This window comes from Chryseobacterium sp. 2VB (assembly GCF_005503635.1).
In the GTDB taxonomy this organism is placed as follows: domain Bacteria; phylum Bacteroidota; class Bacteroidia; order Flavobacteriales; family Weeksellaceae; genus Chryseobacterium; species Chryseobacterium cupriresistens.
In genome coordinates this window covers 1-57,671 of the sequence record NZ_SCNC01000011.1, presented here as the reverse complement: position 1 = coordinate 57,671, position 57,671 = coordinate 1, and the positions used below count along the sequence as shown (strand labels likewise).

The following is a 57,671-nucleotide window of genomic DNA, read 5'->3' as shown; positions in this document are numbered from 1 at the left end:
ATATTTACACTATTGATGGTTCTTATTATGATTGCCAGTGTCTTATTGGTAATTATTGTTATGGCACAAAATCCAAAAGGAGGAGGCCTTTCCAGTACATTCGGAGGTGCATCATCTGCACAGTTCGGGGTACAGAGAACCAATGATTTCATGGAAAAAGCAACATGGACTCTGGGCGGAACTATCATCGTTCTTATCCTTTTAAGCGTTGTTATTACAGGTAAGCCTTCTCAGGCACTTCCTACACAACAGCCTGCTAAGAAAGAAGCTCCGGCAAAACAGTCAGCTCCTGCTTCTTCTACAACCACTCCGGCACAGACTCCTGCACCGGCAAAATAAGAAGAATATCATCTTACATACAACAAAAGCAACTCAAATTGAGTTGCTTTTTATTTTAACCTGATCTTTTCAATCTGATGCCGAAGCTTTAATCCTGCCTTTAAAAATGAATACTGTACAGGATTCGATTCTTTATAATATTTATCAATAAAGATCTGCATGGCTCCGTAAAATCTGTTGAGGTATACTTCATCTTTAATGGTACTTTCCCCTTTGTGATGAAGAATTGAAACTTTTCCATAATAGAAGTTTTGATATCCGTTTCTTAAAAAGGTATAACAAAGATCAATATCTTCTCCATACATAAAATAAGCTTCATCCAATCCTCCTATTGCCTCGTAAACATCTTTTTTAGCCAATAAAAATGCTCCGGTGATTACTTCCACTTCAGCAATAGCATTTTCTTCTACATCGTTTCTGTAATAGGATTTCGAGTTGTTCTTTTTAAAATTGGTAAACAGCTTTTCAAATGAATTGAACATATCCGGAACCGATCGCTTGCTTTCAGGAAGAAAATTTCCTCCGGCATCATGCATTCTCACCCCCAGACATCCGAATGAAGGCTGTGCATCTGCAAAATCCAGCAGTTCTTTCATGTAAAACCCTTCAAATTCCGTATCAGGATTCAAAAGCAAAATATATTCTCCTTTTGCCTTCCGGACAGCCTGGTTATTTGCTTTTGCAAAACCACCATTTGTTGCAGAAGATATAAAATGTACGTTGGGAAATTCAGAAATAAGATCTCGCCATGAGCTATCCGCAGAAGCATTATCAATGACAATCACCTCATAATCTATATCCTGTACATACTTCCGGAGCGACAGTAGGCAGCTTCTGAGCAATTGGGTAACATTATAATTAACAATAATAACGGACAACTTCATATTAATCCTTTTCGTTGTAAGGCAGTCTGTTGATAATAGATCTCCCCAAAGAAATTTCATCTGCATATTCCAGTTCATCCCCTACAGAAATTCCTCTTGCAATGCTGGAAAAATTCACATTGAAACTTTTAAATTTCTTGTAAATATAATAAGCCGTTGTATCTCCTTCCATCGTAGCACTCAGAGCAAAAATAAATTCCTTTACCTGTCCGTCATTCAGTTTTTTTTCTATGCTTGGAATATTCAGCTGGCCTGGCCCTACTCCTTCCATGGGAGAAATTTTCCCGCCAAGAATCAGATATTTCCCGGTGTATTTTCCTGTATTTTCTATGGCAATCACATCCCGTACATCTTCAACGATACAAATCAGTTCGCCATTTCTCTTTTCATTGCTGCATATTTCACAGATGTCAAAATCCGAAAAATTATGACATTCTTTGCAGTACTTTATTTCATTAACAAGATTAATCAGGGAGTTGCCAAGGCTTACAGCTCGGGAATTGGGCTGCTTTAGCAAATGTAATGCTAATCTCAGAGCCGTTTTCCTGCCAATTCCAGGCAGCCCGGAAATTTCATCTACTGCCTTTGCCAATACTTTACTAGGGTAATCCATAAGTACAAAAATAAGGATTAAAGTTGATAATTGATAGTGAATCGTGAATGGTCAATTCACTTCGTTTGTGAATTTGTATAAAGTGATTATTGACTATTGACTATGCGCAGCAAAAATTGACAATTGACCATGAAATTAATGTCCCATTATGATATTTTATATTTCCCGTGTACCTGAGAACACTAAAAAAACCTTTATATTTGCGCCTTAAATTAAATATGAAAAAAATAAACTGACATGGTACTTAACAATCTTAATTATCCTCTGGATTTCAAATTCAAAATCACTACTTTAGCAAGTGACTTCAACATTACTGACAAAAACGGAAATTATGTGGCATATGTTCGTCAGAAAATGTTCAAGTTAAAAGAAGATGTTATCGTCTTTAATGATGAAAGCAAGTCTAAGGAACTTTTCAGAATTAAAGCTAACCAATGGATTGATTTCAACGCTTCTTATTCTTTGAACGACCTCATCGACAACAAAAACTTCGGCAGGCTGGCAAGAAAAGGAATGCGTTCTATCTGGAAAGCAAGTTATGATATCCTGGACGCACATGATCAGCCTAAGTTTAAAATTCAGGAAGACAGTGCATGGGTAAGATTCTGGGACAGCTTTGTAGGAGAACTTCCTATCATCGGGATGTTTACAGGGTATTTCCTTAATCCATCTTACACCGTAACAGGAATTGATGGAAAGGCTTATTTTAAGCTTAAAAAAATGCCTTCATTCTTCGGAAGAAGATTTCAGCTGGACAGACTGATTGATATTGATGATGAGGAAGAAAGCCTGGTAATCCTTTCTTTGTTGATGATGACACTTCTTGAAAGAGCAAGAGGATAAACAAATAATAAAACCACAAAGACATGAAATATGTAATCATTGTATTTTCCGCATTTCTATTAGTAGCTTGTAAAAAGGAAAAAGAAACTGTGTCAGGTTCTGCTCCTGATGATTCTTTACATATCACTAGAGATACTGCTTCTATCGGACCTTCTTCAGGAAATATTCTGGTGGGAACCATTCCGTTTCCAAAAGAAATCAAAGAATGTTCATGCTATTTTGCAGCCAGCAAATCTGATTTTGAAAATGAAAGATATATCTATGCGGATGATGCCGGAAAAACAGCATACATGATGCTTGACGGTAAAAGACTGGCGATGAATCTCATTTCATCAAGTGACATGGAAGTAGATGAATTGCTGACCAAGGAAATAGAAAATGATGATTACAAAATTTCTGTAAAAGGTAAAAAAATAAAGGGCGAAGAGGCTTTACTGTTTGAAGGAACTCTGACTATAGAGAAACCGGACGGAACTACATTTACCACTCCGATCTATGGAGAATGCGGATGTTAATAAAGCGAAATCCCACAAAAATGCTTCTGTATCTCACGGAAGCATTTTTTATTTCGTAAATTTGAGAAAAATAAATTTCAATGGAATTATCTAATATAGAACCGCAGATTATATGGAAAAATTTCTCCAGATTAAATGCTGTTCCAAGACCTTCAAAAAAGGAGGAAAAAGTAATAGCTTTTATCAAAGGATTTGGTGAAAATTTAGGACTGGAAACTACGGTAGATGAAGTAGGAAACGTTATTATTAAAAAACCTGCCACGGCAGGAATGGAAAACCGTAAATCTATTGTGCTTCAATCGCACCTTGATATGGTTTGCCAGAAAAACAATGATGTTAATTTTGATTTTGAAACGGAAGGAATCAAAATGGAAATTGATGGTGACTGGGTAAAGGCTAAAGGAACAACTTTAGGAGCTGATAACGGTTTGGGAGTAGCTACCATCATGTCTATCCTTGAAAGTTCAGATATTCCACACCCTGCATTGGAGGCTCTTTTCACGATTGATGAAGAAACCGGAATGACAGGTGCTTTAGGATTAAAACCAGGACAATTGACAGGACAAATTCTATTGAATCTTGATACGGAAGAGGATGATGAAATTGATATCGGCTGTGCAGGAGGTGTAGATGTGACAATCACTCAAACCTATGCTGCAGAAGCTTCAAAAGGACAAATTGTAAGACTTGAAGTAAAAGGGCTACAGGGAGGGCACTCCGGAATGGATATCCATAAAGGTTTCGGAAATGCCAATATCATTTTGGGAAGACTTCTGTATACAGGATTGGAAAACCAGAATATTGAACTGATCTCTATCGACAGCGGAGGGTTGAGAAATGCTATCCCAAGAGAAGGAGTTGCTGTAATTTCAGTGAGAAATGCTCAGGAATTTATTGAAAATGTAACGGTTCTTAAAAAAGAGATCTTAGAAGAATTTGCTGCTGTAGAACCGGGAATCCAGATCAATATTGAAAACTCTACGTCTTCCGACAAAGCTATTTCAGAAGCAGATTCTAAAAAAGTGATCCTTACTTTAAAGGCTCTTCACAACGGAGTATACAGAATGAGCCCTGATGTGGCTGATCTTGTAGAAGCGTCTAACAACGTAGCAAGAGTAGAACTGAAAGGCGGAGAACTTAAGATTTTAAACCTTACAAGGTCTTCTGTAGATTCTTCGAAATATTCAGTGGCAGAGCAATTGAAATCGGTAGCAGAGCTTGCTGGAATGAATGTTGAATTCAGCGGTTCATATCCGGGATGGAAGCCAAAACCTGGTTCAGAGATTGTACAGCTGATGGAGAAACTTTATATTGAAAAGTTCACTGAAAAACCTCATGTAGTAGCTTGTCATGCTGGACTTGAATGTGGAATCATCGGTGCCAACTATCCTGAAATGGAAATGGTAAGCTTTGGACCAACCATCAGAGGCGCTCACTCTCCTGATGAAAGAGCGAATATTCCTTCCACTCAGAAATTCTGGAGTTTCCTGAAAGATATTTTAGCGAATATCCCTCAGAAATAGAACATTAAAATAACGATATTAATATCCAAAGTCTTATGATTTTGGATATTTTTAGTTTTAATGAATATATTTAATTAATTATAAAAATGCTTCGACAGGCTCAGCATGACGCGGCTAAAAATTTATCTCTAAAAAAAGCAGTTAGTATTAGAGATGTCATGCTGAGCTTGTCGAAGCACCCCAGCAATAGAATAAAAAAACAAATCATATACAATGAAAAGTATCACCGTATTCTGCGGCTCAAGTTTTGGCTCGCACGACATTTACAAAGAACAGGCATTTTTATTGGGACAAACTTTAGCTCAACAAGGGATACAGCTTATTTATGGCGGTGCTGATGTAGGTTTGATGGGAACGATAGCAGACGGAGCATTAGCCAGAGGAGGCAAGGTCATTGGAGTCCTTCCCCACTTTTTACAATCCAAAGAAATTGCTCACAAAAACCTGACAGAGCTTATCATCGTGGAAACCATGCACGAAAGAAAAACCAAAATGAATGAACTTTGTGATGGAGTTATCGTTCTTCCCGGTGGTTATGGAACGCTGGAAGAGTTTTTCGAGATGATCACCTGGGCACAGCTGGGTCTGCATAAAAAACCGATCGGAATTTTGAATATTGACGGATTTTATGATGATCTGATCAATCTGGTTCAGACGATGGTAGATAAAGGATTTTTAAAGCAGATAAACAGAGATATGCTGCTGATTAGCAATACCATTGAAGATCTGTTGGAAAAAATGAGAAATTACCAGGCTCCTACGGTTGGAAAATGGATTTCTAAGGAAGAGATTTAAATGATAAAGTTTTATAAAAAACAAAACCCGTCCGGAAAATCCGGACGGGTTTCTTATTAAGATTAAAAAATATTTTCTAAGGATAAGGAGCAATTTCCACTTCGAGCCCTTCCATGGCATCGGCAATATGTAACTGACATCCTAATCTGCTGTTGTCTTTCACGTGGAAAGCTTCAGCCAGCATGGCATCTTCTTCATCTCCCATTGGTTCCAGACCCGGATCATTGATTACATATACCTGGCATGAAGCACACATCGCCATTCCTCCGCATACCCCAATAGTACCTTCTTCTGCCAATTCATAGGAACGGATAATTTCCATTAAATTCATGGACATATCCGTAGGCGCTACGACATCGTGGGTTACCCCTTCTCTGTCGGTGATTTTAATATTAACGTCTGACATAATTCTGCAAAATTAGTCAATTTTTTTCACAACTGCCTTCTCTGCTTCTTTACGGCTTCCGTCGAATCCGTCTACACCACTTACCGTTGTATATTTTAATACGAATTTTTTACCAGGATTTAATCTGTTGTAAACACTCTGACACATTAAAGTAGCCTCGTGGAAACCACAAAGGATCAACTTTAATTTACCTGGATAGGTGTTGATATCCCCGATAGCGTAGATACCATCAATGTTAGTTTGATAATCAAGAGCATTGTTTACAACGATTGCATTTTTTTCGATATTTAATCCCCAGTTTCCGATCTCACCCAATTTTGGTGTCAATCCGAATAAAGGAATGAAATAATCAGTTTCAATATCGTAAGCTTCCTGTCCTTCCACTTCTACCGTGATGGCTTCTACTTTTCCGTCACCTTTAATACCGGTAACTTCAGCAGGCGTGATTAATTTGATTTTCCCCTGGTTTTTCAGATCCTGAACTTTCTCTACAGAATCCAAAGCTCCTCGGAACTCGTTTCTTCTGTGGATCAAAGTTACTTCACTGGCAACATTGGAAAGGAAGATGCTCCAGTCTAACGCAGAGTCACCTCCACCAGCAATCACCACTTTTTTATTTCTGAAGTGTTCAGGTTCTTTAACGAAATATTCAAGACCTTTTTCTTCATAATCAGCAATATTTTCAAAAGTAGGTTTTCTTGGCTCAAAAGTCCCTAAACCTCCTGCAATGGCAATCGCTTTACATCTGTGAACGGTTCCCTTGTTGGTAATTACCTCAAACCATTCATCGTCTATTTTTGTATAAGAAACAGCGGTCTCCCCTAAAGTAAATCCAGGCTGGAACTGCTTGATCTGCTCCATCAGATTATCCACCAATTCTCCGGCATTCACAGAAGGATAACCAGGGATATCGAAAATAGGTTTTTTAGGATAAAGTTCAGCCAATTGCCCTCCCGGCTGTGGAAGTGCATCAATAATATGACACTTCATTTTTAATAAACCAGCTTCAAAAACTGCAAAAAGTCCTGTAGGTCCCGCACCTATGATCAATATATCAGTGGTTATCATAATCTTTAAGATAATTTAATTATACATGTAACTGCAAATTTACTAATTTTAATGCGAAGCATATTTAATTGATTCTAAATAAAAACCTGAGATTTGTCAAATATCTATCTTTTAAGATTTTAAATTTGGCAATATTTTTGTAAAAGTCTTGTTATGAATAAACTTTTGAACCTTTTTGCTGTATTTATATTCTTTTTAGGCTCGGCCCAGATTGATAATATCGCAGATGGCGAATCTATTACTCTTAGAATTCACTATGGTTTCCTTAATGCGGGAACTGCCAATCTTACTACCAAGCAAACCACCTACAAAGGAGTACCACATCTCTATGTGAAAGGAACAGGACAAACTACAGGTGCCGTAAAAGCATTCTTCAAAGTAGAAGATTTATATGAAAGTTTCATCAATACACAGACGGGATTACCAAGCTTTTATGTAAGAAATGTACGTGAAGGAAGTTACCGCCAGCATTTTGAAACCGTTTTTAATCACGATAACAACACTTTAATTTTAACAGATAAAAAGACACCGGCCAATGGTTCTAAAGTTCTGAAATCAGTAAAAGGGGTTCAGGATATGCTTTCCTGCTTTTATTATTTAAGAAGTAAAAGTCCCGATGAATTGAAAGTAGGAACGGTTATCAATATGAATGTGTGGATTGATGATGAAATGTTTCCTTTCCAGCTGAAAGTAACAGGAACAGAAAATTTAAAAACCAAATTTGGAACTATTAACTGTTTAAAAATTATTCCTTCTGTAAAAAGCGGAAGAGTGTTTAAGGAAAAAGAAGGCGTAACCATGTGGGTTTCCAATGATTCCAACCACATTCCTATGCTGTTGAAGGCTGAACTTGCAGTAGGATCACTGAAAGCCAGCATTGATGATTACAAAAATGTGAAGTACCCTTTAAAGTTCACTAAATAACAATCCTTATTTTTAAAGATATAGCCTGTAAATTTTACAGGCTTTTTTTCATTTCTTATGTAATATATTCTTAACACAGATTGTCTTTATAATAGAGGCAGGCTAAAGAGCCGCAGCATGTCAATACTTCAATTCAACAGATCCGAAGTATGGGCATAAGAAACAGACACGTGTAAATTCTTCAATAAGATCAGTTTTTAATTACGTTTTGTTTCTTAGGTCAGTAATTAAAAACAAAAAACCTCCGGAGCTCCGGAGGTTTGATTTTTTATAGCGTTTTGAATTGTTCAAGTGTTCTGATATCATTTTCGAAGAACATTCTGATGTCACTCATCTGGTAAAGAAGCATCGTGATTCTTTCAATACCCATTCCGAATGCATATCCTGAATATTTCTCAGCATCGATATTCACATTTTTCAGTACGGCAGGGTCTACCATTCCGCATCCCATAATTTCCAGCCATCCTGTACCTTTTGTAATCCTGTAATCTGTTTCTGAGTTTAATCCCCAATACACATCAATTTCAGCACTTGGCTCTGTGAAAGGAAAGAAAGAAGGTCTCATTCTGATTTTAGATTTTCCGAAAAGCTCAGTAGTAAAGAACTGGATTGTTTGCTTCAGGTCTGCAAAGCTTACATTTTCGTCAATATACAGTCCTTCAATCTGATGGAAAATACAGTGAGAACGTGAAGAGATTGCTTCGTTTCTGAATACTCTTCCCGGAGATAAAATTCTGATAGGCGGCTGGTTTTCTTCCATATAACGCGTTTGTACGGAAGAAGTATGCGTTCTCAAAAGAATATCAGGATTCTGCTCAATGAAGAATGTATCCTGCATATCTCTTGCCGGGTGATATTCCGGAAGGTTAAGCGCGGTAAAGTTATGCCAGTCATCTTCAATCTCTGGTCCGTCTGCCACTGCAAAACCGATAGATTTGAAGATTTCAATAATTCTGTTTTTTACCAGATTGATCGGATGTCTTGAACCCAATTCCAATGGAAAAGCAGGTCTTGTAAGATCTTCCTTTTCAATCACAACAGAAGATGCGGAAGCATTTTTCAAATCCTCCAGTTTTACAGCCACTGCCTGCTTCAAAGTATTGATTTTCTGTCCGAATTCTTTCTTTTGGTCGTTAGGAACTTCTTTAAATTTTTCAAAAAAATCATTCAGAACCCCTTTTTTACCGTTGTACTTGATTCGGAAGTTTTCGATCTCTTCCTTAGAGGTAGCATTGAAGCCGTTTACTTCGACCAGTAGTTCTTCTATCTTTTCTATCATTATTTTACCCTTTCAAAATGTTTTGCAAAAATACGATTTTAAGTTGAATAATAAGTCCGTCAAAAAAAAATCTGCCTCTTTTTCGGGAGGCAGACTTCAATCACTTATTTCACTTAAATAAAAAAATTATTTCTTTTCTAAAGCTTTAACGCTGATCTGAAGAGTTACCTCGTCTTTGATTACACCGTTTTCAGCAGGAGCCTGGAACTTTACTCCAAACTCTTCCCTCTTGATATCTTTCGGCTCAGTAGCTACACTTACTTCTCCATCTTTCACAGAAACATTAGCTTTAAACTGAACAGGTTTTGTAATTCCTTTAATGGTTAAATTACCATCAAGAAGAGTATTATAATCCCCTTCTGTAGCCGGAGTAACCTTTGTAATCTCATAAGAAGCTGTTGGGAATTTTTCAACTTCAAAGAAATCTCCGCTTTTCAGGTGGCCATTTAATTTCCCTAAATCTTCCGGGCTGTCTTTCAGGTCCACAGAAGTTAAAGAGTTCATATCAGCAACGAATTTTCCGCTTTCCAGTTTTCCGTCTTTCACCGTCACATCTCCGCTTTCAAACCTGATGGTTCCAAAATGGCTTGTATTCTCAGATTTAAATACTTTATATCCCTTCCATTCAACCTTACTGTTTAGCGTATCCAAAGTGAACTGGCTACCTTCTTTGGTAGTTGTCACCTCATTACTTTCACTCGTAAGTGGTTTGTCTTTTTTACAAGAAACCATTACAGCAGCAATAAATAATGCAGGAATAGCTAACGAAAACAGTTTTTTTCTCATTTTTGATTTATTTTTATTAGTTCCGCTAATATAATAAAAAAAATTATGTTTTCATAAAAACCTTACATTTGTAATATGCTATTAGAAATAAACAATTTATTTTTCTCTCATAACAAAGAAAATCCCCTGTTTCAGAACCTTAATCTAAGGTTTGAAGAAAACAGGATTATAGCGCTGGCCGGTGAAAGCGGATGTGGAAAATCTACTCTTCTCAACCTTATCTATGGTCTTTTGGATTGGGAAAAAGGAGAAATAATTTTTAACGGAACAAAGCTTTTGGGACCGAAAGGAAATCTTGTTCCCGGAGAACCTGAAATGAAATTCGTAGCCCAGAATTTTGATCTTATGCCTTACGCTACGGTTGCCGAAAACGTAGGAAAATTTATTTCTAATATCAATTTAAAACAGAAAAAAGAAACCGTAACGGAGCTTCTGGAGGTGGTGGGACTTCAGGAATTTGCCAACGTACTACCTAAATTCTTAAGTGGCGGACAACAGCAGAGAGTGGCTATTGCAAGAGCATTATCTGTACTTCCCAAACTTCTTATTTTAGATGAACCCTTCAGTAATCTGGATTTTCCTAGAAAAATTGAACTGAGGGAAAGACTTTTCAGATATGTAAAACTGCATGGAGTTTCTTTAATAATTTCCACGCATGAGCTTCAGGATATTATGCCATGGCTGGACCAGATTGTCATTCTGCAGGACGGAAGATTGATTCAGAATGACAGTCCGGAGGAAACCTACAGACATCCTTACAATTCTTATGTTGCTAAGCTATTCGGGGAAGTGAATATTTTCAGTGAAGCAGAAGCAGAAGATTTCCAGCTTACCAAATTCTCTTATTATCCCAAAGAAATCAGGATCACAGAAACTGGTCTGGAAGCTGAAGTACTTGAAAGCAGATTTGCAGGAAATTATTATTGGAATAAATTAAGAGCAAAAGGAAAGGAGCTTGTTGTGTATACGGATGAGAAAATATCAGAAACGATCTGTATTTCGTTTATGTAGGTGAAAAACCAAATTACACATAACTTATACATTCACTTATACTTATCAATAAAAAAAGCACAAACGTAAGAAGCTGTTTTAAAACTTTTTCTTACATTTGTACCTCTAAAGTATAAGGAAATTTTTGGTTAATTCTCTTTCTGCCTTCCAGACGGACATTAGCAATCTTGCAATTAAGTCTGTTGAAAGATTACACTGTCCAATTTTTTCCTTTTCTTTATTTTCAGGGAATAGAAAAACGTTTTCTTATGCTTTCTTTACAAATTCTGACTTAAGAGCCATTGCTCCGAAACCATCAATTTTACAGTCAATATTGTGATCACTTCCCGGTCTTAAACGAATATTTTTCACTTTAGTTCCTGCCTTTACCGGTTTTGGCGCTCCCTTTACAGGTAAATCTTTGATTACCACTACAGAATCACCATCCTGAAGTTCATTTCCGTTGGAATCCAGGATTTTCCCTTCATTTGCGGCTTCATTTGCGGCTTCTGCCGGATCCCACTCGTAGAAACACTGGGAACATACCATCATATTATCGCTCGGGTAGGTAAACTCAGAGCTGCATTTTGGACAAATTACTGTGTCACTCATATTTTTATTTTTTGCAAAGGTAGAACTTTTTAGAGGTTGAAGTCAATAGATAAAGCTCAGTATAGTAGATCATAAGCCCCTGTTAATTTTACACAGGTAGGTGAATTAACACAAATTAAATAAACTTGCTGCAAAGAAAATAAAGTATAGTAATAAACAGTGTATATTTTGTCAGCAAATATTTTTCATTAAGCAAAAAACACAGGTTTATCCGTCTTAGAGAAAGGCTATCGTCAACAAATAAAAAATATAAATAATCAGAAAATCTTTACAAATTCAGCATTAAAATTTATTTCCACTATACAAAAAATTAATAAACACACAGACCATTCACTACTGAATCTCAGATTGTCAATAGTCAATTTTTGCTTTGAAAAGTGAATCGTGAATGCGCAACCTTCCATTAGAAAACTGATCTGTATAATATATAATTACTCATAACCTCGCAACTGGAAACCCGAACTCCAAACCTCGCAACCATAACCCGAAAATTTACAAGCGAAGCGGATTGATCATTCACAATTCACAACCCTTCATCAACTCTCCCCACCCAAATTCCAAACTCTCAATTAAAAGTCGTATTTTTGCAGATTCAAACAGCGAAGCAAATTTATGGAACTTATTCACAGAAACTTGGCAATCGGAATTCACGATGCCTTACAGGAGACATTTTTTGAGAAAAACAAATATGCCGATAAAGTTATTGAAAGACTTTTGAAAGCCAACAGAAAATGGGGAAGCCAGGACAGAGCCGTTGTTTCTGAAATTTTTTACAATATTATCCGTTGGAAAAAACGCCTTGAATACTATATGGGTGAAGGTGTAAAACCCAACAATATCTACAAACTGATTATTGCGTATTTACTTTGGAGTAAAACCAATTATAAAAAATTTGAAGAATTTGACGGAATCAAAATCGCCGACATTCTTACCAAACTTAAAAAGAACACTGTTCCTACAAAAGCGATAGAACACTCTATTCCTGAATGGCTTGCTGAAACTCTTGAAAAAGAACTGGGTGCCAGCTGGGAAAGAGAAATGATTGCTTTAAACGAGCAGGCTCCTACGGTTTTAAGAGCAAACTCTTTAAGAACAACCACTAAAGAACTTATCTCTGATCTTTCAGATGAGGGTGTTGTTTCTTATCCTGTTAAAGGTTATCCTGACGCTGTTCAGCTGGAAGAAAAGAAAAATGTTTTCCTTACCACAGCTTTCAAAGAAGGATTATTTGAAGTTCAGGATGCTTCTTCTCAGAAAATCGGGTATTTTCTTGATGTAAAAGAAGGACAAAGAGTAGTAGACGCCTGTGCAGGTGCAGGAGGAAAAACATTGCACTTAGCCGCATTAATGAAAAACAAAGGTCAGATCATAGCATTAGACATCTTTGAATGGAAGCTTGCAGAACTGAAGCGTCGTGCCAAAAGAGCCGGAGCCCACAACATTGAAACCCGTATGATTTCCGATAACAAGGTGATCAAAAGACTTCATGAAAAGGCTGACAGACTTCTTATTGATGCTCCATGTTCAGGTCTTGGGGTTTTAAAAAGAAATCCGGACAGTAAATGGAAAATTGACCAGGACTTTATTGACAGAATAAAAAAGGAGCAGCAACAGATCCTTCAGGATTATTCTAAAATGCTTAAAAAAGGAGGAAAAATGGTGTATGCAACATGTTCTATCCTTCCATCTGAAAACAATCTTCAGGTAGAAGAATTTATCAAAAACAATCCGGGATTCAAGATGATTAAAGATGAAAAAGTAATGCCTAGCGAAGGGTATGACGGATTCTACATGGCTTTGATTGAAAGAGTTTCTTAATCTAAATCCTCTAAACGATATTTAAACTACTCTATTTTCTGGAGTAGTTTTTTTTATTTAAAATCTTGCAAAAAAAATGTAACATTTTTTGTAACATTTACAGTACGTTTTCTACTAACTGTATAGATTAAACCGGTTTGACGCTGTGAGAAGTTAAGAGTAACTTTGCAGCAAACTCATTTATTTATGCATACAAGAATTGTTTTCAATTTTCTGGCTGTTTTTTTATACTGTCTGTTTTCTGCACAGACCTATGAAATTCAGTACTCCAGTTCTTATAACGGAAAAGCATTAACTGATCAGCCTTCTACAATTATCTGGGTCAATGAAAAAGAAAATTTCATTCTTAACAGTACAATCAGAGAACAAAAAAGCAGCTATCCTTATGAAATTACTAAGGTGGAAAAGCCATCCAATACTATAGTTTCTTATGCCTTTTTAAAACCCGGCTCAATCATCTCAACCTCAGATGCTGAATCTGTAGGAAAACAGGATTTTGAACTGGCCAATGAAACGAAAAAAATCCTGGGATACAACTGCAAAAAAGCCGTTACGAAAGTCAATTCGAATACCATTGAAGTCTGGTATACGAATGACTTGAAGCTGAAAGGCGGCCCATCTGTATTGGGGCAGAATTTAGGATTGGTTCTGGAAGTGGAAAGAAATAAGAACTCTTTAACGACTGCCGCTTCAATCAAAAAAATAAAGAATACCGGAATTGAAAGTATCATAAAAGGAGAAATACAGACAACTGATCAGCTGGGATATAAAGACCTTCTTTGGAAAAGCAGATTTACCACGCTGAATGTTTTTGAGAACGAAATCATCAATTTCTCTGATGCCTCAAAATCTGACGGCCAGATAAAAAGATACGCCAAGGGAACTATTATCCTAAAAAAAATAAAATTTCCTGCTATTACAGAGGGAGAGACTATTTTTGCAGAACTAAAACAGCAGTCGAACGGAGATGCGTATGACAGAACCGGAACTGTATTTTTTATTCCGCAGGATAAAGAAAAGTCTTTTTTTGACGGCCTGGAAAAGGGAGCAAAAACACTTCCTCTTTACGAAAACGGAAATGGGAAGCAATATTACGGAGTAGCCACTACCAACAATTATAGCCCTGCCATGGAAATGATGCGGTTCTTTACCGCTTTTGGCATTCAGAAATTTAATCATATTCAGCTTAAGGGAAAAGACTGGCAGACCATCAGCCCTTACCGGCAGGATATTACAGAATTGAAGCCTGCTCTATCCGGAAAAGAGCTTTGGATAGGAACTTTTATTGGAAATTATGATAAAGGTGGACACAAAGTAAGTCTTGATATTACGATTCATAAAAGCGATCAAAACGTTAATAAAAATAATGTAGCCATCCCGTTATTCAACACTTTAAACATTATGGAAATGGCAGGACAGGACTATTCTACCATGTTCAGTCAGGATAAAGGCCTTCTTGTTGATTTCACTTTGGATAAAGATCTTAAAAACGCTCAGCTAAGATATACCACAACGGGTCATGGCGGATGGGAAAACGGTGATGAATTTGTTCCAAAAACCAATTCTATATTGGTGGATGGAAAACCTGTATTTTCATTTGTACCCTGGAGAACAGACTGTGGCTCATATCGTTTATACAATCCGGCCTCCGGAAATTTCCAGGATGGTCTTTCGTCATCAGACCTCAGCAGATCAAACTGGTGCCCGGGAACGGTTACCAATCCTGATTTCATTCCTCTTGGAGATCTGAAAGCAGGAAAGCATACGATTCAGGTAAAAATTCCACAAGGTCCTACTGAAGGAACAAGCTTCAGTTCATGGAATGTTTCCGGAGTATTACTGGGGGTTCAATAAAAACAAAACCTTCTTGCATGAGAATTGCAAGAAGGTAAAAACACAAATGATGAAAAAAAATTATTTCGAGCCACAAAGTAAGGGGTAAAATTCATATAATTACTTACCATATATTAATAAATATGTCATTTTTATTTCGTATAGAGATTATGCAATTTTAGTCGCGACGAAAAAAATTAATCAAAAACATCATAATTCAAATAAATAGTTAAAATTTTTAACTTCAAAACACAAATTGATTAAAAATTTTCTCATTTAAACATTTTTAATTGTTATTTATAAACATCACTTCTACTTTTGTCTCATAAATAATAAAAAATTATGTGTGGAATTGTATGTTTATTTGACGCCAAGCAAAAAACCGAAGTATTAAGACCTCAGGTATTGGAAATGTCAAAAAAAATCCGTCACAGAGGACCGGATTGGAGTGGAGTTTTCCAGGATGAGAAAGTCATTTTTTCTCATGAAAGACTTGCCATTGTAGATCCAACTTCCGGAAAACAACCTTTATTTACGAAAGACGGAAAAGTAGTATTAGCCGTAAACGGTGAAATCTACAACCATAGAGAATTAAAAGAAGAATTTCCTGATTATGAATTTCAGACTCAGTCGGACTGTGAGGTCATCCTTGCACTGTACAGAAAATACGGAAAAGATTTCGTAGAGAAACTCAACGGAATTTTTGCCTTCGCTTTATATGATACTGAAAATGATGTTTATCTTATTGCCCGCGATCATATGGGAATCTGCCCGCTTTATCAGGGGTGGGACAAAAACGGAAACTATTATGTCGCTTCAGAATTAAAAGCTCTTGAAGGGGTATGTAAAAAAATAGAAACATTCCTGCCCGGTCATTTCGTTTACAGCAAAGATGGTGCTGAGCTTCAGCAATGGTACACAAGAGACTGGGACAGCTTTGATCATGTAAAAGACAATGAAACGGATATTTCAAAACTGAGAAAAGGTCTAGAAGATGCCGTTCACAGACAACTGATGAGTGATGTTCCTTATGGAGTACTTCTATCAGGAGGTTTAGATTCATCGGTCATTTCCGCTATTACTGCAAAATTTGCCCGCCAGAGAATTGAAAGCGGCGATACACAGGAAGCATGGTATCCGAGACTTCACAGTTTCGCCGTAGGATTGGTTGGTTCTCCGGATCTGGCAGCAGCTCAGAAAGCTGCAGAACACATCGGATCTGTACACCATGAGGTTAACTTTACCGTACAGGAAGGACTGGACGCTGTACGTGACGTTATTTACCACCTTGAAACCTATGATGTAACCACCATCAGGGCATCCACCCCAATGTATCTTTTAGCAAGAGTGATCAAATCTATGGGGATTAAAATGGTTCTTTCAGGAGAAGGTTCCGATGAATTGTTCGGAGGTTATTTATACTTCCACAAAGCTCCTAATGCAAAAGAATTCCACGATGAAACAGTGAGAAAACTGGGCAAACTTCACCTTTATGATTGTTTAAGAGCCAACAAAGCGTTGATGAGCTGGGGAATTGAAGGAAGAGTACCTTTCCTAGATAAAGAATTTATGGATATTGCGATGACGCTTAACCCTAAAGATAAAATGATCAATACTGCTGAAGGAAAAATTGAAAAATGGGTATTGAGAAAAGCTTTCGAGGATCTGCTTCCTGATTCTATTGCATGGAGACAAAAAGAACAGTTCTCGGATGGTGTAGGCTATTCATGGATCGACACATTAAAAGAAGTAGCAGAAAAAGAAGTAACGGATGAAATGATGGCGAATGCAAGATTCAGATTCCCGCTAAACACTCCTCAGAACAAAGAAGAATACCGGTACAGAACGATTTTTGAAGAACATTTCCCAAGTGAAACCGCCGCTGCTACTGTTCCATCGGTTCCATCGGTGGCATGCTCCACTCCTATTGCTTTGGAATGGGATGAAGCCTTCAAAAAAATGAACGATCCAAGCGGAAGAGCAGTGAAAGTGCATGAAACGTCATATTAGAGAATCGATTGATGAATCGTCAATGGTCAATTCGCTGCGCTTGTGAATTTGTTGCGGGATTCGGGTTTCGGGTTTCGGGTTTCGGGATATTTTAACGCAGAGTACGCTAAGATATTTCCATTAGTGTTTAAGAACGATCGCAAAGGCGTTTCACTTAGCAACAGACAAACTGATATCCTCGCTGAACGAAGTGCCCTTGCGAACGAAATATATGGGATTAAAATATAAACCTTGCGACCATAGCGTTTATTTAACCTTGCCAATAATATTAATTCACTAATTAAAATATATATTTTTTTATTCAAACATATAACTCTCTCTGTTATAATTTATCAATCCTGTAGCAATACAGGATTTTTTCTTGAATTAACAATAACAATATGGCATAATTTAACTCACAATCCAAAATAATATCTAATAAATAATTATATTTGGAAAACGAAAATATCAATTATAAAAAAATGAGAAGAAACCTTACTGTTTTATTTGCCTTATTAGCGATTAGTTTTGCTTTTGGACAAGGGAAATATGGCAAATATCTGAATTCAAAGAAGCTTGCTTTGGCTTATAAGAGTGTGAAAGACCAGGATAAGGATGACTACTATCAACAATTCTACTGGCTGGTAAAAGCAGAGCAACTGAAAACTTATCCTCACCTTAAAGATATAAAACCTGTCGTTTTATATGAATTTGTAAAATACGTAAACCCTCAGAATCCGACCAAAAAACTGGATGCAAGAGGCAAAGAACTGAGAGCAACTGCAGAATTATCATTAAATCAATATTTTAAAAATAAAAAATTTGAAAACAATTCTGTATTAATGTACAATCTGGAAACGTATGTAGATCCTTCAAAAGGGCAATATTATACTAAGGTTGATCCGGAAAAAATCAAAGAGCTTGTACCAAAGGAATTATTTGCTTTCAACTCGTTCAACAGAAATATAGGAGAAGAAAAAACCTATTATCTCTGGATTGACAAGAAAAAAGATGATCTTAATATTGTAGATATCATTCCTAGCGAAAAAGAAGACAAAGCTTTTTATACCAGATTAAGACAATATCTTCCAAGCTATAAATTCTCAAAATATGTTCCTACTGTAAAAAAAGGGAACAAGTCTGACAAAACGGATATTGAATATTATTATATCATGCCTTTTGAACAGAATACCGATAACATCGAATACAAAACCAAGGATTTCAAAACTTTCACTTTAAGCCAGTACAGAAAAGCCGGAGATGAATGGAAAGGAGTAGAAAAACCTAGAAAATAAATCAAAAAGTCCTGTGAAATTTCACAGGACTTTTTTAATTTTATATGGATTTCTTTATCTAAGAATCAAAACGCTTAGAGTAAGCGGTTCTTCAAATCAAATAAGTCTGGGAATTTTTTATAACCCAGCCGGTACAAAATGACAGAAGCAAATACACAACAAACCTCCGTAAAAAAAATACTTCCCTTAATTCTGGCCACTGCTATTTTCATGCAAATGCTGGATTCCACAATCCTGAATACTTCCCTGCCTGCAATTGCAAAAGATCTGAATGAGTCTCCCCTCAATATGCAGAACGCTATCATCAGTTATGTTCTGACCCTTGCTGTTTTTATGCCCGCCAGCGGATTTCTTGCCGACCGGTTTGGAACAAAAAAAATATTTATATTTTCTCTGGTATTGTTCAGTCTGGGCTCGCTATTTTGTTCTTTGTCTCAAAACCTTACCCATCTTGTTATTTCAAGGGTCGTTCAGGGAGTTGGAGGAAGCCTGATGACTCCTGTCGGAAAACTGGCACTCATCAAAACATTTGACAAAAACGAACTGCTCAAAGCCATGAACTTTGCCATTATCCCGGCACTTATCGGACCTGTACTCGGGCCTTTAGTGGGAGGTTATATGGTAGACTATCTTTCATGGCACTGGATATTCCTGATCAATATTCCGATTGGGGTGCTTGGAATTCTTTTAGGATTAAAATTCATGCCCAATTATAAATCCGATGATGTAGATTTTGATTTAAAAGGTTTCCTGATTTTTGCAGCAGCCTCTCTCCTGCTTTCTGTTTCACTGGAACTTTTCGGAGACATTCAGAATATCACACCTGTCTTATTGGTATTTATCATGGGATTTTTGTTCCTGTACTATTATTATAAACATGCAAAAAGAGGCGGAAATCCTATTTTCCCATTAAATCTGTTTCAGGTAAGAACTTTCCGTGTGGGTATTGTGGGCAATCTGGCGACCAGATTGGGAATCAGCTCCGTTCCGTTATTACTTCCGCTAATGATTCAGATTGCCTATAAACAGTCTGCAGTCACTTCCGGGTGGATCATTGCTCCTATGGCTTTAACAGCTATATTCGGAAAATCCTCGGTTATAAAAATTTTAGATAAATACGGCTATCGTCAGACCTTAATGGTGAATACATTCATTATCGGAACGCTGATCTGCCTGCTTGCTATTCCTGATATCCATACTTCCTTATATTGGTTTATTCCCATTATTGCGGTACTGGGCTTTTTCAACTCTATACAGTTCACTTCCATGAACACTATTTCCATTGCTGATCTCCGAAATTTCCAGACCAGCAGCGGAAACTCTTTACTCTCAGTCAATCAACAGCTGGCGATAGGCTTCGGAATTGCCTTCGGACTGATTGTTTTAAAGTTATTTGAAAATACAGATCTTATTAATGGTGAAATCCATAATGCCTTCCGACTTACATTTCTTACGGTGGGAATACTAACGATTTTATCCGGATTCGTGTTTAGGAGACTCCATATTTCGGATGGGAAGAACATGCAGTCTAAGGAGGATTAATCAGGAAAAAAGTAAAATTATAAAAATAATGCATCTATGGCGGATTACTAAGCGGTTCCGCCAATTTATATTCTGTATTCTACCCTTCTACGAACTTAACACAGATCAATGCTTTTCGCATATATGTATGGTAATTTTGTTTACATAAATCAACAATGTGATGGCAACTAAAAAAATAGAAATCGTAGTATCTCCAAAACCTGCGCACTTTGTAGGCGATGGATTCAGGGTTCACAATTTCATTCCGGGAGTTCCTGGATTGGATATGAAAAGAATGGATCCGTTCATTATGCTGGATTATAATTCAAAATTTCATTTCAACGGATCAGACAGACCGAGAGGTGTCGGGGTGCATCCGCACAGGGGTTTTGAAACCGTAACCATAGCATATAGCGGAAAAGTAGAACACCATGACAGTGCCGGCGGCGGCGGTGTTATCGGAGAAGGTGATGTTCAGTGGATGACAGCAGCCAAAGGAGTTCTTCACAAAGAATATCATGAAACAGAGTGGGCAAAAGAAGGAGGAATTTTCCAGATGGTACAGCTTTGGGTGAATCTCCCTGCAAAAGATAAAATGAGCTGCCCAAAATACCAGGCTATTGAAAACTCCAAAATGGAAAGAGTTGATCTCGGTGATAATGGTTTTATTGAAGTAATTGCCGGAGACTATGATGGTCATAAAGGACCTGCAAGCACTTTCACTCCGGTTCACATGATGAACGCAAAACTTAAAGCAGGAGGAAAAGCAGAATTTAATTTCCCTGCCCATTTCAATACTGCGGCTTTGGTTATTGAAGGAAGTATTATTATTAATGGAGAAGAGAACGTTAAACCCGATCATTTTGTATTGTTTAAAGATGAAGGTGAAACATTTACCATCGAAGCAAAGGAAGATGCTGTTGTTTTAATCATCAGCGGTGAACCTATCAATGAGCCTATTTACCCTCATGGTCCTTTCGTAATGAATTCCAGAGAAGAAATCATGCAGGCTTTCGAGGATTTTAATACCGGAAAATTCGGATACCTGGAAGATTAAAAGATTTAAATTTATCTTAATCTTTGATTATTCCTTTTTTATTAACTTTATATAATGGCAAACCTTATAGGTTTTATGAACCTATAAGGTTTAATTGTCTTAACAAGCAATTTCCTGCATTTATAGGAAATGCAGAACCCTTAGTACAAATATTATGAAACCAGAATTTGAAAATATACCTCTTGTAAAAGCTGAAAAAAGATTTGAAATAGAATTCAACGGACATTATGCGTTCATCGATTACCGTGAAACCATGCACCAGATTTCTTTGATACATACAGAGGCAGAACCGGAACTGGCAGGAACCGGCGCAGCTGCTGCAGTAGTAGAGAAAACATTGAATTTTATTGAGGAAAGCGGAAAAAAACTTCTTCCCTTCTGTCCTTATGTTTTCGCCTTTATTAAGAAACATCCTGAATGGAAACGTATCGTAGATGAGAGATTTGAAGGCTATGACAAACTGTAAATCTTTATCAGAACTCATCATTTATTTTAAATAACAATATCTTAAAAGTATCACATCATTATGTCAAATATTGGACTTATTATTGAAGAAAAAGCAGCAGATATCGGAAATTTTCTGGTAGGAAGACTTCTTCCTTTCCGTGAGAAGAGAGCCGTTGGACCTTTTGTTTTTATTGACCACATGGGACCTTCAGAATTAAAAGATTATCAGAATCTCGATGTTCCGCCACATCCGCATATCGGCTTATCTACATTGACTTATCTGTTGGAAGGGTCTATCTTTCACAGAGACAGCATTGGAAGTGCTATAGAAATAAAACCGGGTGCCGTTAACTGGATGACTGCCGGAAAAGGAGTGGTACATTCAGAAAGAACACCTGAATATTTAAGACACAGTGATAAAAGACTTCATGGATTTCAGATCTGGGTAGGTCTTCCAAAGCATCTTGAGCAGTCTGAGCCTACTTTTCATCATATTGAGGCAGATGAAATTCCGGTTTGGGAGGAAGATGGCATTCAGTATAAATTAATTGCTGGTGAAGCATTCGGAAGAACATCTGCAGTTCCGGTACACAGCAAATTATTTTTCATTGAGATCAAAACAAAAGAAGCTAAGAAAATAAGCATCGGGAAAGATCTTTATGGAGAAGCGGCCATGTATGTTCTGGATGGAACAGTGACTACAGACGGAAACTCTTATGGTTCAAAACAACTGATGATCGCTAAGGATACCAAGCTTTGCGAATTCGAGATGAGTGAAAACGGAACGGTTTATCTTTTCGGTGGCGAACCATTCGATGAAGAACGCTTTATCTTCTGGAATTTCGTTAACTCTGAAAAAGAATTAATTGATCAGGCAAAAGTCAACTGGAATGACCAGAATCACGAAGCATTTCCTTTGGTTCCCGGCGATGAAAATGAATATGTTCCGCTTCCAAAGGCTATTTTAAACAGAAAATAATTTCAGTTCAGATTAACATGAAAATATTAGCATTTGCCGGAAGTACATCTTCCACTTCTATCAACAGGGAACTGGTAAAATTTGTTCTGAAAGATTTTCAGGATGAGGAAATCAATCTGATTGACCTCAACGATTTTACGATGCCTGTATTCTCTGTAGATCTTGAAAAGAAAGGTTTTCCGGATGAAGCCCACAAGTTTTTAAAAGCGATTGAGGAATGTGATGTAATCATCTGCTCACTTGCTGAGCACAACCGTTCTTACAGCTCGGCGTTTAAGAATCTTTTTGACTGGTCTTCAAGGATCAATGTAAAAGTATTTCAGAATAAACCCATGCTTCTGATGAGCACTTCTCCCGGAGGCTATGGCGGCGGAAATGTGATGAATACGGCAAAAACATTTTTCCCACAGTTTGCGGCAGACATTAAGGGTACTTTTTCATTGCCCAAATTCTATGAAAATTTTGATCTGGAAAGCGGGGTCATCAATCCTGATATGCTGAATGATCTGAAAGGTAAAATACAAAACTTTAAAAATCAGATAAAGTAAATGAACAAAGGAAGACTGGAGGCATTCAGTGATGGTGTTCTTGCTATTATTATCACCATTATGGTACTTGAACTGAAAGTACCTGAAGGAAATAGCTGGGCCAGTGTCAAACCTCTTCTTCCTAAGTTTCTGGCTTATATTTTCAGTTTTATTTATGTAGGAATCTACTGGAACAATCATCATCATTTGTTTCAGACAGTAAAGAAAGTAAATGGCAGCATTCTTTGGGCCAACCTTCACCTTCTGTTCTGGCTTTCTCTGATGCCAATTGCTACGGAATGGATCGGGACGACAAATTTTGCAAAAAACCCCGTTGCAGTATATGGTATAGGGCTCATTATGTCGGCCATTGCCTACACTATTCTGGAACATGTTATTATCCGTTGTGAAGGAGAAGATTCAAAACTGAAAGAAGCCATCCATTCGAAATATAAAGAGTATATCTCAATTGTATTTTATGTCCTGGGAATCGCTACTTCATTTTTTTATCCTTATATTGCCATAGGTTTTTATTATATCGTGGCTCTTATATGGCTGATTCCGGACAGAAGAATCGAAAAAACATTAAAAGAAAATTGATATGGAAACACACGAATATCCTAATGGAAACATTACTGTCATCTGGCAGCCTAAGAAATGCATCCACTCTGCCATATGTGTAAAAACACTTCCAAAAGTCTATAATCCTAAAGAAAGACCCTGGATAAAAGCAGAAAACGCAAGTCCTGAAGAACTTAAAAATCAAATAGACTTATGCCCTTCGGGTGCATTAAGTTATAAATTCAATACAGAAAAATAATGGCGGTAACGGTAAAAGCAAGTTTAGGAAAAACAAAATATTATACAGAAGTAACAGCCGGCGAAAACACAATCATTACGGATGAACCGATTGATAAAGGCGGACAGAACAAGGGTTTCAATCCGCTGGAAATTCTGGCTACGTCATTGGCAAGCTGTACCGCAGCTACATTGAGAATGTATATTGAAAGAAAAGAATGGGATGTGGAAAGCATCAATGTAGAAGTAGAGCTTGAAAATTTCCCATTAACAAAAAGAGCAGTTTTCAAAAGAGAGATCAGCTTTGAAGGTATTCTGGATGATGAGCAGCGTAAAAGGCTGCACACTATTGCAGACGCATGCCCTGTTCACAAAATATTAACCAACGACATAGAAATACTAACTAAATTCTCATAATATGATCGAAGTAAAACAAAACAACGACGAAAAACACGGAAGTTTTGAAGCTTTCATAGATGGAAGACGCGCAGGAATGATGACGTATACCTGGGCAGGAGAAGAAAGATTTATTATAGACCACACCGAGGTGGAAGAAGCTTACAACGGAAAAGGTGTAGGTAAGGAAATGCTTCTGGCAGCCGTAGATTTTGCCAGAAAAAATGATAAAAAGATTATTCCCCTCTGTCCTTTTGCTAAAGCAAGTTTCCAGAAAAGTGAGGAACTTCAGGATGTTTTAGTGAATTAGTCACTGTATTACACCCTTACGATACAACCCTTCCGGACAGTCTCTGGAAGGGTTTTTATTTTTAATGAAAAACATTGGCTGAAAGTAAATTAACAATTGTAATCTGCCAGGAAATGAACAGGTTTTTAAATTCATGATTCACGACTGATCTTTTTTATATATTTGCTAAAATTTAAAAATCAAGAATGAATCCAGGAACTATCCTTTTGTTATTTGTTTTCGTCTATTTTATCGGTCTTTTGGTGATTTCTTATTTCACCAGCCGGAATTCTGATAACCAGTCTTTTTTTATCGGTAACAAAAAGAGTAAATGGTGGCTCGTAGCATTCGGGATGATAGGAACCAGTCTGAGCGGGGTTACTTTTATTTCAGTTCCGGGAACCGTCGGAAAAATGACCGGCTCCGAATATATTTACGGAGGTTTTGAGTACTATATGATGGTGATCGGTTTCTTCATCGGATATTTTATTGTAGCAGCGATACTTTTACCGCTTTATTACAAGATGAATCTAACCTCTATTTATACGTATCTGGGGAAAAGATTTAACGTGGAAGCCCATAAAATAGGTTCTATCTTTTTCATTATTTCAAGAGCGATTGGAGCTACCGCAAGATTATACCTGGTAGTGAATGTTTTACAGATATTTTTACTTGAAGGGTTGGGAGTTCCGTTTTGGGTAACTTCCCTTGTACTTCTGCTGATGGTACTTCTGTACACTTTTGAAGGCGGTGTAAAAACGATTGTTATTACAGATACCCTGCAGACTTCATTTATGATCATCAGCCTTGTAGCTTGTATTGTTTATATTTTATCCAACCTGGATTTATCATTCGGTGAAGCTTATACGATTCTGGAACAGAAAAACTATACGCATTTCATCAATTTTGATCCTAATTCCAAAACCTTTTTCCTGAAAACCATTCTGGGAGGAATTTTCATTACCATTGCCATGACAGGCCTGGATCAGGAAATGATGCAGAAAAATATTTCTGTAGACAACCTTAAGAATTCAAAGAAAAACATGCTGACCTTCGCTGGAACACTTCTTATCGTGAACCTTGCATTCCTGTTCCTGGGAGGGTTGTTATACCTTTTTGCGCTGCAGCATGGAGCGGAATATGGGACTATAAACGGTGAAACGGTAACGAATATTTTCGGATTTAAAGATCCGGCAGGAAACATTAAAAACGTAATGGGAGACGATCTTTTCCCGGCTTTATCGCTTCAGGGATATTTTCCTATGGCTATTTCTGTTATTTTCATCATCGGATTAATTTCAGCCTTATTTCCTTCCGCAGACGGTGCTTTAACAGCTGTAACAAGCTCATATTGTGTAGATTTATTAAACCTTAATGAGGATAAAACCAAAACTGAAAATGAGAAGAAACGTCTTCGTATGAAAGTGCATTTAACTTTCACTGTCGTTTTCTTTATCCTGATCATGGTTTTCAAGGCATTAAATGATAAATCCATTGTGTACCTGATCATGGAAATTGCAGGTTATACGTATGGACCGCTTTTAGGACTTTTTGCTTTTGGAATTTTCACCAGGTTCCAGATTTCAAGAAAATATTCAATTCTTGCGGTAACTATTTTTGCCCCTATCCTTACCTATTTAATCAATCTTGCTGTTACCACGTATACAGATTACAGAATCGGTGTAGAACTGATTGTGCTTAACGGATTGCTGACTTTCATTGGTCTGTGGCTGGTAAAAAACAAGCAGCACTTAAAAGTCGTTTAACACTTATAAAAACATAAAAAAGGCTGTTTTCAATGGAGACAGCCTTTTTCTTTTTATTGGAATCAATGAAATAGATTATTCTTTAATCCACTTGATTGTTTTCTCTAAGTTCTTAGATTTAACTTTGATCAGATAGTCTCCCTGAACAAGATGTGACAAGTCAAAAGACCCTGTTTTATCATGATTCAATTTGTTATTTGCCTGAGTGAACACTAATTTTCCGCTTACGTCGTATACTGTAATATCATATACTTCATTTGAATTGGTAAATTTCACATTCAGAAGTCCTTTACTTGGATTAGGATATACTACAAATACATCTTTATTGGCAGCAGTCTCGTTCACACCCAATGTCTGAGTAATGGTGAAGTTGACAGGGTTAATGTTGTAAAATACGTTCGTTTCTGCAGCCACCATAATTCTTGCCTGTGTGGTATTTACGTTAGGAATAGTAACAGCTTCAGAACCATCATTCGGAGTAGAAGCCAGGATCAGTGTAGGATAGGTAAGACCGCCGTCTGTTGAAAGATAAATATTGACAGTAGCAGCATTCACAGGAAATGCCGTTGTATTGGCGACATCCCATGTTACCGTCTGAGTGGAATTACCAGCCCAGCTTACCGCTGTAGCAGGTGCAGTTACATTGAAAGGTCCGGAATTTCCATCAACGGTAATAACAGCATCATCATTGGCTACCCCGGCGCAACCCGCATTATTATCTCTTACGGTCAGTCTGAACTCCATCGTTCTTGCATAAGATGGTCTAACTTCTCCTTTGGAAACCGTACCATTGATTACATCTGTAAGTTTTGGGAAATATCGGTAAGGAACGGTTACAGGTACGTATGATCTGAACAGAGGTGCATTTCCTGTAGGAGCATTCCAGTCGCCTGCCGGGCCTACATCATTCTGCTCCCAGCTGTACGTAAGCGGATTATTATCGATATCTGTCGCAGAACCTTCCAATCTGAATGGTGTACTCTTCGGGATGGTATAATCACCTCCGGCGTTTACTGTTGGAGCAAAATTATTAACAGGAAGCGTAACCTGACATGTTGTTGACTGAACTTTTGTTGTGATAGACTGATATGATTTGGTATGGAAAGTCGGAATACTGTTAGGAGCCAGGTTATTGGTACTTCCACAAATTCCGGCGTAAGCCATTATGGTAATTCCGCTTCCAGGTTCTACAGCATTAGATGCAATACGGTTACCATTACAACTCCCTGTAATAGCATTAAATGTATGCGGACCACCAAACTGATGCCCTACTTCATGGGCTACATAATCAATATCATAAGGATCTCCAACAGGATTAGGTGAACCGGTGATCCCTCTTCCTTTATTGGTTGCATTACAGATTACTCCCAATCCGGCTAACCCTCCGCCACCCGTACTGAAGGTGTGTCCGATATCATAATTTGCATTTCCTATCAATAAATCAATCTGAGTCTGGCTTTCATTAATTAACGTGCTGGCATTGTTATTTCCGTTAAACGGATCTGTAGCGGCATTTGTAAAGACCACATTGGCTTCATTATCCACCAGCACCAATCTTGAAGCAACTTCCTGTTCGTAAACTCCATTCACCCTGTTTACAGAGGTTACTATAGCTGAAAGTGTCTGTGCTACAGTAGGTGTGGCGGTACCCGTTGCTGCTACAGCATATTCTCCCGTACAAGCCACCGCAAGTCTGAAAACTCTAATTTGATTTCCTACGCTTGGTGCTATGGTCTTTTGAGCGTTTTTTTTTCCCAGGGGAGACTCGTCCTCATCCTTTACTCCACAAGACCTTGGATTTTTATCAATCAAATCACTTTTTTTATAAATGATATAATTGCTGATATCCTGTTTTGCATAGGGATCAATATAAGAATCTCCGGCTACTATAGATTTTATCTGTGCATGGAATCCCAGTTCTGTAAAATCCAGTTTTATGGTGGCGTACTTGTCATCAATTCCCTGTCCTGTAAAAGTAACAATCTGAGGAAACTGGCTGGCTAACCCGGGAGCCATCACTGAAGATTTCCAGATTCTGAATTTTGCTTTGGTGCCGTCAGGCATTGGCAGAACAATAATAGGGGCATTATCTTTGCGATCACTATCTTTCAATTCCGGCACGGAATTAAAATAGCTTTTCATTCCGGTTACATCCAGTGTGTATGTCAGTGCCTTTTCCGGCTGTACTGTTCTGTTTTTAGGATCTGCTTTAATGGATCTTTCACTAATTACTGTAAAAAAATCCTGTGCTTTCCCGGAGGAAACGGATATTATAAATATCCCCAGATAAAATAATTGTTTAATTTTCATATATAATGGTTTGTAATTTTTATTCATTCAAATAATAAGACCAAGCTAAAAAATAATTAAGCAAGGAATAATAATTCAAATAATCTGGAATTATAAAATTAATTAAATTAATCAGATTATTGCATACAAAAAACAGAAAATTGAATATAAATCTGTAGAGAATGTAAAAATATGCCTGTATAAAGACATTAAGCTAAAACAAATTAACTATAATTTTTCCTTTTATTTACACAGATACTTTTACGATTTTAATATCTTTGAAATGTATAAAATAAACAGAATTAAAAATTAATAAAAATAAAAAAAATACAAACCTAAAAACTATGAAAAAAATTATCTCATTTTTCGCTTTCCTATTAACATTCAGCTTTATGAGTGCTCAGGACAATTTTGAACTATCAACATTAAGAATCGGGCCGTTTAAAGTCTTTATGCCGAAGGCTGAAGCTGAAAAAATTGCAGGAACAAAGCTGGTTAACACGGGTGGAGAGAAAAAAAACATGGTAAAGTATAATGGAGAAACCATACAGATTGATCTTTTTGATAATTACATTAATGAGGCCAATCCAAGTGTTCCTTCGATTACCTATATGACAACAACTAGTAAAAAGTTCAAAACCAAAAGTGGAATCGGAGTTGGAAGCACCCGCGACGACCTGATCAATGCCTACAGAAATTACCCCAACTTTAGTGTGCGCCCGGATTGGGACTCTAATGGCAAACCGATTAAAGACACCGGTTATTTTAATCTTGAAGACAGCCAGGCAGGAACGCTGTTAAGCTTTAAATTTGTTAATAATATAGTGACCGAAATCTCCGTTTACCTTAATGAAGGTTGTTAAAAGCGGAAAAATATTAAAATCATACAAAGATCGGGGTTTTATCTCCGGGCTTTTGCATTTCCGTAAGCCGGTAAAAAATTGTAAATTCGCATACAAATAAATCAGATATAATGAGTAAAAGTATTGAGGAGTTAAAGACTCTTACTACGCAGATCAGAAGAGACATTTTAAGAATGGTTCACGCTGTTAATTCAGGACACCCGGGTGGAAGCTTAGGTTGTACAGAATTCTTTACAGCCCTTTATGGTAAAGTGATGAACTATAAACTTCCTTTCACAATGGAAGGCAAAAATGAAGATCATTTTTATCTATCAAACGGACATATTTCTCCGGTATTCTATTCTACTTTAGCAAGATTTGGTTTCTTCCCTGTTGAAGAACTGAGCACTTTCAGAAAATTAGATTCAAGATTACAGGGACACCCAACTACTCACGAAGGTCTTCCGGGAATCAGAATCGCTTCAGGTTCTCTTGGACAGGGGCTTTCTGTAGCACTTGGAGTAGCTCAGGGTAAAAAATTAGATGGTGATCAGTCTCTTGTTTACTCTCTTCACGGGGATGGTGAGCTTCAGGAAGGTCAGATCTGGGAGGCATTGATGTATGCTTCTGCTAAAAAAGTAGATAACATCATTTCTACTATTGATTACAACGGGCGCCAGATTGACGGAGATACCGATGATGTATTAAGCTTAGGAAATCTTCATGCAAAACTAGAAGCATTCGGATGGACTGTTTTGGAAGAAAAGAACGGTAATGATCTTGAAGCAGTCATTGCAATCCTTGAGAAAGCAAAAACAGAAACCGGAAAAGGAAAACCTGTAGCCATCCTTCTTCATACAGAAATGGGATACGGAGTTGATTACATGATGGGATCTCATGCTTGGCATGGTAAAGCTCCTAATGATGAGCAGTTAGACACGGCATTCAAGCAATTGTATCTGGAAGCTCCGGCTGATTATTAATTATAAATGATAAATTATTATTGATAAATGATGCTTCTGGAACTTTATAATATGATTAATCACTCATCATTTATCAATGATCAAAAACTTTAGTAAAAAATGAAATATACATATACAGAAAAAAAGGACACCCGTTCAGGATTCGGAGCAGGATTAGCAGAATTAGCGGACAAAAATCCTAATGTAGTAGCACTTTGTGCAGACCTTATCGGTTCTTTGAAGATGGAGAAATTCATTGAAAAGGCTCCTGAAAGATTCTTTCAGATCGGTATTGCAGAAGCGAACATGATGGGAATTGCTGCAGGTCTTAGTATTACAGGAAAAATTCCTTTTACAGGAACTTTCGCGAACTTCTCTACTTCAAGAGTATATGATCAGATCCGTCAGTCTATTGCTTATTCTGACAAAAATGTAAAAATCTGTGCATCTCACGCAGGTCTTACTTTAGGAGAAGATGGGGCTACTCACCAGGTTCTTGAAGATATCGGTATGATGAAAATGCTTCCCGGAATGACCGTGATCAACACTTGTGATTACAACCAGACTAAAGCTGCTACCCTAGCGATTGCAGATTTTGAAGGTCCTGTATATTTAAGATTCGGAAGACCTGTGGTTCCTGTATTCATCCCTGAAGATATGCCTTTCGAAATCGGAAAAGGAATCATGCTTCAGGAAGGTACTGATGTAACGATTGTTGCAACAGGACATCTTGTATGGGAATCTCTTGTGGCGGCTGATGAACTTGAGAAAGAAGGTATTTCTTGTGAGGTGATCAACATTCACACGATCAAGCCTCTTGATGAAGAGATCATTTTAAAATCTGTAGAAAAAACAGGTAAAATTGTAACGGCTGAAGAGCACAACTATCTTGGCGGTTTAGGAGAATCTGTTGCAGGTATGCTTGCAAGAAGAAGACCTACAAAACAGGAATTTGTAGCGGTAAATGATACTTTCGGAGAGTCTGCAACACCAGCAGAATTGATGAAAAAGTATCAAATTGATGCGGCTGCAGTAAAAGAAGCTGTAAAGAGAATTTTAGCTTAAAATAAGGTATTATATAGACAAACTCCGGCGGTTTCTTCGAAACCGCCGGAGTTTTTTGTTATTGTGTATAAAACCACCCCGTCAAAAATTCTTTGAATTTCCGCCACCCCTCCAGCGGAGGGGAATGGTTATACACCCACTCTTCATTGTATTAGTTTTTACCCTGATTATTATTGTTCCGGTTGATTCAAAGGAATTCCAACAGCGATGAGAACAGGACATAATATTTCTTTGATGTATTCATCTTCTCTTCTTTCAGAAGCTTTAGATCCGGAAAAGTAATTGCTGATTCTGTAGTTTTTTACAAACTGATTTCTTTTCTTTCCGATGGAATAGTAATACCCACCTCTTTCATCGTTAATAAAATAGGTCATTTCATCAAAGTTCATCAGCTTTTTGGAAAGTAACAGTTTTCTGTAAATACACTTTTCTGATTTATCAAAAATATATTTCACAGGAATTATGAAAAGAAGGTCAAACAGGAAATAAATCATATAAATAGCCCATAACCCCATTGCTATTTTAAACTGGTCGCCAGACATCTTATCCCTAAAATAATACACAATAACAGGAAGTGCAATCACTCCCAATCCCAGCCACCATACCAGAGTGCGCAGGAAACTGTAATTCGGCATAAAGCTTATTTCACTTCCGTTTTCTTCAAATCTATAGCGGTCTCTGATATCCATTCTCAGGATTATTTAGATTCATTATATCTTCCGTCTCATTCACCATTTTCTGGATTCCTTTCTGAGTAAGAGCCTGACCTATGGTAAGCTGCTTTTCTTTTCCATCTACTTCAAAATACATAGACAGCATTACATTTGTGGTGATAAAACCCATATATTTTGTGGCCAAAACATGAAAATTTCTGAAATTCTCTATGGGATAGGTTTTTACCGGAACAAAAATGGAGTGTTTTCCGGTAATCGTTTTCCGGTCCATATCAATAACGAATTTCTTGGTAAAGAAATTGATCATAATAAGTACTACTACAGCAATAATAACATAACTGAAAGTTCTTACGCTATTAAAGAGTAATGCTGCTACAATCAGGAAAATAATACAGAGCACGGATACAAATACCGGCTGGTTTTTAAAAATATATTGGTTTCCTTCCTGTTTATAAAATTGGTAGTTGTTCATAAGTAATGTAATTGTTCTTTGTATTTTGGATGAGATTCTTCTGTTATTATTACTGTATAAGAGGGCTTCTGAGACAATTATTTTTATCGGGCTTCATAGGTATATATTTAAAGTGTTTTTTTATGCATCATATTTTTAATTGCCCCAGGCAGCCATCCAGTTCAGATATTCAATTTTGTATTCATTATCGTTAAGTCTGACGATAAGATCTTTTAGCTTTTCCTTCTCAAACTCATAGTCTGAGACTGTGAAAATCAGGAAAATCTCTTTGCCCGTGATCTTTGTGAAAAAGTTCTCTTTTTTAAGTTTTTCCAGCACTTCGATACAGGTAGAGTACAACTTCATCTGAAAACCTTCAAACCAATGACCATCGTCATCATGTTTAGTAAGCTCTGCCCTCAATTGGGTACAGATCTCATCAAATTCTTTATTGGCTCCTTCCATTTCATAGGTCCATTCTGCCGGTTCATATTTATAATAAAGAGCATCTTCGTCATCCGTATTCTCCATAGATTTCAATGTATTGGCAGCAGGGCAAATCGTCATTGCTCCCTCATCACTGTACAAAGCAAAACTGTAAATACCTTCTGCTCCATGCTTTTCATACACTTCTAAAAAAGCTTTCCTTGCAGCGTCTTCAATTTGCTGTTTCAAAATTTCAAAATCCATACTTCCTTTCTTTTTTAAAATGGGCGTTAAAATTACCTTTATCCTGTCAAATCAGCACATTATATTCGTTATAAGACCAGCCAGTTTCATGATTATAGCTATCCTATTTTTACCATTTTTTGGCTGTCTGATTTTATTATTTTCAAAATGGTCTTTTTTACCCTGTTAATCATCAGATATTATCTAATGAAAGAAAACTTATCTTCAAACATTTTTCCGATCAAGGGTAAAGGTTTTTCAACATCGTTGGCTGCATTAATAATCCCGATAATCATTAACACCAAAGGAATCAAACCTAATATTCCCAGAATTCCGATTTTAGTAACCATCAATACAATATTGAGAATGACAGATAAAAAAATAGAAAAAAGAATTAATCCCAATGATTGTTTCAGATGGTATTTTAAAAGGCTGTTCGACTTTTCTTTTCCGATAAAGAAGGATATCAGCCATCCGAAAAGCGTAATGTAAGAAACAATTGATAAGGTTTTGTTGTCCATAGCTGTAAAATTTTTAATTAATACTCTTTGATTTTTTCTGGCCCAAAATTGCAGAAGAAAAAGATCTCAGGCTTCTTTTCAGCAACTACAAAACATCTTCAATGCTGATTACAGATGACTACAAAATGTCTACAAAAACAATTAAACAACTAATATCCAACAAATTAAAATCGAAACATAGTTCTACTTTTTCAGACAGGAAATTGACAGGTGTCTACAATTTTTGTACTTTCACCTTATGAAATTAAAGTACTTACTTTTATACTGTATACTTTTTATCTGCACTTTATATCCCGCACAGAATACATTTATTGATGGTCTTAAGAACCAGTTGAATGAAGGTCATATTTCTACCGCAGAAAAATTCAGAATTTACAATGAACTTACCGAATATTACAGAGTCAGCGATCAATATGCTACAGCTGAGAAATATGTTCAGCAGCAAATTGATCTTGCTAAAAAAGAAAATGATTATGCTGAAGAAGTAAAAGCGCTTACTCAAAAGGGAATCATCAAGCTTAATCAGTCTGAATATGATAAGATTCCACCTATTCTGGATGCTGCAAATACAATTGTTCAAAAGAGTCATAACAAAACGGCTGAATTATATGCCAGCTATCTGAATATCTATTATAGAAATGCACTTGGCGAACTTGAAAGTACAATCAGGCTTGTTCAGAAAGTTCTTCCCACCGTTGAAAAACAACCTTCTGAAATCTTATTAAATGCAAAGCTCAATTATCTCCTGTATGGAATTTATACGGAATGGAACGATGCTGACAATGCCACCAGATATGCCAAAAAATCCATAGAGCTTGCTGAAAAGGCGGGAAACAAAAATTTACTCAGCTCTACCTATTCAGCGCTGGCTGTCTGCTACTCCTTTCAATATGAGAAAAGCGAAAACTTAAAAGATCTGAAACCCGTCATAGAGATGTGTAAGAAAGCTGTTGGCCTGTACCATCAATTTCCCGGTCATGTCTCAGCCCATGTGCATGCAATGGCATTGCTGAATCTTACCAACTATTATCTGAGCTATCCGGTTATGACTCCCGAAATCCGTAAGGAAATTCAGAATAATGCCCACGAAATCCTATCCCTTACACAGCACACCACTCTTAATCAGAGTATGCAGGCAGGTGCGCTTGGTATTTTAAGCAATCTCGCTTCACGGGATCAGAATGATGCTTTATCAGAGCAATACCTTTTGAAAGCTGAACAGATTCTGCTTACCCAGCAACCGGTTTATTATCACGTGATGATCAATGTGGTAAAAAACCTTGCAGAGCTTTATGCAAAACAGAAAAATTACCGGAAAGCTTATGAGTATGAGACAAAAGTAACAGAATACAGCAATCTTCTCTTTGATGAAGGCCAGGCTGAAACTGCAAAAAGATTGGAAGCTCAGTATCAATCGCAGAAAAAAGAATCTGAACTCAGATCTCTCACCGAAAAAACGGCCAGTCTGAAAAAGGAAAAACTTCTTTATATTATACTGGGAATCATAGGATTGATTGGAGCCTTCTTTATGTTCCGATCTTATCATTTTAAACTGCGATATTCTATAGAAAGGGAAAATAAGCTTGATACAGAAAAGCATGAAGCAGAGATGCAGGTCAAACTTCAGGAGGAAGAGCAGGCCAGATTAAGGGCAGAACAGGAACTACTTACCCTTCAGCAGCAAAAACTTCAAAGTGAGGTACTGGCGAGCCAGCTTCATATTCAGCATAAGAATGAGGTTCTGCAGCAGCTTCAGACCCAGCTTTCCGATACTGATATTAATATTCATCAGGTGGTAAAAGGAGAAAATCGGGTTGACAATGATTTTGAAAAAATCAGATTCACCATTCAGGAACTGCATCCTGATTTCTTCAAAAATATCAATGAAAAAGCTAAACAAAAACTTACTGCTCTGGATTTGAAATACTGTGCTTACCTCTATCTGGGAATGGACACCAAACAAATTGCCAACCTCCTCAATGTAGAACCCAAAAGTGTAAGAATGACCAAATACCGTCTGAAAAAGAAGTTCGGTCTGGATCATGATACCGCTTTAGAATCTTTTTTCCAGGGGGTGTTTTCTGAGTAACAATAAATATTTTACTTTATACTAAACTGAAAGCTTTTCATCTTGAGATTGAAAAGCTTTTTTTATACTTAAAATTCATTTGTTAATATCCAAAGTTTTAAAACCAGAGGTTTTTTATAAAAACTGAGGGGATACTTACGTGGTTTTTGGTGCTAAAAAAGTTGATTTTAAATAAAACAAATCACAAGAAGCATACAAATAGTACCCAAAACAAGTTATTCAACATCTTATTTCCAGGCTTACATCCCTTATTTTCTGGTATTGTACAATAGAAAATATTACCGTACAAACTATTGTTAGAGTCATTAGCTTTCTTTTTATAGCCGGTATGTAATTTATACTTTTTCGAATTTCAAATATTTCACCAAAGCCCAGCTCCCATTCAGAGTAAAATTTGCATTTGTACACAAAGCAAAATACAAATCATTTACACATTTTATCCCTATAAAGTGATCTAAATATTTATAGTTTTATCCCATCAACGTTGACAAAATGTATTCTTCAGATTGACAATACAAGTGTACAGTGTATAATAAATAGGAAGAATTATTCACCCAAAGTCAAGGGTTAATTTGACACAAATGATTTATATAAAAACAATTAAAAATTACACACATGAAAAAATTAAATGGAATGAAGAGAGACTTCTCTTCTTTGGAAAACAAAAAACTGAAAGATCTTAAATCAATTCAGGGAGGCAGCTATAATGTTAAATCTAATGTTCCCGCTGGAGAAGGCTGTGAAGAATACGACACCTATACAGCACCGGGAGGAACTTATATAGGCAGAATTACTGTATGTAGCCCAACAGCAACATTAAACTAATGAAGGAGGGGCAACCCTCCTTTTTTTCCTTTCAAAGTTACCATATAAATAACGTCCTTACAGGCTTATGAAACCATATACGTATTATATTCTTTTAATTATTTTAGTTTCTTTCTTATCATGCAAAAACAGGAAATTGAACTACATTACATATTACAGCAAAGTGAATGAAGTTGACAGTATTTACAGAATGGCTAATCAACCTGAAAAAGCGATAAGAAAATTCAAAAGATTGTTTCAGAAGTATGAACCCAAAAATCAGGAGCTTACTGAAGAATATAAAAATTATATTCAACTTGCAGATCATTATCATAAAGATTTTGGTGGAAAGAAAAGTCTATACAAACTTATTACACTGGCCGCTCCCTATGGTAATGACTATAAAAAACTTTACCCGCTCTGCAGGAAATATGGGATAGACAGTCTGGAAGTCGATCAAAAAGTAGCAGATTGGAAAAAAAACCTGAATAAAAGGCTTGTGGACTCCTTTACTATAGCCATGATCCGTGACCAGGATGGAAGACCGGATAATATACCTCTTGTATACAGGAATATTGAAAAAAATGCAGACCTTTTTTTCTGGACATTTGAACATTATGGATTTCCTGATGGGCAAAAAATAGGAAGATTAGGAAACAACGATGTTTTTATAGCCATGCCTACATTGCTAAGCCATATGATTGGCTCTAAAAAATATCCTGAATTCAGGAAAAGATTGTTCGAATATGTACAATCAGGCCATTGTTCTCCTCAGGAATATGCCTTAATGTCCGATACGTATGATTACTATAGAAATACTGCGGTACGATACAGCTTACGAAATAATAGTCAGGATTCTGTACGGATTAATCGTAACCGAAAAAGTATTGGCCTTCCCAGTATAAAACATTCATCTAAAATCAGAAAAGATAAAGTTAAGAAAAAATGATTCTCATCCTTTCCGCTAATCAGGAAACAACCACAAATGAAGTTATTAAATGGCTTAAAGCTTTAGGTAAGCCATTTATCCGTATCCATGAAGATGAAATTTTTGAAATAACAGCACATCAAAACAGAATCTTTTTGCAAAGCCAAAGAAATAGTTTTTATATTGAAGATATCAGCAGTGTCTGGTATCGCAGAGGAGGGTTACAATTTAGGAGAAAAGAATATAAGAATCCTTCCATTAATGCTCATATGAATGAAACTCAATATTGGCTTGAAGATTATGTAATAAAAATGCTTGAAATGAAAAAGCATATTAATAAACAAAGCAACAGCCATTTAAACAAGCTTCTGGTACTTGAAAAGGCTAAAAAAGTAGATTTGAAAGTCCCGAGCTATTACTTGGCAGAAAACACAGAGCAGCTAATTGTGAATAAAACCATTACGAAATCTATTGCTGAGAACATAATATTGAAATCAGTTGGTGGCTTTTCTGAAGGTATTTTGTATACTTCACTTGTTACAGAAAAGGAAAGGGAAAATTTCTTTATTACCTTTTTTCAGGAAATGATTGAAAAAGATTTTGAAGTGCGGGCCTTTTATCTTCATGGCAAAATCTGGGCTACTGCTATTTTTTCTCAAAATGATAAGAAGACTCAGCTTGATCATAGAAAATATAATCACGAAGTTCCGAATCGGAATGTTAGATATAATCTTCCAAGAGAGATTGAAGAAAAAATACATATCCTTATGCAGGAACTGGATATCAACTGTGGTTCACTTGATTTGATAAAAGCCAAAAATGATTTTTATTTCTTAGAAATCAACCCGGTTGGTCAGTTTTTAGGATTATCCGCAATTTGTAATTATGCACTTGAAAAAGAAATAGCAGAATATTTATGAAAAAGAAATTCAAAGAAAAAAATAAGTTACCTCTTACTCTGAAATATATAGAAAATTTCAGAAATGATTCAGCTGAGATACAAGATACCTATCAACAGAATTATGTTGTCTGTATACAATATCAAACTGACTTTTTAATGAGCATAAAACCTGTGAAACCTCTTGTTAGATTATTATGAAATGTTTTAGTATAAAAATATATGGTCTTACTAACCTATGAACTATTTCAACCTATTTGCCAATATCCTCATCACCAATGGAGCCACCAGAATTCTCATTTCGGATTACAATACAAGTGTACAGTGTATAATAAATAGGAAGAATTATTCACCCAAAGTCAAGGGTTAATTTGACACAAATGATTTATATAAAAACAATTAAAAATTACACACATGAAAAAATTAAATGGAATGAAGAGAGACTTCTCTTCTTTGGAAAACAAGAAAATGAAAAGTCTACAGGACATCAAAGGTGGAGAAGGAAGTGCTGTCAACTACGTCCCTACCAACCAGGGAGATTGTTATGATAAAGAAACGTGGATAGATCATGAACACAAATCAACCTTATTTGTCTGCTAAGATCAATAAAAAGTGTTAATATGTAATGTAAGGGAGGAACATAATTCCTCCCTTTACAAATAAGAGCATCATCAATCCAATAAATAATGGTTACCTAATGAAACAAAATTCAATTTTGATATACCTACTCATTATTATTTTCATTGCTCTTTCCTGTAAAAGCAATGATTATATTGTTTATTATAACAAAGTGAATGAAATTGATAGTCTATACCGGATAGCTAACCAACCCGAAAAAGCTATAAAGCAATACCGAAAGTTGTTCAAAAAATACACTCCTAAAAATCAGGAACGTATTAAAGAATATGAGACATATATTAAACTGGCAGATCAACATCAACAGAATTTCGGAGGAAGGAAAAGTTTATACAAGCTTATTCCTCTGATTGCTCCTTACGAAGGGTCATATGGAAGTTATTTCGGATTGTTTAAAAAGTATGGCATAGATAGCACCGAAGTAAAACAAAGAATTGCAGACTGGAAAAAAGGTTTAAATAAGCGACTGGTAGATTCTTTTAGCATTGCTTTTGTCCGTGATCAGGCGGAAGGCAGGAGAAACCCTCAGCTTATGGAAAAAAATGACAGAATAAATGCACAACTTTTGAAATGGACCTTTGAAAACTATGGCTATCCTTCAGTACAAAAAATAGGACTCATTGGAAATGACGGTGTGTTTATGCCCATGCATCCCTTGTTCAGCCATATGGTAGATGAAAAAGAATATCCATATTTCAAAGCAAAAATGCTGGAATATATAAAATCAGGAGACTGTATCCCAAAAGACTATGCCAATATGGTAGACCGTCACAATCTGCAAATAAGTAAAGAAGGAATCATATATGGTGTTTATCTAAGCTATGATGCTATTGTGGACACAATAAAAGCCAATCAGGAAAGAAAAAAAATAGGTATACCTAGTATTAAACATTCTTCTAAAATCACAAAAGATTACTTTAAAAAATGATTCTTATTATTTCCAACAACAATGAAAGAACCACTAATAAAATTATAAAATGGCTTCTTGAAATGGAAAAGGAATTCATCCGTATCCATGAAGATGAAATTTTTGAAATTACAGTGGAGAACAAAAAAATACTGTTAAGGAGTAGCAGAAGTTCTTTTTTTCTGGATGAGATCGCAAGTGTGTGGTACAGGAGAGGCAGATTAAAAATCAAACGCTTAAGGTATGAAAACCCTTCTGTAAATGCTCATATGAATGAAGTACAGCATTGGCTGGAAGATTATGTAAGAGCGATACTGGAGTCCAAAAAATATATCAACAAAGAAAGTAATAATGATGTTAATAAACTCCTGGTATTGGAAGAAGCTAAAAAAATAGGTTTAAAAATTCCGGAATATTTTCTGGCAGATAATACTGATCAGGTTTCCCTGGATAGGACTATTATAAAAACCATTGGCGGAAATCCTATTTTGGATGACATTGATAAAGATTTAAATGGTATCATGTATACCTCAACGGTACACAAAAGAGAGAAAGCAAAGTTCTTCATTACATTCTTTCAGGATAAGATTGATAAAGAATTTGAAATCAGAACATTTTATCTCAATGGAAAATGCTATTCGATGGCTATTTTTTCTCAAAATGATAAACAAACCCAAACAGATTTCAGAAAATATAATTTAGAAAAACCCAATAGAAATGTTCCTTATAAATTAACATTTGACATTGAAGAAAAAATACACCTTCTGATGCAGGCATTAGATCTTAATTGCGGATCATTAGATTTTATCAAAGGAAAAGATGGTGAATTTTATTTTTTAGAAGTCAATACTATTGGGCAGTTTCTGGGATTGTCTCATACCTGTAACTATTCATTGGACAAAGAAATAGCAGATTATTTATGAAAATTAAAGTTAAGGAAAAAAATAAGCTTCCGCTTACCTTCAAACATATAGAGCCGTTCAATGATCAGAAACTTAAAAAGCCTAATGATGTCGTCTATGTTTTAGAGTGCAAAAAATATCAGACCAATTATTATATAAGAGAAAGACCTATCAAATCATTGAATCGGCTACTATGAAACACTTCAATTATTCTCAAACATCCTCATCATCAAGGGAACTACCAGAATTCTCATTTCGGATTACAATACAAGTGTACAGTGTATAATAAACAGGAAGAATTATTCACCCAAAGTCAAGGGTTAATTTGACACAAATGATTTATATAAAAACAATTAAAAATTACACACATGAAAAAATTAAATGGAATGAAGAGAGATTTCTCTTCTTTGGAAAACAAGAAATTGAAAAACCTGCAAAACATTCACGGGGGAGATGATACAGCAAGAACTTCAGAGCCTAGTCAATGTGGCAATAATTGTTCTGATACAGCTTATTACAAAGATGGTGTTAAGACAATGACTTTAACGATTGAAGGTCCTAGTACAACCACTCCTTATTAACAGGAAGTAAAATCAACAGGACTGTATAATCAATCTACAGTCCTGTCTTTATAAGTTACTTCCAAATTAATAAATCCTTCTGCTCCCAATAATAATGCAATATGAAACAAAATCAAAATATTCATTTAAAATATATAAGCTATTTGATTCTTTGTTTATTCTCTAGTTCCTGCAAAAATCGAAATTATATTCAATATTATAATAAAGTAAACGAGATTGATAGTACCTACAGGATAGGAAAACAACCTGAAAAAGCTGTAGGCTTATATAAGAAATTGTTTAGAAGATATCACCCTTTGAATCAGGAACGTATTGAAGAATATGAAACCTACATCAGACTTGCCGACAAATACCATAAAAAATTCGGAGGAAAAAAAAGTCTTTACAAACTAATTCCTTTAGTAGCTCCTTATTGGAGATATAAAAAACAAGATGTGCATTTCATCAAACTTTATAAGAAATATAATATTGATAGTCTTAAAATAGAAAAACAAGTCGCAAAATGGGAAAAAAGTCTTGATAGAAAATTGGTGGATTCCTTTACTGTTGCATTTAAGCGCGACCAATATGGAGAACGAACAAACAAATTGGATATTTTTAAGAATGATAAAAAGAATGCTGAGCTTCTTAAATGGACATTTGAAAACCATGACTTCCCAACGATGCAAAAAATAGGTTTATGGAATGGAAATGTTTTTATGCCTATGGGGGTATTATTACTACATATGGCAGATTATGATGAATATTATACTTATTTCAAAACTAAAATATTACAATATGTAAAATCAGGTAAATGCAGACCTCGAGACTATGCTGCTATGATAGATCGAAATAACTTACATCACAAAGTCCCTTATACCTATGGAGTTTATCAGGGATATGAAAATATAAAAGATTCATCAAAAGTAAACCATAACCGAAAAGATATTGGACTTCCAAGTTTAGCATACCGAAATAAATTAGCAAAAGATTTAGCCGATAGTTTAAAAACCAAATGATACTGATTTTCTCAAATGATAATGACAGAACAGCGATTGAAGTTATGCGTTATCTCACTTCAATGAATAAAGACTTTATTCATATTCATGAAGATGAAGTTTTTGAAATAAAAATTATAAAAAAGAGATTTTTATTACAAAGTCAGAAAAATAGTTTTTTTCTTGATGATATTTATAGTGTGTGGTATAGAAGAGGTGGATTACAATTTAAACGTCTACAATACAATAATACCTCTATAAATATTCATATGAATGAAGCCCAACATTGGCTTGAAGACTATGTACTTCGTACTTTAGAATCTAAAAACCATGTGAATAAACAAACCAGAGCTCACATTAATAAGCTTTTAGTATTGGAGTATGCCCAAAAAACAGGTTTTGATGTACCCTTTTATTTCTTAGCTGAAACTACGGACGAAATCCCATTAAACCAAACAATTACAAAAGCAATTACGGGAAATGTAATATTAGATAATATATTTGATAACCAGAATGGTATCATGTATACAACTATAGTAAAGAAAATGGAGAGACAAAGTTTTTTCGTTTCTTTTTTCCAAGAGAAAATAGAAAAGGATTTCGAAATAAGGACATTTTATATCAATGGTGAATGCTTTTCAATGGCTATTTTTTCTCAAAATGATGAACAAACAAAAACTGATTTCAGAAAATATAACACAAAAAAGCCTAATAGGAACATACCATATAAACTTCCTCAGGATATTGAATTAAAAATTCATAAGCTTATGCAAATATTGGATCTAAATTGTGGTTCACTTGACTTTATTAAAAGTGATGATAAATATTATTTCTTAGAAATTAATCCTGTGGGACAATTTGCTAATGTAGATTATCATTGTAATTACCCCCTATTTAAAAAAATAGCAGATTATTTATGAAAATTAAAGTTAAAGAAAAAAACAAACTTCCGCTTACCTTCAAACATATAGAGCCGTTCAATGATCAAAAGCTTAAAAAGCCTAATGATGTCGTCTATGTTTTAGAGTGCAAAAAATATCAGACAAATTATTATATAAGAGAAAGACCTATCAAATCATTGAACCGGCTACTATGAAACACTTCAATTTATTCTCAAACATCCTTATCACCAAAGGAGCCACCAGAATTCTCATTTCAGATCTACAGAGAAATGTATCGGAACTGTATCCGCTGGAGTTGTATGAAATTATAGAAGAGCTGAAAAACAAATCCGTTGAAGACCTGATGACAAGTTATGATGAAGAATCCAGAGAAATTATTCAGGAATACATCAATCTTCTGTTGGAAAAAGAATATGGATTTATTACAAAGAATGATTGGGACAGAAATTTTCCTCCCCTTTCTTTTGAACATCATGAGCCCAGCGCTATCACCAATCTCTTTATTGAAATGGAAGATATCGGGATCATAAAGAAGATATATCCGTCAATAGAAAATCTTGGGATTAAGCATTTGGTTATTTACAGCTTGAAACCTTTACCCTTAAAAGATTGTATAGAAATTGATGAAATTTTTAAAACCTCAGTGTTGTCAGGAATAGAAATTTTCTCACCGTTTCACCAGGAAGTCAACCTATCTTTTATACAGGCTCTTCAAAAAAATACAGTCAGAATATACAGTCTTATTTTTTATAATTGTCCGAAGCCTCCTTTCAAAGCTAAAGATGAATACAGATTCTCGCTCCGTTTTCTGAAAGAAGACCTGAAAATATCTGCCTGTGGAAAAGTAGAACTCAAATACTTCAATACCAATATTACTAAAGTTATAGAAGCAGTGAACCACAATTCCTGCCTGTATAAAAAGATAGGTATCGATAGAAAAGGTGACATCAAAAATTGTCCACTGATGAATGAAAGTTTTGGGAACGTTGATAACAAAAGTCTTGAAGAAGCTATCAATCAACCTGAATTCACAAAATACTGGAACCTCACCAAAGATCAAATTGAGATATGCAAAGACTGTGAGTTCCGTTATGTCTGCACAGACTGCAGGGCATATACTGAAAACACGTTAAAAAACAAAGAAGGCCTGAATATATCAAAACCTCTGAAATGTGGCTATAATCCTTATACAGGCATCTGGGATGACTGGTCAAAAAACCCTTTAAAACAAGAAATTTTTAATTCCCTGGTACTCAGATAATTTTTTTCATAATCCCTGTTAATTGAAAACCGCTTTTAAATTAGATTTAAAAGCGGTTTATTATCTTATCGTATTGATTAAATTTTATTTAAAAAACTTCCATTTTGGGATAATGGCAAGCATTCCGAATCCTGTAAACAGAAAAAGATTGGTGACATCCGTATACAAAAATGTAGACAGATAGTAATTGTGCATAAAGAAATGCAGCACCAGTAAAGCCGGAAACATAAAGATTCCTGCCTTTTTATAGAAGAACATCAGCACAAGCCCTATCATCATCAGGACATCAATAGAAAAAATCACATAGAAGTACCACCTCGGAATCTGAAGGTATTCATGCTGCAGATATTCATCCACATCAATACCAAGTCCCATAATAGTAAACAACATCAAGGCTGCAAATGCCAGTATAAATCCCCATCCTTTCTTTGGGTCTTCGTCAAAATAGCTGTATTCTTCCATACCTACAAAAATAAAGAACTTATGAGAGATTTCATAAGTTCTTTTATAATTATTCGTTTAAAATTTGACTTACACAGAGATTGCGTTGATCAGTCTGTTTTTGTCACTTAAGAATTCCTCCATAGAGATCATACTTTCAGTTCTCATTACATCCTGAATGTCGTCGATCTGGTAAATAATTCTTTTGGCATCATCAGTATTCTTAGCTCTTACTTTACAGAAAATATTATATTTTCCTGAAATAACGCTAGCCTCGATTACGTTAGGAATAGTTGACAATTCTTTCAATACTTCCTGAGTACGGTTTGATTTTGTCAAAAGGATACCTATGAAAGCTGTAAAGTGATAATCCAGCTTACCATAATCAATGTTAAGAGATGATCCCAAAATAATACCTGCATCTTCCATCTTTTTCACTCTTACGTGAATTGTTCCAGCAGAAACATCCATCTGCTTTGCAATTTCAGTAAAAGGCATTCTTGTGTTTTCTACTAAGAAATCAAGAATCTTCTTGTCTATTTCGTCCAGTTGATAGTTCATATTAGTTAAATTACAATTTCTTTAAAAAATCTATGTATTTTTTGCAAATTTACGAAAAATAATTTAACTAAAAAATATATATCAAATATTAACAATAATTAACACAGATGATAAAAATCATTAAAATATTCTAATTATTTACCATTCGATTTTATAGAATCTGTTTTTATTTCACCTTTTGAGTCTGAAGTTTTTTTGTCTTTTTTCTTCTTTTTAAACAAAGAATTGAAGCTTTTACTCCACACTACCCCTCCTCCATAAGCTTGATTAGCAGAACCGTTTGTACTCACCATTCCGATGTTTGTAGGCTTGGAATACGCACGTATCACCAATGAGCCATCATTCTTTTTAGACAGATCATATTCTACAGATCCTTCCGTGGAAAGATAATTGTTTTGTGCACCATCCGTTTTTGATAACGGAATACCCAAACCAGTCTTGATATTGACTCTCGGGGAAAGGGCTACACTTACTCCCGCATTGGCCCTGTCTCCATAATTCGAGTTCTGATCTCCTTTTACATAATTAAGGTCAATCTGAAATTCGTTACTCATCGTATTAAGAACAGATCCCAACTGCTTCAGAAGTATATTATATCCTGAGGATTCCGCTACATTTCCTACATTTACATCGAACCCACCTGTATTGGATACGTTAAAGGTACTCAATAGCAATACAGATCCGAACTGGAGAACCTTCTCTCCTTCCTGGCTCATTTTCGCAGCTAGTGTTTCTCTTACCTGACTGGATACATCCATTGCCGTCACATTAAGATCAATCTGAGGGTCTACCAACGACTGGGTGATATGGGCCTGCAGCAGAATACTGATAGGCTGCAGTTTCCCCATACTAAGATATTCTCCCGCATTGGAAACCATTCTGATGTAGTTGGCATTAATATCCAGCATCGGTTTCATCGCATCACCATCCCACCTTATACTGCTGTTTCTTTCGATCTGGAATGTTTTATTAAGAATGGCCTTAGAGACAAATGTTCCGTTATCTACTTTATAGGTACCGCTCATCGCTATATTCCCCTGTCTGTTCATATGGAATCTCAACGGATCGGCTGATCCTTTTACCGTTATATTTCCCACATCGTCTCCTACCAGCACATTTACGGTGGTTCCTTTATCTACCGCGAGATTGAAGTCAATATTCATATTGGCTCCTGTTTTCTTCTTTTCTTCAAGCGTAATCAGACCATCTTTTCCTTCTTTCAGGAACCTGAGCATTTTAAATTCTTCTACATTGGACGTTGAGCTGGAATTAAAGGTAAAGGTACTTCCGTTAAGCGCCTTCATATTTGGAGTGGTTATACTTAATCCGGATACAGGTCCGTCCACGTACAGATCTCCCTGTCCGTACACTCTTCCCCAGAACAGATCAAAATCTTTTTGCGTGGTATTCAGCATCAACAGGTTGTCTGCTCTCATTACGAGAGATACCCCCATGGAAGAAAGGGTTTCAAACTGAATCGCTCCGGAGATATTCCCTTTGGAATTGGTTCTTCCGTCGTGTACTTCAATATTATTGAGGATAGCAAGTCCTCTGGAAAGCTGAATCACAGTATCATCAAATGAATAATCTACCCCGGTAAACAATAGTTTTAATCCAAAATCTTTTAATGCAATATCTCCGCTATAATCAAGATTGTTAAGCTTTCCATTGATTTTAAGATCTCCTGTAGCTTTTCCTCGAAGATTTCCGAAAACCGTCTGCACAAACTGCTGGGTAAATGCAAGGTCAAAATCACGCATTTCCGCAGTAAGATCAATAATCGGGGAAGAAGTATTATTATTAACTGTTCCTGTAAGGTTAAGGCTGTTGTTTCCAAGTACGCCGGCAGAATGAACTTTCACATCAATATCATACACATTCAGCGAGAATCCATTGGTGGCAGAAATAGAGATATCTCCCATATCATCACCATTCATCTTAATATCATCAATGTTAAGATCTACCAGTGGCTGAAGTGTACTTTTATCCATTTTGATCTTAACGCTTCCGTTGGCAAGACCTTTAATATCCATAGTATTTCCTCCGGACTGCATTTCAAGAAGCTTCTCTACCGCAAAATCGTTGATGTCTGCATCTACATAAAAGTCTTTTGCTGACTTAAACTGTGCTTCCTTAATAAACAAAGCACTTTTATCGGAATATACCCTCAGATTCCTGATATCAAAATCTCCGGTTTTCTTTCTGTAGGTAATAGAGTGATTCAGTTCAGGACTTGTATCTATAGCCCAGGTAACTTCATTGAATTTTACCTCGGTAGGTTCAAACCTGAATACATAATCACCAGCTGCATCCGTAGACTGATCTACGTTGATGGCGTATTCCTTAAGCTTTTCGTTAAGCTCATCATCAGGACTTCCATGCTTGAACACGGTTGCTAAATGAAGTGTATTTCCATTTTCATTATTCCCTTTAAGCTCAAAATCTTTAATTACATTTTTATTATAAATGACCCTGTTGATTTTAGCATACAATTGCTGGTTAAGGTCACCTGTGTTAATTCTCACTTTAACACTATCCACCATTGCACTGTCTCTGCTGAGATTTTTTCGGTCATTAATTTTATAATCAGGATTTGAAGATGCCAGCGCCTGGTCAGCATCTGTAATCTCCTCTTCCTTGGTCATTATATATTTTAAAGATGCCGCATCAAGATTCAGGATCAGGTTGTTGGAATTCCCATCATATTCCCCTTCTACAAGAGCTCCCTGTGGTAATCTCAATTCGGGTAAGAAATAATTAACAAGGCCCTGCTGGACATCAAACTTCAACGCAAAATTCTGTCCACGGTATAATTTTCTTGGCGGCGGTCCTACTAATATTTTCCCTACTCCATTTTCTACCATTCCTGCAAGATCTGCAAGGTTATATTTTCCTGAGATTTTACCTGTCGCTGCTCCCGGAGCATCTACATCAATGACACGACCTCCTGCTTCAACAAACGTTTTTAACCTGGCATTCGGAATATTATATTTTTGAGTAGCTGAAGCAAAGTGAAGGTTATTGGCATTCACATCTAAAGTAAGATCGTTGATAGAAGACATGGCCATTTTCCCTTCAACCTGACCACTTACCACCTGAGTGCCGGGCTTGTTGGTAAAGTAATTCATGTTCAGGTAAGTAACGTCTGCATTAACGTCCATAGCAATCCTTGAAGTACTGAAATCGATCAATCCTTTGACTGTAGCTTTAGCCTGCTCATCATTAACAGTGATGAGTCCGTTATATTTTTTATGATCCAATAAACCATCCAGATACAGATTATTGATCGTTTTATCCATAATTTCAATACTGGCAATCTGAGATTTCGTAGTCAGACGCATGGTATTGACATCAAAACTTTGTCCGTTAAGATCAAATTTACCGGAAATTAAACCTACTGCTTTATTCTTTGTAATGACTGAGGTATTCAGATCTTTTACATCAAGATAACCGGAATATTTCGGCATAGCAGTACTGTAGCCAGTCAAGGTAAGTTTGGAAATTTTCGCCTGCCCGATTCCTGTCATTAAGTTACCATTATCCACATAAATCTGATCCGGATTCACTTTTGCGGTTCCGTTATATTTCAGTTTTCCGAAATCATCTGCAAAGTTCTTCATCTTTTTGGAGATGAATGAAGGCATCATGGCTTTTAAATCCTTGTAGGTAAAATCTGTGGAAAGATCTTTTGTTTCAATAGCAAAATTTCCTTTCAGCAGATTGTCAACCTTCATCGTTTTGGTAGCAATATTGACGTCAGGATTTCTGATCAGAAAGTTTTCCAGGTGAAATTTATTCAATGGCCCTGTCATTACCCCTGAAAGATTAAAAGGTTTAATATTATCCCAGTTGGTTACAAAATAACTGATATCATATCCGCTTAGCTGGCTTCCCTGTTTAATATTCATATCCCAGCGTACTTTGTCTGCAAAATCTGCCCAGGATCCGTCGTGTAGATTAAATTTGATATCTCCCTGAAGTAAGGTATAATCTGTATTCAGGGTAAGGTCTTTTAACGACAAAAACTGCTTCGTTAGAGACAGTTCTGTTGAAAAGGTATCCACAAAGTGAGATTTTCCCCACCTTGAAGTTACAAATGACATATTATTAATCAGCGCCGAAACATTCGGTCCGTTGACTTTTACGTTTGGTGCTTTTAAATTGAATTTTGTTGCGGTAAGCCATTTTCCCTGATCTCCGGGAGAATTTTCATTAACGATGGAAACCTTAGAATCAATAATCTGAATTCTGGAATTCAGTTGAAAAGGAGGTTTCTTGGGATCTCTTTTCTTACCATTGTCAAAGAGTTCTACAAACCTTACAAAATTGGATATACTGTCTCCTTTATAAGTAATAACTTTTACATCGGCATTCACAAGAGCCAGAGAGTTAAAACTTAAAGAATTGCTGTTTCCTGAGATGGCATTTACCGCCAGAGACATCCAGTCTGAGTCTGCACGAAATTCACGGGCTGTAATAAAATCAAAACCTTTATAATCTTTTACTTTTAAGCCTTTAATGGTTACATCACCGAAGTAATTGACATCTACACTTTCTGTAGAAAAATCAGATTTAAAATCGTTATTAACAAGCTTCAGAGCCTGATCAGCAGCCCATCTTTTCGTTACCGGCAGGTTGATGGCAATAAGAACTCCACCTACAAGGAAAATACCCAGCCAAAAGAGAATCAGGAGCAGTTTTGCCCACCAGGTATAGCTGGTAACATCCTTTACAGCCTGTTTCCCAAATTCTTCAGCTGTTTCTACAGGATGATGTATCGCATCCGAAGCAAGCTCAGAGGCTTCTTTTACTGTTTCCCTTACTTTTCCCTCTACATTTTCAACAGTTTTCTGTACCTGATCCCCTAGGTTTTCAGCTACTGATTTTTTATTCTCATTCTCGTTATTATTCTCTAACTTTGCCATTATTATGAGCGACTCTATAATTTTAGGTATTGAATCGTCCTGTGACGACACCTCAGCAGCTATCATCAAGGGAAATTCTATTCTTTCAAACATTGCCGCGAACCAGGCCATCCACAAAGAATATGGCGGCGTTGTCCCTGAATTGGCTTCACGAGCCCATCAGCAAAATATTATCCCCGTTGTTGAAAAATCTTTTTCTAAAGCAAATATACAACAAAATGCTATCTCTGCTATAGGATTTACTCGCGGACCGGGACTTTTAGGATCTCTTCTTGTAGGAACATCATTTGCTAAGTCTTTGGCGATGAGCCTGAATGTACCTTTGATTGAAGTAAATCACCTCCAAGCCCACATTCTGGCCCATTTCATCGAGGATGCAAATCCTGTGCCGCCTACCTTTCCTTTCTTATGCCTTACCGTAAGCGGCGGGCATACCATGATTGTATTGGTAAAAGACTATTTTGATATGGAAATCATCGGCAAAACTATAGATGACGCAGCAGGAGAAGCTTTTGACAAAATCGGAAAGATTTTTGACCTCGATTACCCCGCAGGCCCTATCATCGACAGGTTGGCCAAGGAAGGAAATCCTGATGCTTTTACATTCAACAAACCGAAGCTTGAAAACTACGATTATTCTTTCAGCGGTATTAAAACTTCCGTGTTGTATTTCATTCAGAAAGAAATCAGAAAAAACCCGGATTTCATCAAGGAAAACCTTAATGACCTTTGTGCTTCTGTACAAAAATCCATCATTGAAATCCTGATGAATAAACTTGAAAAAGCAGCTAAAGATCTCAATGTAAATCAGGTCGCTATTGCAGGAGGTGTATCTGCCAATTCCGCACTTAGAAAGGCAATGGAAGACAATAAAGAAAGACTGGGATGGAGTATTTATATTCCAAAATTCGAATATACTACAGATAATGCAGCCATGATTGCCATGGTAGCAAAACTGAAGTTTGAACGTGGAGAATTTACCGATCTGAGAACTTCCGCAACGGCAAAATACGATTTATGAAAATACTCTTGGAAGAAAAAGTACTGGGAACACATTCTAAAAAGAACTCAAAATATTACTGGGTATTAGAAACTATCACAGGAAGACATGAGGGCTCAGAAACTTTTTCAGAGTTTAACGGAGAAAGTTCTGAGACAGGATATATTCAGGATATCAAAGAAGAAGTTTTACAATTAATTAATTCTGAACATCTTTTTAGTTTTCCCTATACTCCAAAAGAAGGAGATTATTTATCCATCAAAAATAATTTGAGAAAACAGGAATATTTAAATCTGATTTTCATTAATAATGTATGGATAGAAGAAATATACATGTGTTCTTACCGGGAATGTGATACAGATATATATACAACCATCAAAACAGGAGTAGCATTTATAAACCAGGATATATGAAACTATTCTACGGAGACATCAACGGAAATAAAGTTATAATCAACGACGAAGAACAGCAGCATATTGTAAAAGTTCTTCGCATGAAAGATAATGAAACGATTCACGTGACGGATGGAAAGGGAAAACTGGCTTCCGGAAAACTGATTATAGAAGGTAAGAAAGCGGGGATTGAAATTTCTGAGATCAAAGAAAATCTGCCGGAATTCAATCCTCAACTTCATATTGCGATTGCACCCACCAAGAATATTGACAGAATTGAATTCTTTGTGGAAAAAGCGGTGGAAATGGGGATTTCAGAAATAAGCATTATTATCACTGAAAAAACGGAGCGTAAAAACATCAACATCGATAAAATCAGGAAACAGGCTGTTGCAGCATCCAAGCAGAGCCTGAGATTTCATTTTCCGGTTATCAATGATGCTGTAAAACTGACGGATTTTCTGAAAAATATTGATCCGGAGCATACCTTTGTAGCGCATTGCCATCAGAATCTGGAAAGAATTGATCTTAAAAATATTCCTCAGCTGAAGCAGCTTACTTTTTTAATAGGCCCCGAAGGTGATTTTTCTGAAAAGGAGATTGCATTTCTGGCAGAAAACAAAGTAAGAGCGGTTTCTCTAGGAAATCAAAGACTGAGAACGGAAACGGCGGGAGTTTTTGTGGCCGCATGGAATTATTACAATATGATATAAATACAAAACGAGAAGGCACAAAACCTTCTCATTTTTATTTCAGATTACTATTTCCAGTCAATATTATTTTCTCTCAGATATTTTTCAAAAATCTGCTGTCCGCTTCTGATTGAATTGACAGCCCAAAGGATTTTCATTCTGAGAAGCTTTTCCTCATTTAACTTATAATCAATATCAGACTTTATCAGTTTTTGCTTTAATTCATACATACAGATTGAAGCTGCGACGGAAACGTTAAAACTTCTCGTAAATCCATACATTGGAATAGCCAGTGTCTCGTCGGCAAAATCTAAAATTTCCTGGGAAACCCCTTCCATTTCAGTTCCGAAAACCAAAGCAATAGGTTCCGTCACTTCATATTCAGGCAGCATTTTAGCATTTTTTTCCAATGAAACAGCCACTATTTTATATCCTCTGTCTTTAATATTCTGAAAAGATTCCATATTTCTGGGAAGCTTTTCTACTTCAACCCACGTATCCGCCCCTTTTGTTACGCGAAGATTGGGTTCGAAGCTGTATTCTTCCTGCAATGCCACTACTTTATGGAAACCGCAGGCCTCCACAGAGCGTACAATTGCAGCTGCATTTCTGAACTGGTAGACATCTTCTACAACCGGAAGTACAAAGTCTGAACTTTCCTGCGAGAAATGTTCAATTTTCGTCAGTCTTTCTTCCGTTAAAAACTGCTTTAAATATTCAAAAGTTTGCGATAAATCACTCATCTGCATTTCGTTATTTTTTTCAATAGCCCCTATGAAACCTTTTCATTTCTCATCCTATTTTTATAAAATTTCATGATAAACGTTTCATTCATTTTCAAATCTTTGCAAATTAACGTAATTTTGACCTATGAACCCTAATCGGGCTACAATTCTTAATAAAATTAGTACATGAAGCGAAAAGTCCTGCTCATCTATACCGGTGGAACCATCGGAATGGAAAAAGATTATGAAACCGGAAGTCTCCGCGCCTTTGATTTTGGAAATATATTCGAAAAGATGCCTGAAATGAGGCTTATGGAATGCGAAGTCTTTGTTCATCCTTTTGCCAAACCGCTGGACTCTTCAGATATGGGACCTGAGGAATGGAGAGTGATCGCCAATTATATTCAAAAAAATTATAACGACTACGATGGTTTCCTGATTCTTCATGGAACGGATACCATGTCTTATACGGCATCTGCGCTTAGTTTCATGTTGAAAGGATTAAGAAAGCCTGTCATCATGACCGGCTCCCAGCTTCCGATTGGAGACCTGAGAACAGACGCCAAGGAAAACCTTCTGACCAGCCTTTATTATGCCAGCCTTTATGAAAATGACGAAGCAGTCATTCAGGAGGTTGCTATTTATTTTGAATACAAATTATTAAGAGGAAACAGAACGCTGAAATATTCCGCAGAATATTTTGATGCTTACGCAAGCCCGAATTATCCTATTCTCGGGCAATCAGGAGTTCATTTGAATATTATTAAAGATAATCTGTTCCGTTGTGATCCGACCGTAGAATTTCATGTGGATGAACATATTTCCGAAGATATTTTATTCTGGAGAATTTTTCCGGGAATGCATCTGAGTCACTTCAGGGAAATTCCTAAAATGAAGGTTCTTATTCTTCAGGTTTTTGGTTCGGGAACCATTTTCAGCAGTGCAAAAACGCAGGAAACGCTTCAGGAAATCCGGGATAACGGAACTGAAATTGTAGTGGTAAGCCAGTGTATTTCAGGAGGCATCTCATTCGGAAAGTATGAAAACAGTAATATTTTCTCCAGAATCGGAGCGATCAGCGGAAGAGACATGACAGCGGAAACAGCGATTACCAAAGCCATGCACTTAATAGATAACCCTAACTACTCCGGAAGCTTTGCTGATAATTTCACCAGAAGCCTCTGTGGAGAAATTACAGATTAATTTGTAAGAATAATTTGGATATTCCAGAAAATACACTATTTTTGCAATCTCAAAAAGAAAGGTGTCCGAGTGGTTGAAGGAGCTACCCTGGAAAGGTAGTATACGGGTAACTGTATCGAGGGTTCGAATCCCTTCCTTTCTGCAAGAAACCAAAGCCTGTGCTAATGAATAGCACAGGCTTTTTTATGATCAAGATTTCCGGATTATTTTACATGCATTCCTATAAGTATTTATACTCAGTTTAATAATTGGTCATTTATACGCTACTGCAGGTGCCTTGTTCTTCGTTACTTTGAAATACAATCTAACAAACTAAAAACCAAACCAAAATGACATCAACAAGTGTAAATGCAAATTCTTCAGGTCAGTTAGTACTTGGAAACGGAGCACAATTCTGGGTGTATCTTTCCCCACAAAACGATACCTCCAAAATGATTTCTACATGGCGTGTAACTTTTTCACAGGGAGACTGGAGCGACTTCATCTCAAGTGAAAATCCTACCAAACAGATTCAGACGCCCAATCTTTCCGGGATCTTTGAAATCAGAGTAGAATTATTAAGCGGTTCAACCGGTACATGGCGCCAGATTCCACCTCAGGCTGGAAGTCATAATGAAATAGGCTGTAATTCCAACTGTGCTTCTATGGTAGGAATTGTTGCAGACAGTACCAATCCGCCTATCGGAGCTATTAATGCCCATTTCTGGACAACATGGGATGCTATGTGCGGAGTAAGACAGAATTAACAGTAAATAAACCAGTCCATAAACCAATTTGCCACAGTATTTATATTGTGGCAATTTACTTTATATACCATACAAAATCAAACAATTATATAATAAAGCAATAAATACACAGTGCTTTTCCATAAATTACTAACAAGTTACTCACATTTTATCCACAATTAAAATATTATTGAAACATCCAGTTTTTCCATTAGAAGTCTTATTCCTAATTCTATCCTAAATCAGGTCTTTACTTTGTCTTGTTTTTAAACAGTATTACAAGATTTTGAATAAACACTCTATGAACAAAGCCTCTAATTTTGCTATCACGAAAGATTCTCTCTGCGTATCAACAGTATTCTCATCCGTCATATGGTTTCGCAGTTATTTAAAATTACCCCTAAAACAGGTATCCAAATTATTGAGCATGAAGAAATTTTTTGCAGCATTATTTTTAATGGGATGTATAGGAACATCGATCAAAGCGCAGATCAGTCCACCTGGATTAGGAGATGCCAACAATGCGTTCTGGGGAGCCTTCGGGGTGAAGCGACAACTTGATTCCCTGGGAAAAAAGCAAACTTTGAGCTATGTTGCCATCGGAAGAAAAAGCAGTCCGGATGATCATAATCTGTTTTCGAAGCAAGCGATCATTGTTTTAAATCATGAAGTTTACCATTCCTTTGCTCCACACCAGCAGTATAGTTATGCATTAAGTTACAGACGTCAACCACAATATGAAAATACGGCTCCTTATGCTATGGAAAATACGGAACAGGAATTCAGAATTTACGGAAGATATGCCTATAATTTTGATCTCGACTGCAAATGGAAACTTAAAAGTACCGTACGCCAGGAATTCAGGAAGTTTTTCGATGCAGACTTTCATAAAGTCGAAGAGGATTTTCAGTTGAGAACACGGATCAAGAATCAGCTCACCTATAATTTATCTCCAAAAAACAATCAGAAACTGGCCTTGAGTGCAGAAGCCCTGTTTTCTATAAGCCATCTCAATGAGCCGGATTCTGAATGGAATTCGTTTGGATATCGTGAAATGCGTATTGCGGCGTACTATATGTTTACAATTCCGAACTCTCCTTTTACTGTAGACATAGGATATATGGACGATCTGATCAGAGACAGCAGAAGTATTCATCATGGAGGCGTTCATTATCTGGCAGCCGACCTGGTATGGAATATTCCTTATAAAAAAAACAAGTAATACACATAAGCAAGTATTCATACAATTGCAATACAAAATCCCGATCATTACTGACCGGGATTTTTGGTTGAAAACATAAGTTTTCCGCAATATAATTAAGTATGAATGTTTGGTGTAAAATTTAGTTGCACAAAGTCAGAAACTGACGGCTCAGCTGCACATTGAATTTGGCTTCCGCTCTTGAGCGTGCATAAATAGTCTGTTTAAAAGCATGCACAGTTTTTAATTTCTGGTCTATAAACTCTGCAATCTGAACAACAGAAAAAAGAAAATCCCTGTATACTGCCATATTAACGGTCTGTCCATAATAGGGAAGATAAGCTTTTAAAAATGGAATGGCTTTCTGATGACGGTTGTAGCTGATACAATACCCTACTCCTTCCATTGAAGTAATAATACTGTAATTATTAATATAGTCCTGAATATTTTTACTGCCATCAAGAGCATGAGCATTTTTTGAACAGAATTTATTGATCTTATCCAGAATATGCTGGGCATACTCCATCATGGAAATATTTTTAAATTCAAATACCTGATTCATTCCATTGGATGGAGAAGTTTCACTATCACAATCAATACAGAAAGAGATTCCTATTTTTTCATGATAAGGAAAAAAGCAGTCTTTCACTTCAATGGAAGCATCCGGCTTTAGCATGTCATCTGCAAAGTTATAATACACATAGGGCCTGTAAAGCTCAGCAAGCGCTTCCAGATAATCTGTTTCGCTGGTATTATGATATTCTTCAAACCATTTTTCAAGGTTATCGTAATAATTACTTTCAAAGTCGTTAAAGTTTAAGTAAAATGGCAATTCCATAGCTCTGTAATTTTGATATGACAAAGCTATAGCCGTAATGCGACAAAACTTGACGTAATATATTTTTTTGTAAAAAGATTTTTGTCAATGGTCAATTTTTGCTTCGCAAAGTCAATCGTCAATCATAATTAAAGCTAAAGTTCGCAAGGTCTATTAATATACAGAATTTATCAGTTCGCAAAGGCACTCCGTTCAGCCAAAGACCTTAGTGTGTACATTGCTGAGTGAAACGCCTTCGCGATCGTTTTTTATAATAAAATATCGTAGTGGACTTTGTGTTAAAATCTATGTAAGTGTATCAAAAACTTGACGCAATAT

General features: G+C 36.3%; 58 protein-coding genes and 1 tRNA gene (1 of these 59 running past the window's edge). 42 read left to right on the top strand and 17 right to left on the bottom strand.

Features of this window, described 5'->3' with window-relative positions; genetic code table 11:
• Positions 1-339, top strand: the 3' portion of a protein-coding gene (secG, locus tag FFS26_RS12160; RefSeq protein ID WP_110010885.1) for a preprotein translocase subunit SecG. 9 nt of this gene lie to the left of the window's left edge; the window shows 339 of its 348 coding nt (coding positions 10-348); the start codon falls outside the window, past its left edge; it ends in the stop codon at positions 337-339.
• A gap of 50 nt (positions 340-389) precedes the next feature.
• Here the strand turns inward: secG and FFS26_RS12155 are convergent, their stop codons facing one another.
• On the bottom strand, positions 390-1,229 hold the full coding sequence (locus tag FFS26_RS12155; RefSeq protein WP_137905172.1) for a glycosyltransferase family 2 protein: 840 nt from the start codon (positions 1,227-1,229) through the stop codon (positions 390-392).
• Positions 1,225-1,836, bottom strand: a complete 612-nt coding sequence (gene recR / locus FFS26_RS12150) for a recombination mediator RecR (RefSeq protein WP_110010884.1) — start codon at positions 1,834-1,836, stop codon at positions 1,225-1,227. Before recR ends, FFS26_RS12155 begins: the two co-directional genes overlap by 5 nt.
• Positions 1,837-2,073: 237 nt before the next feature.
• On the opposite strand from recR, the gene FFS26_RS12145 reads away from it, so the two are divergent.
• From FFS26_RS12145 to FFS26_RS12130, 4 genes are all read left to right on the top strand, one after another.
• Positions 2,074-2,679: a hypothetical protein gene (locus FFS26_RS12145; protein WP_110010883.1), complete on the top strand. Its 606-nt coding sequence runs from the start codon at positions 2,074-2,076 to the stop codon at positions 2,677-2,679.
• A gap of 23 nt (positions 2,680-2,702) precedes the next feature.
• A complete protein-coding gene (locus tag FFS26_RS12140; protein ID WP_137905138.1) occupies positions 2,703-3,194 on the top strand; it encodes a hypothetical protein in 492 nt (163 codons plus the stop codon).
• Positions 3,195-3,274: 80 nt separating this feature from the next.
• Entirely contained in the window at positions 3,275-4,717 is a 1,443-nt protein-coding gene (locus FFS26_RS12135) for an aminoacyl-histidine dipeptidase (RefSeq protein WP_123278861.1), read from the top strand.
• A 213-nt stretch (positions 4,718-4,930) separates the two neighbouring features.
• A complete protein-coding gene (locus tag FFS26_RS12130) occupies positions 4,931-5,512 on the top strand; it encodes a TIGR00730 family Rossman fold protein (protein WP_137905137.1) in 582 nt (193 codons plus the stop codon).
• A gap of 76 nt (positions 5,513-5,588) precedes the next feature.
• On the opposite strand, the gene FFS26_RS12125 is transcribed toward FFS26_RS12130, so the two are convergent.
• Both FFS26_RS12125 and FFS26_RS12120 read right to left on the bottom strand, forming a co-directional pair.
• Positions 5,589-5,918 (bottom strand): 2Fe-2S iron-sulfur cluster-binding protein, encoded by a 330-nt coding sequence (locus FFS26_RS12125; RefSeq protein ID WP_034697026.1) that lies wholly within the window; start codon positions 5,916-5,918, stop codon positions 5,589-5,591.
• Positions 5,919-5,930: 12 nt separating this feature from the next.
• A complete protein-coding gene (locus tag FFS26_RS12120; RefSeq protein ID WP_062675398.1) occupies positions 5,931-6,986 on the bottom strand; it encodes an NAD(P)/FAD-dependent oxidoreductase in 1,056 nt (351 codons plus the stop codon).
• 153 nt (positions 6,987-7,139) lie between these two features.
• Here FFS26_RS12120 and FFS26_RS12115 point away from each other — a divergent pair, with 153 nt between their 5' ends.
• Positions 7,140-7,910: a DUF3108 domain-containing protein gene (locus FFS26_RS12115; protein ID WP_110010877.1), complete on the top strand. Its 771-nt coding sequence runs from the start codon at positions 7,140-7,142 to the stop codon at positions 7,908-7,910.
• Positions 7,911-8,178: 268 nt separating this feature from the next.
• Here the strand turns inward: FFS26_RS12115 and pheS are convergent, their stop codons facing one another.
• The gene (pheS, locus tag FFS26_RS12110) at positions 8,179-9,189 is read right to left on the bottom strand and encodes a phenylalanine--tRNA ligase subunit alpha (protein WP_110010876.1); all 1,011 of its coding nucleotides are present in this window, start codon (positions 9,187-9,189) and stop codon (positions 8,179-8,181) included.
• A 126-nt stretch (positions 9,190-9,315) separates the two neighbouring features.
• On the bottom strand, positions 9,316-9,975 hold the full coding sequence (locus FFS26_RS12105; RefSeq protein ID WP_034697022.1) for a YceI family protein: 660 nt from the start codon (positions 9,973-9,975) through the stop codon (positions 9,316-9,318).
• 75 nt (positions 9,976-10,050) lie between these two features.
• Between FFS26_RS12105 and FFS26_RS12100 the strand changes: the two genes are divergently transcribed.
• Positions 10,051-10,986, top strand: coding sequence for a sulfate/molybdate ABC transporter ATP-binding protein (locus tag FFS26_RS12100; protein ID WP_137905136.1), 936 nt, complete (start codon positions 10,051-10,053; stop codon positions 10,984-10,986).
• Positions 10,987-11,232: 246 nt separating this feature from the next.
• On the opposite strand, the gene FFS26_RS12095 is transcribed toward FFS26_RS12100, so the two are convergent.
• Entirely contained in the window at positions 11,233-11,577 is a 345-nt protein-coding gene (locus tag FFS26_RS12095) for a zinc ribbon domain-containing protein YjdM (protein WP_137905135.1), read from the bottom strand.
• Between the two features lie 612 nt (positions 11,578-12,189).
• On the opposite strand from FFS26_RS12095, the gene FFS26_RS12090 reads away from it, so the two are divergent.
• From FFS26_RS12090 to FFS26_RS12025, 14 genes are all read left to right on the top strand, one after another.
• A complete protein-coding gene (locus FFS26_RS12090) occupies positions 12,190-13,395 on the top strand; it encodes an RsmB/NOP family class I SAM-dependent RNA methyltransferase (RefSeq protein ID WP_137905134.1) in 1,206 nt (401 codons plus the stop codon).
• A gap of 186 nt (positions 13,396-13,581) precedes the next feature.
• The gene (locus FFS26_RS12085) at positions 13,582-15,249 is read left to right on the top strand and encodes a GLPGLI family protein (protein ID WP_137905133.1); all 1,668 of its coding nucleotides are present in this window, start codon (positions 13,582-13,584) and stop codon (positions 15,247-15,249) included.
• 321 nt (positions 15,250-15,570) lie between these two features.
• Positions 15,571-17,238, top strand: coding sequence for an asparagine synthase B (gene asnB, locus FFS26_RS12080; RefSeq protein ID WP_137905132.1), 1,668 nt, complete (start codon positions 15,571-15,573; stop codon positions 17,236-17,238).
• Positions 17,239-17,669: 431 nt separating this feature from the next.
• Positions 17,670-18,512: a hypothetical protein gene (locus FFS26_RS12075; RefSeq protein WP_227944262.1), complete on the top strand. Its 843-nt coding sequence runs from the start codon at positions 17,670-17,672 to the stop codon at positions 18,510-18,512.
• A 138-nt stretch (positions 18,513-18,650) separates the two neighbouring features.
• Positions 18,651-20,054 carry an MFS transporter gene (locus FFS26_RS12070; protein ID WP_137905131.1) on the top strand — a complete coding sequence of 468 codons (1,404 nt, stop codon included), beginning with the start codon at positions 18,651-18,653 and terminating at the stop codon, positions 20,052-20,054.
• Between the two features lie 160 nt (positions 20,055-20,214).
• The gene (locus tag FFS26_RS12065) at positions 20,215-21,090 is read left to right on the top strand and encodes a pirin family protein (protein WP_110010868.1); all 876 of its coding nucleotides are present in this window, start codon (positions 20,215-20,217) and stop codon (positions 21,088-21,090) included.
• Positions 21,091-21,244: 154 nt separating this feature from the next.
• Positions 21,245-21,556, top strand: a complete 312-nt coding sequence (locus FFS26_RS12060) for a GNAT family N-acetyltransferase (protein ID WP_110010867.1) — start codon at positions 21,245-21,247, stop codon at positions 21,554-21,556.
• A 60-nt stretch (positions 21,557-21,616) separates the two neighbouring features.
• A complete protein-coding gene (locus tag FFS26_RS12055; protein ID WP_110010866.1) occupies positions 21,617-22,516 on the top strand; it encodes a pirin family protein in 900 nt (299 codons plus the stop codon).
• A gap of 17 nt (positions 22,517-22,533) precedes the next feature.
• Positions 22,534-23,064: an NADPH-dependent FMN reductase gene (locus FFS26_RS12050; protein ID WP_110010865.1), complete on the top strand. Its 531-nt coding sequence runs from the start codon at positions 22,534-22,536 to the stop codon at positions 23,062-23,064.
• Positions 23,065-23,643, top strand: a complete 579-nt coding sequence (locus FFS26_RS12045) for a TMEM175 family protein (RefSeq protein WP_062675413.1) — start codon at positions 23,065-23,067, stop codon at positions 23,641-23,643. It begins immediately after the preceding gene.
• Position 23,644: 1 nt separating this feature from the next.
• Positions 23,645-23,863, top strand: a complete 219-nt coding sequence (locus FFS26_RS12040) for a (4Fe-4S)-binding protein (protein ID WP_110010863.1) — start codon at positions 23,645-23,647, stop codon at positions 23,861-23,863.
• Complete coding sequence (locus tag FFS26_RS12035; protein ID WP_110010862.1) at positions 23,863-24,258, top strand: OsmC family protein; 396 nt, start codon at positions 23,863-23,865, stop codon at positions 24,256-24,258. The genes FFS26_RS12040 and FFS26_RS12035 overlap by 1 nt, the downstream gene beginning before the upstream one ends.
• A 1-nt stretch (position 24,259) precedes the next feature.
• Positions 24,260-24,547, top strand: a complete 288-nt coding sequence (locus FFS26_RS12030) for a GNAT family N-acetyltransferase (protein ID WP_171006298.1) — start codon at positions 24,260-24,262, stop codon at positions 24,545-24,547.
• A gap of 185 nt (positions 24,548-24,732) precedes the next feature.
• Positions 24,733-26,292, top strand: coding sequence for a sodium:solute symporter (locus FFS26_RS12025; RefSeq protein WP_110010861.1), 1,560 nt, complete (start codon positions 24,733-24,735; stop codon positions 26,290-26,292).
• Between the two features lie 75 nt (positions 26,293-26,367).
• Here the strand turns inward: FFS26_RS12025 and FFS26_RS12020 are convergent, their stop codons facing one another.
• Entirely contained in the window at positions 26,368-28,602 is a 2,235-nt protein-coding gene (locus tag FFS26_RS12020) for a reprolysin-like metallopeptidase (RefSeq protein ID WP_171006297.1), read from the bottom strand.
• A 323-nt stretch (positions 28,603-28,925) separates the two neighbouring features.
• Here FFS26_RS12020 and FFS26_RS12015 point away from each other — a divergent pair, with 323 nt between their 5' ends.
• From FFS26_RS12015 to FFS26_RS12005, 3 genes are all read left to right on the top strand, one after another.
• On the top strand, positions 28,926-29,444 hold the full coding sequence (locus tag FFS26_RS12015; RefSeq protein ID WP_110010859.1) for a hypothetical protein: 519 nt from the start codon (positions 28,926-28,928) through the stop codon (positions 29,442-29,444).
• Positions 29,445-29,521: 77 nt separating this feature from the next.
• A complete protein-coding gene (locus tag FFS26_RS12010; RefSeq protein ID WP_228406544.1) occupies positions 29,522-30,406 on the top strand; it encodes a transketolase in 885 nt (294 codons plus the stop codon).
• Positions 30,407-30,505: 99 nt separating this feature from the next.
• A complete protein-coding gene (locus FFS26_RS12005; protein ID WP_110010857.1) occupies positions 30,506-31,450 on the top strand; it encodes a transketolase family protein in 945 nt (314 codons plus the stop codon).
• Positions 31,451-31,620: 170 nt separating this feature from the next.
• On the opposite strand, the gene FFS26_RS12000 is transcribed toward FFS26_RS12005, so the two are convergent.
• The 4 genes from FFS26_RS12000 to FFS26_RS11985 all read right to left on the bottom strand — a co-directional run bounded on the left by FFS26_RS12000 (position 31,621) and on the right by FFS26_RS11985 (position 33,765).
• Positions 31,621-32,139, bottom strand: coding sequence for a hypothetical protein (locus FFS26_RS12000; RefSeq protein WP_228406541.1), 519 nt, complete (start codon positions 32,137-32,139; stop codon positions 31,621-31,623).
• Complete coding sequence (locus FFS26_RS11995) at positions 32,117-32,596, bottom strand: hypothetical protein (protein ID WP_110010856.1); 480 nt, start codon at positions 32,594-32,596, stop codon at positions 32,117-32,119. Before FFS26_RS11995 ends, FFS26_RS12000 begins: the two co-directional genes overlap by 23 nt.
• Positions 32,597-32,731: 135 nt before the next feature.
• Positions 32,732-33,265, bottom strand: coding sequence for a DUF4303 domain-containing protein (locus FFS26_RS11990; RefSeq protein ID WP_137905129.1), 534 nt, complete (start codon positions 33,263-33,265; stop codon positions 32,732-32,734).
• Between the two features lie 179 nt (positions 33,266-33,444).
• On the bottom strand, positions 33,445-33,765 hold the full coding sequence (locus tag FFS26_RS11985) for an import component protein (protein WP_110010854.1): 321 nt from the start codon (positions 33,763-33,765) through the stop codon (positions 33,445-33,447).
• A 238-nt stretch (positions 33,766-34,003) separates the two neighbouring features.
• Here FFS26_RS11985 and FFS26_RS11980 point away from each other — a divergent pair, with 238 nt between their 5' ends.
• The 11 genes from FFS26_RS11980 to gwsS all read left to right on the top strand — a co-directional run bounded on the left by FFS26_RS11980 (position 34,004) and on the right by gwsS (position 44,650).
• Positions 34,004-35,854 (top strand): helix-turn-helix transcriptional regulator, encoded by a 1,851-nt coding sequence (locus FFS26_RS11980; protein WP_110010853.1) that lies wholly within the window; start codon positions 34,004-34,006, stop codon positions 35,852-35,854.
• 615 nt (positions 35,855-36,469) lie between these two features.
• Positions 36,470-36,679: a TIGR04139 family peptide modification target gene (locus FFS26_RS11975; protein ID WP_110010852.1), complete on the top strand. Its 210-nt coding sequence runs from the start codon at positions 36,470-36,472 to the stop codon at positions 36,677-36,679.
• Between the two features lie 136 nt (positions 36,680-36,815).
• A complete protein-coding gene (locus tag FFS26_RS11970; protein WP_137905128.1) occupies positions 36,816-37,607 on the top strand; it encodes a hypothetical protein in 792 nt (263 codons plus the stop codon).
• Complete coding sequence (gene gwsG, locus FFS26_RS11965; RefSeq protein ID WP_110010850.1) at positions 37,604-38,506, top strand: grasp-with-spasm system ATP-grasp peptide maturase; 903 nt, start codon at positions 37,604-37,606, stop codon at positions 38,504-38,506. The genes FFS26_RS11970 and gwsG (FFS26_RS11965) overlap by 4 nt, the downstream gene beginning before the upstream one ends.
• Positions 38,507-38,898: 392 nt before the next feature.
• Positions 38,899-39,084: a TIGR04139 family peptide modification target gene (locus tag FFS26_RS11960; RefSeq protein WP_110010848.1), complete on the top strand. Its 186-nt coding sequence runs from the start codon at positions 38,899-38,901 to the stop codon at positions 39,082-39,084.
• A 115-nt stretch (positions 39,085-39,199) separates the two neighbouring features.
• The gene (locus FFS26_RS11955; protein ID WP_228406540.1) at positions 39,200-40,048 is read left to right on the top strand and encodes a hypothetical protein; all 849 of its coding nucleotides are present in this window, start codon (positions 39,200-39,202) and stop codon (positions 40,046-40,048) included.
• A complete protein-coding gene (gene gwsG, locus FFS26_RS11950; RefSeq protein WP_110010846.1) occupies positions 40,045-40,950 on the top strand; it encodes a grasp-with-spasm system ATP-grasp peptide maturase in 906 nt (301 codons plus the stop codon). Before FFS26_RS11955 ends, gwsG (FFS26_RS11950) begins: the two co-directional genes overlap by 4 nt.
• Before the next feature lie 347 nt (positions 40,951-41,297).
• Positions 41,298-41,510 carry a TIGR04139 family peptide modification target gene (locus FFS26_RS11945; protein ID WP_110010845.1) on the top strand — a complete coding sequence of 71 codons (213 nt, stop codon included), beginning with the start codon at positions 41,298-41,300 and terminating at the stop codon, positions 41,508-41,510.
• Between the two features lie 101 nt (positions 41,511-41,611).
• The gene (locus tag FFS26_RS11940) at positions 41,612-42,508 is read left to right on the top strand and encodes a hypothetical protein (protein ID WP_110010844.1); all 897 of its coding nucleotides are present in this window, start codon (positions 41,612-41,614) and stop codon (positions 42,506-42,508) included.
• The gene (gwsG, locus tag FFS26_RS11935) at positions 42,505-43,407 is read left to right on the top strand and encodes a grasp-with-spasm system ATP-grasp peptide maturase (protein WP_110010843.1); all 903 of its coding nucleotides are present in this window, start codon (positions 42,505-42,507) and stop codon (positions 43,405-43,407) included. The genes FFS26_RS11940 and gwsG (FFS26_RS11935) overlap by 4 nt, the downstream gene beginning before the upstream one ends.
• 172 nt (positions 43,408-43,579) lie before the next feature.
• Complete coding sequence (gene gwsS / locus FFS26_RS11930) at positions 43,580-44,650, top strand: grasp-with-spasm system SPASM domain peptide maturase (protein WP_110010841.1); 1,071 nt, start codon at positions 43,580-43,582, stop codon at positions 44,648-44,650.
• Between the two features lie 84 nt (positions 44,651-44,734).
• Here the strand turns inward: gwsS and FFS26_RS11925 are convergent, their stop codons facing one another.
• The 3 genes from FFS26_RS11925 to FFS26_RS11915 all read right to left on the bottom strand — a co-directional run bounded on the left by FFS26_RS11925 (position 44,735) and on the right by FFS26_RS11915 (position 50,577).
• Positions 44,735-45,112: a hypothetical protein gene (locus tag FFS26_RS11925; RefSeq protein ID WP_110010840.1), complete on the bottom strand. Its 378-nt coding sequence runs from the start codon at positions 45,110-45,112 to the stop codon at positions 44,735-44,737.
• 69 nt (positions 45,113-45,181) lie between these two features.
• A complete protein-coding gene (locus FFS26_RS11920; RefSeq protein ID WP_002984446.1) occupies positions 45,182-45,652 on the bottom strand; it encodes an Lrp/AsnC family transcriptional regulator in 471 nt (156 codons plus the stop codon).
• Positions 45,653-45,786: 134 nt separating this feature from the next.
• Positions 45,787-50,577: a translocation/assembly module TamB gene (locus FFS26_RS11915; RefSeq protein ID WP_137905127.1), complete on the bottom strand. Its 4,791-nt coding sequence runs from the start codon at positions 50,575-50,577 to the stop codon at positions 45,787-45,789.
• A gap of 4 nt (positions 50,578-50,581) precedes the next feature.
• Between FFS26_RS11915 and tsaD the strand changes: the two genes are divergently transcribed.
• The 3 genes from tsaD to FFS26_RS11900 are packed head-to-tail and all read left to right on the top strand — an operon-like array spanning position 50,582 to position 52,682.
• A complete protein-coding gene (gene tsaD, locus FFS26_RS11910) occupies positions 50,582-51,598 on the top strand; it encodes a tRNA (adenosine(37)-N6)-threonylcarbamoyltransferase complex transferase subunit TsaD (RefSeq protein ID WP_137905126.1) in 1,017 nt (338 codons plus the stop codon).
• Positions 51,595-51,990 carry a hypothetical protein gene (locus FFS26_RS11905; RefSeq protein WP_137905125.1) on the top strand — a complete coding sequence of 132 codons (396 nt, stop codon included), beginning with the start codon at positions 51,595-51,597 and terminating at the stop codon, positions 51,988-51,990. The genes tsaD and FFS26_RS11905 overlap by 4 nt, the downstream gene beginning before the upstream one ends.
• Positions 51,987-52,682 carry an RsmE family RNA methyltransferase gene (locus FFS26_RS11900; RefSeq protein WP_137905124.1) on the top strand — a complete coding sequence of 232 codons (696 nt, stop codon included), beginning with the start codon at positions 51,987-51,989 and terminating at the stop codon, positions 52,680-52,682. The genes FFS26_RS11905 and FFS26_RS11900 overlap by 4 nt, the downstream gene beginning before the upstream one ends.
• A gap of 47 nt (positions 52,683-52,729) precedes the next feature.
• On the opposite strand, the gene FFS26_RS11895 is transcribed toward FFS26_RS11900, so the two are convergent.
• Complete coding sequence (locus tag FFS26_RS11895) at positions 52,730-53,410, bottom strand: TrmH family RNA methyltransferase (protein ID WP_110010835.1); 681 nt, start codon at positions 53,408-53,410, stop codon at positions 52,730-52,732.
• 162 nt (positions 53,411-53,572) lie between these two features.
• Here FFS26_RS11895 and FFS26_RS11890 point away from each other — a divergent pair, with 162 nt between their 5' ends.
• The 4 genes from FFS26_RS11890 to FFS26_RS11875 all read left to right on the top strand — a co-directional run bounded on the left by FFS26_RS11890 (position 53,573) and on the right by FFS26_RS11875 (position 56,536).
• Positions 53,573-54,589 carry an asparaginase gene (locus FFS26_RS11890; protein WP_110010834.1) on the top strand — a complete coding sequence of 339 codons (1,017 nt, stop codon included), beginning with the start codon at positions 53,573-53,575 and terminating at the stop codon, positions 54,587-54,589.
• Between the two features lie 55 nt (positions 54,590-54,644).
• Positions 54,645-54,731: transfer RNA gene (locus FFS26_RS11885), tRNA-Ser, on the top strand.
• Between the two features lie 187 nt (positions 54,732-54,918).
• Entirely contained in the window at positions 54,919-55,335 is a 417-nt protein-coding gene (locus tag FFS26_RS11880; RefSeq protein ID WP_047428034.1) for a hypothetical protein, read from the top strand.
• Positions 55,336-55,741: 406 nt separating this feature from the next.
• Complete coding sequence (locus FFS26_RS11875) at positions 55,742-56,536, top strand: DUF2490 domain-containing protein (RefSeq protein ID WP_171006295.1); 795 nt, start codon at positions 55,742-55,744, stop codon at positions 56,534-56,536.
• Positions 56,537-56,657: 121 nt separating this feature from the next.
• Here FFS26_RS11875 and FFS26_RS11870 read toward each other — a convergent pair whose 3' ends face one another.
• Positions 56,658-57,353 (bottom strand): hypothetical protein, encoded by a 696-nt coding sequence (locus FFS26_RS11870; RefSeq protein WP_110010832.1) that lies wholly within the window; start codon positions 57,351-57,353, stop codon positions 56,658-56,660.
• Positions 57,354-57,671 lie beyond the last annotated feature (318 nt).

Bases quoted from the DNA above. Each gene is read 5' to 3' on its own strand.
- recR (WP_110010884.1), bottom strand. From the start codon at position 1,836: ATGGATTACCCTAGTAAAGTATTGGCAAAGGCAGTAGATGAAATTTCC.
- FFS26_RS12145 (WP_110010883.1), top strand. From the start codon at position 2,074: ATGGTACTTAACAATCTTAATTATCCTCTGGATTTCAAATTCAAAATC.
- FFS26_RS12140 (WP_137905138.1), top strand. From the start codon at position 2,703: ATGAAATATGTAATCATTGTATTTTCCGCATTTCTATTAGTAGCTTGT.
- FFS26_RS12135 (WP_123278861.1), top strand. From the start codon at position 3,275: ATGGAATTATCTAATATAGAACCGCAGATTATATGGAAAAATTTCTCC.
- FFS26_RS12130 (WP_137905137.1), top strand. From the start codon at position 4,931: ATGAAAAGTATCACCGTATTCTGCGGCTCAAGTTTTGGCTCGCACGAC.
- FFS26_RS12125 (WP_034697026.1), bottom strand. From the start codon at position 5,918: ATGTCAGACGTTAATATTAAAATCACCGACAGAGAAGGGGTAACCCAC.
- FFS26_RS12120 (WP_062675398.1), bottom strand. From the start codon at position 6,986: ATGATAACCACTGATATATTGATCATAGGTGCGGGACCTACAGGACTT.
- FFS26_RS12115 (WP_110010877.1), top strand. From the start codon at position 7,140: ATGAATAAACTTTTGAACCTTTTTGCTGTATTTATATTCTTTTTAGGC.
- pheS (WP_110010876.1), bottom strand. From the start codon at position 9,189: ATGATAGAAAAGATAGAAGAACTACTGGTCGAAGTAAACGGCTTCAAT.
- FFS26_RS12105 (WP_034697022.1), bottom strand. From the start codon at position 9,975: ATGAGAAAAAAACTGTTTTCGTTAGCTATTCCTGCATTATTTATTGCT.
- FFS26_RS12100 (WP_137905136.1), top strand. From the start codon at position 10,051: ATGCTATTAGAAATAAACAATTTATTTTTCTCTCATAACAAAGAAAAT.
- FFS26_RS12095 (WP_137905135.1), bottom strand. From the start codon at position 11,577: ATGAGTGACACAGTAATTTGTCCAAAATGCAGCTCTGAGTTTACCTAC.
- FFS26_RS12090 (WP_137905134.1), top strand. From the start codon at position 12,190: ATGGAACTTATTCACAGAAACTTGGCAATCGGAATTCACGATGCCTTA.
- FFS26_RS12085 (WP_137905133.1), top strand. From the start codon at position 13,582: ATGCATACAAGAATTGTTTTCAATTTTCTGGCTGTTTTTTTATACTGT.
- asnB (WP_137905132.1), top strand. From the start codon at position 15,571: ATGTGTGGAATTGTATGTTTATTTGACGCCAAGCAAAAAACCGAAGTA.
- FFS26_RS12070 (WP_137905131.1), top strand. From the start codon at position 18,651: ATGACAGAAGCAAATACACAACAAACCTCCGTAAAAAAAATACTTCCC.
- FFS26_RS12065 (WP_110010868.1), top strand. From the start codon at position 20,215: ATGGCAACTAAAAAAATAGAAATCGTAGTATCTCCAAAACCTGCGCAC.
- FFS26_RS12060 (WP_110010867.1), top strand. From the start codon at position 21,245: ATGAAACCAGAATTTGAAAATATACCTCTTGTAAAAGCTGAAAAAAGA.
- FFS26_RS12055 (WP_110010866.1), top strand. From the start codon at position 21,617: ATGTCAAATATTGGACTTATTATTGAAGAAAAAGCAGCAGATATCGGA.
- FFS26_RS12050 (WP_110010865.1), top strand. From the start codon at position 22,534: ATGAAAATATTAGCATTTGCCGGAAGTACATCTTCCACTTCTATCAAC.
- FFS26_RS12045 (WP_062675413.1), top strand. From the start codon at position 23,065: ATGAACAAAGGAAGACTGGAGGCATTCAGTGATGGTGTTCTTGCTATT.
- FFS26_RS12040 (WP_110010863.1), top strand. From the start codon at position 23,645: ATGGAAACACACGAATATCCTAATGGAAACATTACTGTCATCTGGCAG.
- FFS26_RS12035 (WP_110010862.1), top strand. From the start codon at position 23,863: ATGGCGGTAACGGTAAAAGCAAGTTTAGGAAAAACAAAATATTATACA.
- FFS26_RS12030 (WP_171006298.1), top strand. From the start codon at position 24,260: ATGATCGAAGTAAAACAAAACAACGACGAAAAACACGGAAGTTTTGAA.
- FFS26_RS12025 (WP_110010861.1), top strand. From the start codon at position 24,733: ATGAATCCAGGAACTATCCTTTTGTTATTTGTTTTCGTCTATTTTATC.
- FFS26_RS12020 (WP_171006297.1), bottom strand. From the start codon at position 28,602: ATGAAAATTAAACAATTATTTTATCTGGGGATATTTATAATATCCGTT.
- FFS26_RS12015 (WP_110010859.1), top strand. From the start codon at position 28,926: ATGAAAAAAATTATCTCATTTTTCGCTTTCCTATTAACATTCAGCTTT.
- FFS26_RS12005 (WP_110010857.1), top strand. From the start codon at position 30,506: ATGAAATATACATATACAGAAAAAAAGGACACCCGTTCAGGATTCGGA.
- FFS26_RS12000 (WP_228406541.1), bottom strand. From the start codon at position 32,139: ATGGATATCAGAGACCGCTATAGATTTGAAGAAAACGGAAGTGAAATA.
- FFS26_RS11995 (WP_110010856.1), bottom strand. From the start codon at position 32,596: ATGAACAACTACCAATTTTATAAACAGGAAGGAAACCAATATATTTTT.
- FFS26_RS11990 (WP_137905129.1), bottom strand. From the start codon at position 33,265: ATGGATTTTGAAATTTTGAAACAGCAAATTGAAGACGCTGCAAGGAAA.
- FFS26_RS11985 (WP_110010854.1), bottom strand. From the start codon at position 33,765: ATGGACAACAAAACCTTATCAATTGTTTCTTACATTACGCTTTTCGGA.
- FFS26_RS11980 (WP_110010853.1), top strand. From the start codon at position 34,004: ATGAAATTAAAGTACTTACTTTTATACTGTATACTTTTTATCTGCACT.
- FFS26_RS11975 (WP_110010852.1), top strand. From the start codon at position 36,470: ATGAAAAAATTAAATGGAATGAAGAGAGACTTCTCTTCTTTGGAAAAC.
- gwsG (WP_110010850.1), top strand. From the start codon at position 37,604: ATGATTCTCATCCTTTCCGCTAATCAGGAAACAACCACAAATGAAGTT.
- FFS26_RS11960 (WP_110010848.1), top strand. From the start codon at position 38,899: ATGAAAAAATTAAATGGAATGAAGAGAGACTTCTCTTCTTTGGAAAAC.
- gwsG (WP_110010846.1), top strand. From the start codon at position 40,045: ATGATTCTTATTATTTCCAACAACAATGAAAGAACCACTAATAAAATT.
- FFS26_RS11945 (WP_110010845.1), top strand. From the start codon at position 41,298: ATGAAAAAATTAAATGGAATGAAGAGAGATTTCTCTTCTTTGGAAAAC.
- FFS26_RS11940 (WP_110010844.1), top strand. From the start codon at position 41,612: ATGAAACAAAATCAAAATATTCATTTAAAATATATAAGCTATTTGATT.
- gwsG (WP_110010843.1), top strand. From the start codon at position 42,505: ATGATACTGATTTTCTCAAATGATAATGACAGAACAGCGATTGAAGTT.
- gwsS (WP_110010841.1), top strand. From the start codon at position 43,580: ATGAAACACTTCAATTTATTCTCAAACATCCTTATCACCAAAGGAGCC.
- FFS26_RS11925 (WP_110010840.1), bottom strand. From the start codon at position 45,112: ATGGAAGAATACAGCTATTTTGACGAAGACCCAAAGAAAGGATGGGGA.
- FFS26_RS11920 (WP_002984446.1), bottom strand. From the start codon at position 45,652: ATGAACTATCAACTGGACGAAATAGACAAGAAGATTCTTGATTTCTTA.
- FFS26_RS11915 (WP_137905127.1), bottom strand. From the start codon at position 50,577: ATGGCAAAGTTAGAGAATAATAACGAGAATGAGAATAAAAAATCAGTA.
- tsaD (WP_137905126.1), top strand. From the start codon at position 50,582: ATGAGCGACTCTATAATTTTAGGTATTGAATCGTCCTGTGACGACACC.
- FFS26_RS11905 (WP_137905125.1), top strand. From the start codon at position 51,595: ATGAAAATACTCTTGGAAGAAAAAGTACTGGGAACACATTCTAAAAAG.
- FFS26_RS11900 (WP_137905124.1), top strand. From the start codon at position 51,987: ATGAAACTATTCTACGGAGACATCAACGGAAATAAAGTTATAATCAAC.
- FFS26_RS11895 (WP_110010835.1), bottom strand. From the start codon at position 53,410: ATGCAGATGAGTGATTTATCGCAAACTTTTGAATATTTAAAGCAGTTT.
- FFS26_RS11890 (WP_110010834.1), top strand. From the start codon at position 53,573: ATGAAGCGAAAAGTCCTGCTCATCTATACCGGTGGAACCATCGGAATG.
- FFS26_RS11880 (WP_047428034.1), top strand. From the start codon at position 54,919: ATGACATCAACAAGTGTAAATGCAAATTCTTCAGGTCAGTTAGTACTT.
- FFS26_RS11875 (WP_171006295.1), top strand. From the start codon at position 55,742: ATGAAGAAATTTTTTGCAGCATTATTTTTAATGGGATGTATAGGAACA.
- FFS26_RS11870 (WP_110010832.1), bottom strand. From the start codon at position 57,353: ATGGAATTGCCATTTTACTTAAACTTTAACGACTTTGAAAGTAATTAT.